The 57,671-nt window shown below is 45.2% G+C and carries 49 protein-coding genes (1 of these 49 running past the window's edge); 29 read left to right on the top strand and 20 right to left on the bottom strand.

Features of this window, described 5'->3' with window-relative positions:
- From K4039_RS13135 to K4039_RS13125, 3 genes are all read right to left on the bottom strand, one after another.
- On the bottom strand, positions 1-1,422 hold the start of the coding sequence (locus K4039_RS13135; RefSeq protein ID WP_265235631.1) for an efflux RND transporter permease subunit. The gene continues 1,722 nt to the left of window position 1, outside the view; 1,422 of the gene's 3,144 nt are visible here — the first part of the coding sequence; its start codon is at positions 1,420-1,422; its stop codon lies off the left edge, out of view.
- A gap of 270 nt (positions 1,423-1,692) precedes the next feature.
- Positions 1,693-3,666 (bottom strand): efflux RND transporter periplasmic adaptor subunit, encoded by a 1,974-nt coding sequence (locus K4039_RS13130; protein WP_265235630.1) that lies wholly within the window; start codon positions 3,664-3,666, stop codon positions 1,693-1,695.
- A 286-nt stretch (positions 3,667-3,952) separates the two neighbouring features.
- On the bottom strand, positions 3,953-4,414 hold the full coding sequence (locus tag K4039_RS13125; RefSeq protein ID WP_265235629.1) for a hypothetical protein: 462 nt from the start codon (positions 4,412-4,414) through the stop codon (positions 3,953-3,955).
- A 365-nt stretch (positions 4,415-4,779) separates the two neighbouring features.
- On the opposite strand from K4039_RS13125, the gene K4039_RS13120 reads away from it, so the two are divergent.
- From K4039_RS13120 to K4039_RS13095, 6 genes are all read left to right on the top strand, one after another.
- Positions 4,780-5,976 (top strand): sensor histidine kinase, encoded by a 1,197-nt coding sequence (locus K4039_RS13120; protein ID WP_265235628.1) that lies wholly within the window; start codon positions 4,780-4,782, stop codon positions 5,974-5,976.
- 268 nt (positions 5,977-6,244) lie between these two features.
- Positions 6,245-6,883, top strand: a complete 639-nt coding sequence (locus tag K4039_RS13115) for a response regulator transcription factor (RefSeq protein ID WP_265235627.1) — start codon at positions 6,245-6,247, stop codon at positions 6,881-6,883.
- Between the two features lie 146 nt (positions 6,884-7,029).
- Positions 7,030-7,401, top strand: a complete 372-nt coding sequence (locus K4039_RS13110; RefSeq protein ID WP_265235626.1) for a CHAT domain-containing protein — start codon at positions 7,030-7,032, stop codon at positions 7,399-7,401.
- Positions 7,402-7,415: 14 nt separating this feature from the next.
- Positions 7,416-7,757, top strand: coding sequence for a CHAT domain-containing protein (locus K4039_RS13105; protein ID WP_375339802.1), 342 nt, complete (start codon positions 7,416-7,418; stop codon positions 7,755-7,757).
- A gap of 281 nt (positions 7,758-8,038) precedes the next feature.
- Positions 8,039-8,413 (top strand): hypothetical protein, encoded by a 375-nt coding sequence (locus K4039_RS13100; protein ID WP_265235624.1) that lies wholly within the window; start codon positions 8,039-8,041, stop codon positions 8,411-8,413.
- A gap of 466 nt (positions 8,414-8,879) precedes the next feature.
- Entirely contained in the window at positions 8,880-9,977 is a 1,098-nt protein-coding gene (locus K4039_RS13095; protein ID WP_265235623.1) for a hypothetical protein, read from the top strand.
- Between the two features lie 145 nt (positions 9,978-10,122).
- Here K4039_RS13095 and K4039_RS13090 read toward each other — a convergent pair whose 3' ends face one another.
- From K4039_RS13090 to K4039_RS13080, 3 genes are all read right to left on the bottom strand, one after another.
- Positions 10,123-10,728, bottom strand: coding sequence for a hypothetical protein (locus tag K4039_RS13090; protein WP_265235622.1), 606 nt, complete (start codon positions 10,726-10,728; stop codon positions 10,123-10,125).
- A gap of 152 nt (positions 10,729-10,880) precedes the next feature.
- Positions 10,881-11,738, bottom strand: a complete 858-nt coding sequence (locus K4039_RS13085; protein WP_265235621.1) for a M48 family metalloprotease — start codon at positions 11,736-11,738, stop codon at positions 10,881-10,883.
- Positions 11,739-12,063: 325 nt separating this feature from the next.
- Positions 12,064-12,693 carry a macro domain-containing protein gene (locus K4039_RS13080; protein WP_265235620.1) on the bottom strand — a complete coding sequence of 210 codons (630 nt, stop codon included), beginning with the start codon at positions 12,691-12,693 and terminating at the stop codon, positions 12,064-12,066.
- 90 nt (positions 12,694-12,783) lie between these two features.
- Between K4039_RS13080 and crcB the strand changes: the two genes are divergently transcribed.
- The 3 genes from crcB (at position 12,784) to K4039_RS13065 (ending at position 15,367) form a co-directional block, all read left to right on the top strand.
- Positions 12,784-13,185 carry a fluoride efflux transporter CrcB gene (gene crcB / locus K4039_RS13075; RefSeq protein WP_265235619.1) on the top strand — a complete coding sequence of 134 codons (402 nt, stop codon included), beginning with the start codon at positions 12,784-12,786 and terminating at the stop codon, positions 13,183-13,185.
- 390 nt (positions 13,186-13,575) lie between these two features.
- Positions 13,576-13,815 carry a hypothetical protein gene (locus K4039_RS13070; RefSeq protein ID WP_265235618.1) on the top strand — a complete coding sequence of 80 codons (240 nt, stop codon included), beginning with the start codon at positions 13,576-13,578 and terminating at the stop codon, positions 13,813-13,815.
- A 208-nt stretch (positions 13,816-14,023) separates the two neighbouring features.
- Positions 14,024-15,367, top strand: coding sequence for a nitrate/sulfonate/bicarbonate ABC transporter ATP-binding protein (locus tag K4039_RS13065; protein WP_265235617.1), 1,344 nt, complete (start codon positions 14,024-14,026; stop codon positions 15,365-15,367).
- Between the two features lie 159 nt (positions 15,368-15,526).
- Here the strand turns inward: K4039_RS13065 and K4039_RS13060 are convergent, their stop codons facing one another.
- A complete protein-coding gene (locus tag K4039_RS13060; RefSeq protein WP_265235616.1) occupies positions 15,527-15,736 on the bottom strand; it encodes a hypothetical protein in 210 nt (69 codons plus the stop codon).
- Between K4039_RS13060 and K4039_RS13055 the strand changes: the two genes are divergently transcribed.
- The 3 genes from K4039_RS13055 to K4039_RS13045 all read left to right on the top strand — a co-directional run bounded on the left by K4039_RS13055 (position 15,711) and on the right by K4039_RS13045 (position 20,251).
- Positions 15,711-17,447 carry an ABC transporter permease subunit gene (locus K4039_RS13055; protein WP_265235615.1) on the top strand — a complete coding sequence of 579 codons (1,737 nt, stop codon included), beginning with the start codon at positions 15,711-15,713 and terminating at the stop codon, positions 17,445-17,447. The two genes, K4039_RS13060 and K4039_RS13055, sit on opposite strands and share 26 nt — an antisense overlap.
- A 311-nt stretch (positions 17,448-17,758) precedes the next feature.
- Positions 17,759-19,156 (top strand): magnesium transporter, encoded by a 1,398-nt coding sequence (mgtE, locus tag K4039_RS13050; RefSeq protein WP_265235614.1) that lies wholly within the window; start codon positions 17,759-17,761, stop codon positions 19,154-19,156.
- Between the two features lie 171 nt (positions 19,157-19,327).
- Positions 19,328-20,251: a hypothetical protein gene (locus K4039_RS13045; protein WP_265235613.1), complete on the top strand. Its 924-nt coding sequence runs from the start codon at positions 19,328-19,330 to the stop codon at positions 20,249-20,251.
- Here the strand turns inward: K4039_RS13045 and K4039_RS13040 are convergent.
- The 3 genes from K4039_RS13040 to K4039_RS13030 all read right to left on the bottom strand — a co-directional run bounded on the left by K4039_RS13040 (position 20,211) and on the right by K4039_RS13030 (position 22,090).
- Positions 20,211-20,384, bottom strand: a complete 174-nt coding sequence (locus K4039_RS13040; protein WP_265235612.1) for a hypothetical protein — start codon at positions 20,382-20,384, stop codon at positions 20,211-20,213. The genes K4039_RS13045 and K4039_RS13040 overlap by 41 nt on opposite strands.
- A gap of 87 nt (positions 20,385-20,471) precedes the next feature.
- A complete protein-coding gene (locus K4039_RS13035) occupies positions 20,472-20,987 on the bottom strand; it encodes a hypothetical protein (RefSeq protein ID WP_265235611.1) in 516 nt (171 codons plus the stop codon).
- Positions 20,988-21,007: 20 nt separating this feature from the next.
- On the bottom strand, positions 21,008-22,090 hold the full coding sequence (locus K4039_RS13030) for a ParM/StbA family protein (protein WP_265235610.1): 1,083 nt from the start codon (positions 22,088-22,090) through the stop codon (positions 21,008-21,010).
- A gap of 691 nt (positions 22,091-22,781) precedes the next feature.
- Here K4039_RS13030 and ftsH2 point away from each other — a divergent pair.
- The 5 genes from ftsH2 (at position 22,782) to K4039_RS13005 (ending at position 31,807) form a co-directional block, all read left to right on the top strand.
- A complete protein-coding gene (ftsH2, locus tag K4039_RS13025) occupies positions 22,782-24,671 on the top strand; it encodes an ATP-dependent zinc metalloprotease FtsH2 (RefSeq protein WP_265235609.1) in 1,890 nt (629 codons plus the stop codon).
- A gap of 208 nt (positions 24,672-24,879) precedes the next feature.
- Positions 24,880-25,278: a hypothetical protein gene (locus tag K4039_RS13020; RefSeq protein ID WP_265235608.1), complete on the top strand. Its 399-nt coding sequence runs from the start codon at positions 24,880-24,882 to the stop codon at positions 25,276-25,278.
- A 122-nt stretch (positions 25,279-25,400) separates the two neighbouring features.
- Positions 25,401-27,992, top strand: coding sequence for a PAS domain S-box protein (locus K4039_RS13015; RefSeq protein ID WP_265235607.1), 2,592 nt, complete (start codon positions 25,401-25,403; stop codon positions 27,990-27,992).
- An 8-nt stretch (positions 27,993-28,000) separates the two neighbouring features.
- Positions 28,001-29,227, top strand: a complete 1,227-nt coding sequence (locus K4039_RS13010) for a response regulator (RefSeq protein WP_265235606.1) — start codon at positions 28,001-28,003, stop codon at positions 29,225-29,227.
- A gap of 96 nt (positions 29,228-29,323) precedes the next feature.
- On the top strand, positions 29,324-31,807 hold the full coding sequence (locus K4039_RS13005; RefSeq protein WP_265235605.1) for an ATP-binding protein: 2,484 nt from the start codon (positions 29,324-29,326) through the stop codon (positions 31,805-31,807).
- A gap of 20 nt (positions 31,808-31,827) precedes the next feature.
- On the opposite strand, the gene K4039_RS13000 is transcribed toward K4039_RS13005, so the two are convergent.
- The 3 genes from K4039_RS13000 to K4039_RS12990 form a co-directional block, all read right to left on the bottom strand.
- Positions 31,828-33,057, bottom strand: a complete 1,230-nt coding sequence (locus K4039_RS13000; RefSeq protein ID WP_265235604.1) for a transposase — start codon at positions 33,055-33,057, stop codon at positions 31,828-31,830.
- Positions 33,058-33,494: 437 nt separating this feature from the next.
- A complete protein-coding gene (locus K4039_RS12995) occupies positions 33,495-34,079 on the bottom strand; it encodes an HAD family hydrolase (protein WP_265235603.1) in 585 nt (194 codons plus the stop codon).
- 185 nt (positions 34,080-34,264) lie between these two features.
- A complete protein-coding gene (locus K4039_RS12990; RefSeq protein ID WP_265235602.1) occupies positions 34,265-34,981 on the bottom strand; it encodes a DUF305 domain-containing protein in 717 nt (238 codons plus the stop codon).
- A gap of 244 nt (positions 34,982-35,225) precedes the next feature.
- Between K4039_RS12990 and K4039_RS12985 the strand changes: the two genes are divergently transcribed.
- The 5 genes from K4039_RS12985 to K4039_RS12965 all read left to right on the top strand — a co-directional run bounded on the left by K4039_RS12985 (position 35,226) and on the right by K4039_RS12965 (position 39,700).
- Positions 35,226-35,420 (top strand): heavy-metal-associated domain-containing protein, encoded by a 195-nt coding sequence (locus K4039_RS12985; RefSeq protein ID WP_265235601.1) that lies wholly within the window; start codon positions 35,226-35,228, stop codon positions 35,418-35,420.
- Between the two features lie 214 nt (positions 35,421-35,634).
- Positions 35,635-37,887 (top strand): heavy metal translocating P-type ATPase, encoded by a 2,253-nt coding sequence (locus K4039_RS12980; RefSeq protein WP_265235600.1) that lies wholly within the window; start codon positions 35,635-35,637, stop codon positions 37,885-37,887.
- A 19-nt stretch (positions 37,888-37,906) separates the two neighbouring features.
- Positions 37,907-38,419 carry a cupredoxin domain-containing protein gene (locus K4039_RS12975; RefSeq protein ID WP_265235599.1) on the top strand — a complete coding sequence of 171 codons (513 nt, stop codon included), beginning with the start codon at positions 37,907-37,909 and terminating at the stop codon, positions 38,417-38,419.
- A 110-nt stretch (positions 38,420-38,529) separates the two neighbouring features.
- Positions 38,530-38,925, top strand: coding sequence for a lactoylglutathione lyase (gloA, locus tag K4039_RS12970; protein ID WP_265235598.1), 396 nt, complete (start codon positions 38,530-38,532; stop codon positions 38,923-38,925).
- A 124-nt stretch (positions 38,926-39,049) separates the two neighbouring features.
- Positions 39,050-39,700, top strand: a complete 651-nt coding sequence (locus K4039_RS12965) for a Uma2 family endonuclease (RefSeq protein ID WP_265235597.1) — start codon at positions 39,050-39,052, stop codon at positions 39,698-39,700.
- Between the two features lie 189 nt (positions 39,701-39,889).
- Here the strand turns inward: K4039_RS12965 and K4039_RS12960 are convergent, their stop codons facing one another.
- Positions 39,890-40,840, bottom strand: coding sequence for a DUF459 domain-containing protein (locus tag K4039_RS12960; protein WP_265235596.1), 951 nt, complete (start codon positions 40,838-40,840; stop codon positions 39,890-39,892).
- 126 nt (positions 40,841-40,966) lie between these two features.
- On the bottom strand, positions 40,967-42,382 hold the full coding sequence (locus K4039_RS12955; protein WP_265235595.1) for an MBOAT family protein: 1,416 nt from the start codon (positions 42,380-42,382) through the stop codon (positions 40,967-40,969).
- A 251-nt stretch (positions 42,383-42,633) separates the two neighbouring features.
- Between K4039_RS12955 and K4039_RS12950 the strand changes: the two genes are divergently transcribed.
- From K4039_RS12950 to K4039_RS12940, 3 genes are all read left to right on the top strand, one after another.
- Positions 42,634-45,600: an ATP-dependent Clp protease ATP-binding subunit gene (locus tag K4039_RS12950; protein ID WP_265235594.1), complete on the top strand. Its 2,967-nt coding sequence runs from the start codon at positions 42,634-42,636 to the stop codon at positions 45,598-45,600.
- A gap of 82 nt (positions 45,601-45,682) precedes the next feature.
- Positions 45,683-45,913, top strand: a complete 231-nt coding sequence (locus K4039_RS12945; protein ID WP_265235593.1) for a DUF433 domain-containing protein — start codon at positions 45,683-45,685, stop codon at positions 45,911-45,913.
- On the top strand, positions 45,910-46,281 hold the full coding sequence (locus tag K4039_RS12940) for a DUF5615 family PIN-like protein (RefSeq protein WP_265235592.1): 372 nt from the start codon (positions 45,910-45,912) through the stop codon (positions 46,279-46,281). The genes K4039_RS12945 and K4039_RS12940 overlap by 4 nt, the downstream gene beginning before the upstream one ends.
- 91 nt (positions 46,282-46,372) lie before the next feature.
- Here the strand turns inward: K4039_RS12940 and K4039_RS12935 are convergent, their stop codons facing one another.
- Complete coding sequence (locus K4039_RS12935; protein ID WP_265235591.1) at positions 46,373-46,603, bottom strand: photosystem II protein, Psb35-related; 231 nt, start codon at positions 46,601-46,603, stop codon at positions 46,373-46,375.
- A gap of 380 nt (positions 46,604-46,983) precedes the next feature.
- Here K4039_RS12935 and treS point away from each other — a divergent pair, with 380 nt between their 5' ends.
- The gene (gene treS, locus K4039_RS12930) at positions 46,984-50,370 is read left to right on the top strand and encodes a maltose alpha-D-glucosyltransferase (protein WP_265235641.1); all 3,387 of its coding nucleotides are present in this window, start codon (positions 46,984-46,986) and stop codon (positions 50,368-50,370) included.
- Positions 50,371-50,514: 144 nt separating this feature from the next.
- Here the strand turns inward: treS and K4039_RS12925 are convergent, their stop codons facing one another.
- Together K4039_RS12925 and K4039_RS12920 are read right to left on the bottom strand one after the other, a co-directional pair.
- Positions 50,515-50,835: a 2Fe-2S iron-sulfur cluster-binding protein gene (locus tag K4039_RS12925; RefSeq protein WP_265235590.1), complete on the bottom strand. Its 321-nt coding sequence runs from the start codon at positions 50,833-50,835 to the stop codon at positions 50,515-50,517.
- 129 nt (positions 50,836-50,964) lie between these two features.
- Positions 50,965-51,612: an RNA polymerase sigma factor gene (locus tag K4039_RS12920; protein ID WP_265235640.1), complete on the bottom strand. Its 648-nt coding sequence runs from the start codon at positions 51,610-51,612 to the stop codon at positions 50,965-50,967.
- A 199-nt stretch (positions 51,613-51,811) separates the two neighbouring features.
- Here K4039_RS12920 and K4039_RS12915 point away from each other — a divergent pair, with 199 nt between their 5' ends.
- The 3 genes from K4039_RS12915 (at position 51,812) to K4039_RS12905 (ending at position 53,294) form a co-directional block, all read left to right on the top strand.
- Positions 51,812-52,084 carry a hypothetical protein gene (locus tag K4039_RS12915; protein WP_265235589.1) on the top strand — a complete coding sequence of 91 codons (273 nt, stop codon included), beginning with the start codon at positions 51,812-51,814 and terminating at the stop codon, positions 52,082-52,084.
- Positions 52,074-52,301: a hypothetical protein gene (locus tag K4039_RS12910; protein ID WP_265235588.1), complete on the top strand. Its 228-nt coding sequence runs from the start codon at positions 52,074-52,076 to the stop codon at positions 52,299-52,301. The genes K4039_RS12915 and K4039_RS12910 overlap by 11 nt, the downstream gene beginning before the upstream one ends.
- A gap of 273 nt (positions 52,302-52,574) precedes the next feature.
- Entirely contained in the window at positions 52,575-53,294 is a 720-nt protein-coding gene (locus K4039_RS12905) for a DUF5131 family protein (protein ID WP_265235587.1), read from the top strand.
- Between the two features lie 73 nt (positions 53,295-53,367).
- Here K4039_RS12905 and tcmP read toward each other — a convergent pair whose 3' ends face one another.
- Both tcmP and K4039_RS12895 read right to left on the bottom strand, forming a co-directional pair.
- The gene (gene tcmP / locus K4039_RS12900; RefSeq protein ID WP_265235586.1) at positions 53,368-54,657 is read right to left on the bottom strand and encodes a three-Cys-motif partner protein TcmP; all 1,290 of its coding nucleotides are present in this window, start codon (positions 54,655-54,657) and stop codon (positions 53,368-53,370) included.
- A 93-nt stretch (positions 54,658-54,750) separates the two neighbouring features.
- The coding region (locus K4039_RS12895) for a hydantoinase B/oxoprolinase family protein (protein ID WP_265235585.1) at positions 54,751-57,671 on the bottom strand (2,921 nt) is incomplete at its 5' end.

The following is a 57,671-nucleotide window of genomic DNA, read 5'->3' as shown; positions in this document are numbered from 1 at the left end:
GGAAACCAAAATTGACACTGCAATTGTGACAGCAAATTCATGAAACAAGCGCCCTAGCAACTCACTCATAAATAACATCGGGATAAACACCGCTACCAAGGAAAGCGTCATCGATAAAATGGTAAAACCGATTTCCCTGGAACCGTTTAGCGCTGCCTCTCGTGGGCTTTCTCCGGCTTCGATGTGGCGGACGATGTTTTCGAGCATCACGATCGCATCATCGACCACAAAGCCCACGGATAACGTCAGGGCCATCATTGACAAGTTATCCAACGAGTAGTTGAACAGGTGCATCACGCCGAAGGTTCCAATCAGTGACACCGGTAGCGCTAAGCTGGGAATGACTGTGGCTGACAGGTTGCGTAAAAAGACGAAGATGACTAAGATGACAAGGGCGATCGTCAAAACCAGCGTAAACCGGACATCATCCACCGACTCGCGAATCGATTGAGACGCATCGTACATGACGCCAAGTGCGATCGAACTTGGCATCTGGGCTTGCAAACTTGGTAGCAATTTTTGAATCGTATCTACCACTTCGACGGTATTCGTACCGGGCTGTCTCTGGATTGTGAGGATAATTGCGCGATCGTTATTATACCAACTAGCAAGTTGAGTATTTTCTACACTGTCAACCACTCGCCCTAATTGTTCGAGATAAATAGGTTGACCGTTCTTATATGTGACAATCAAACGGCGGAATGCAGCAGCATCTTTAAGCTGTCCATTAGTTTGCACAGCAAAGTTTTTATGACTTCCCGAAAGGCTTCCTGTAGGTAAATTGACATTGCCTTGTTGGATAGCAGTTTGTACTTTATCTATGCCAATTTGCCGCGCTGCTAACTGTTGCGGATCGAGTTGAATTCGGGCGGCGTATTTTTGGGAACCGTAAATCTGAACTTGCGCCACACCGTTGATTGTCGAAAGCTTTTGCGCGAGATAACTTTGCGCGTAGCTATCAACCTCAGAAAGCGGTAAAGTTGGGGACGTGAGATAAAGGTAAAGAATTGGCCCATCGGCGGGATTGACTTTGCTATAAGTCGGCGGATTTGGTAAATCGTTGGGGATTTGTCCCGATGCTGAAGAAATTGCCGATTCCACATCCTGCGCCGCATCATCAATATTATGACTGAGATTGAATTGCAGGGTAATTTGAGTTTTGCCGCTGGTACTGGTTGAGGTTAGCGTATCGAGTCCCGCAATGCTGGAAAACTGCTTTTCTAGCGGGCGCGCCACCGAAGCAGCCATCGTTTCTGGACTAGCGCCGGGGCGGGAAGCGCTAACTTGAATTGTGGGATAATCGACGTTGGGTAAATCGCTAATTGGTAGCAGTCGATAACTCATCCAACCAAAGATTAGAATCGCCGCCATCACCAAGGTGGTCATAATTGGACGGCGGATAAATGGTTCTGATAAATTCATTTAGTTATACCTGTTTAGGATGAGAATAGAATTGCCGTTATTTGATATATTTCGTTTGTTCCCAAATCTCGATCCCCCTAAATCCCCCGAAAGCAAGGGGGACTTTGAATGCTTCTAATTCTCACCTCAAGAAGGGAGACTTTGAACACTTCCGATTCTCACCTGAAGAAAGAGAGACTTTGAACACTTCCGGTTCCCCCCTTCTTAAGGGGGGCTAGGGGGGATCGAGCCCTAATCATCACATCCAAAATCTAAAATCGCTCGATCATTCTAGGGATTTTTGCGCGATTTACCTGACTTATTCCCCGATGAAGTGGAATCACCGCCAGATTTTTTATCTACCGATGTATCTGAACTATCCCCTTTAGTAGACTCTGAATTATCTTGAGCATCCCCTGCGGTTTTAACGGTAATCTTGCCGCCATCCACCAGATTAGCTTGTCCGTCAATGACAACATCATCACCCGCATTCAGACCTTTTTTGATCACAGTCAAGCCGTTGATTGTATTCCCCACAACCACAGGCACATTATCCACCGTATCATCGAACTGCGCGACAAATACGAATTGTCCCTTCGGCCCGGTTTGTACTGCTTGGGAGGGAACAACAATCGCATTTGGTTGTTGAGATAAGGTTAATGTAGTATTGACAAATTGACCAGGAAATAGTTTCCCGTCTGCGTTATTGAAATCACCAATCAGTTGAATTGAGCCTGTAGAATTATCAACCGTATTGTTAACAAAGGACAAAGTTCCTGATATTGGTTTATTGTTGCCCGCAAAGGTAACATCAACTTTCAGCTTGCCGTTGTCCGCGTATTTTTGGATATCTGGTAAGTTCGATTCAGGAACCGCAAAGGCAACTTGAATTGGATCAATTGTAGAGATGGTTACTAAGGGTTTGTCAGTGCTTGGTTGCACCACATTGCCTGTTGTTACCAGCACGTTTCCGGCGCGTCCGTCGATCGGCGAAAACACCTTAGTATAGGATGATTGCACCTGAGCATTTTGCAAAGTGCCGCCGTCAGCGCTAACACTAGCCTGAGCACCCTCGATCGCAGCCCGATCGCCCTCAACGACAGCACGAGCATTGTCAATCCCCACCAAATCGCTCTTCACCGCCGTCTGAGCGTTCTCAATTCCGACCAAATCGCTCCTCACCGCAGTTTCAGCATTTGCGATCGCCACCTCGTCACCTTTCACCGCAGACTCCGCATTCGTGATACCAATGCGATCGCTCTTGAGCGCAGTTTCCGCATTTGCGATCGCCTGTTTGTCAAGCTCCACTGTTGCCGCAGTAGCTCGACTGCTGGTAGCATATTGTTGCGCTTGATCTTGACTGATTACTCCTTGTTTGTAGAGTTCGGCGTAACGTTGACTTTGGGCGGCGGCATATTGCGCTTGGGCTTGATCTTTTGTTAAAGTTGCGATCGCCTGTTTGACAGCACCTTGGTCTTTTTCCAAAGTAATTTTAGCTTGTTCAACAACTCCCTTATCCTTCGCCATAGTCATTCTGGCTTGTTCGACAACACCCTGATCTTTTTCCAGAGTCGCCTTAGCTTGCTCGACAATTCCTCTATCTTTATCCAGAGTCGCCCTAGCCTGTTCAACAACTCCTTGATCTTTAGCAAGATTTGACATCGCTTGTTGTACTTGCGCGCGGTCTTTTGCTACAATACCTTGAGCTTGTTGGATCGATGCAGTTTGAGAGCGATCGTCGATCGAGAATAGCAACTGTCCTTTCTTAACTTCCTGTCCTTTCTTAAAATAAACCCCTGTAACCCGGCCGCTAGCCTGAGCAGTAACAGAAACAGTAGCACCAGATTGCACATTGCCGATCGCTTGTAGTTGAATCGGCACTGTTTTTTTAGTCACCGTCGCCACCATCACCGGAGTCACTTGCATTTTACCACCGCGGCGGCTCGCTTTTTCCACTTTCGGAGTAGCAGCCCGTTGCCAAACCAAAAATCCCAAACCTCCTATTACCAACAACGCCAGCAAAAACAGTGCAATCCGCCCTTTCGCCAGCACTTTTTCAGTCTTTGGTTGTTTAGTTACAACATTATTTGTAGGTTCGCTTTCCGGCAAAATTGGAGCTTCCCGATCCACTTCAGGGAGAGCTTTTTTCGGAATTTCATCAACAATTTCAACGTTGTGCGGCAGTTGCTCATTCAGCTTCAGATTTTCCTCAGAAACTTTAGGGCGAGTGCCATTCCGACTTTCACTAATAATTTCCTCAATCATCAGAAACCTCTGTATAAAAATATCTCTTACTCTGAATTGCCGTTATTGCAGGATGTATCACGCAAAACAATCAAAAATCACAAAAAAAACTTCACCCCAAATCCGTATCATACCAACTTCAAATTCTTGTGGGGCGTTGCTCCGACGCCGCCGCACAGATGCAATTTAATTGCACCCTACTAACCCTCAAAATTCTTGTGGGGTGGGCTTCTAGCCCGCCCCAAATACGCAATTCACACCTGAAAAAACTTATAATTGCGATCGCACAAAATTTGCAATCACAGTATTACTGAGGTTTAGCTTCAGACGACTTTTGCCCATTTTGCGTGCGAGGATAAGCCGCCTTGAGAATCGCCTTAACTTTTGGCTTTTGTTCAGCAGTCAGATTGATTTCAGTCAAAGCTTTACGCATTTTTTCACCAGACTTAAGTTTAGCGTCCAAGCTTTTATATTGCTCAGGTGTGAGTACCTTTGCGAGTTGTTGACTAATTTCCTGGCGCTTCTGTGCGCGTTCAGCATCAGACATCTTCGGTTTCTGGGAATTTGTCGGATTTGCCGCCACCACATCAGGTGTAGCATCTTTAGAGGAAGCAGCATCCGCCTTCATTTCCGATGAACTGATTGGAATCGCGGCCGGAGAATTAGGTTCCGCAGCCGACGGGGTGTTGGGTGACGCACAAGCAGACAAACCGCCTATCAACATGGCACCGGCGAGAATAAATGCTGGTGCGATCGTACTTATTTTCATGATTCACTGCCTATAATTAACCTTCTTGCACCAATGTTACAACGTAAAATCGATCGCCGCATGACCCCAAACTCCTAACCATACCAGTCAAAAAGCACATAGCCCTTGTGACTTTTTTCCTAGTCCCAAACCCCAAAATCAGCCGCAAAGGCTCTAGTAAGTGCGATCGCACATTCGCTAAGCTACATATAACAGTTGACAGTTGACAGTTGACAGTTGACAGTGTACAAGCATCAAACCGTTTATCCTAAGCCGAACTTTCCTCACCACAAGGGGGTAATATGTTTTTTAACTCCAAGATACCATTTACAATTAGGTCAGCGACCTTACTTGAATCACTCCAGGTTTTGATGGGGAAAAATTCTATGATTCGCTTGACCTATCCGTCCTTTCGCTTGCTGCTTTATCTAGAATGGCTGCTGCTAGCAACGGCAGCATTCATGGAAGTATTGCACCCATTTCGATCGCTTTTGTCGCTGGTGTTGCGCGTGGGCGCGATCGCACTTTTCGGCGCTATCGGGTTACGTTTGCCAACAGTGCGGCTGAGTAGAAAACTTTTATTTACCGCCCTGGAATTTGGCTTAATTTTGCTACCGATAGTTTCGGAAGGGCTATCTAGCCGATCGAGCTTTTTGCTATTTCTCGTTCTGCTAATGCGGAGTTGCATGATTTTCCGGCAGCCCGGACAGATAGCAGTCTTGAGTTTAGCGCTGCTTTCCTATAGTTCTTTGCTGTTATTAAAACCAATTTTACCGGAAAGAGTCATTGCCACTGTTTGGGAATGGCGACTGAGCAACGTGTTATTATTTGGATTGACATTAGTATTTGCCTTACTATTAATAAATGCCTTAATTGCCGAACGCCAAAGCCGAGAGGAATTAGAAATTGCCCATGATAAATTAGCCGTGACTAACGAGCAACTCCGCTACTACGCACTGCGAATAGAAGACCAAGCAACATTGCAAGAACGCAACCGCATTGCCCGCGAAATTCACGACGGACTTGGACACACCTTGGCGGCTCAAACAATCCAGCTAAATAATGCCCTATTGTTCTGGAAATCGGAGGATGAAAAAGCCCTAGAGTTTATGAAACAAGCCAAACAACTCGGATCGGAAGCCTTCTTAGAAATTCGCAAATCAGTGTCGGTTTTGCGATCGAACCCTTTGCAAGGATTATCGCTCGAAAGTGCGATCGACAAACTGCTCCAAGATTTTCAGCGGATGACTGCGATCGAAGTATCTAACTCAATTCGTTTACCAATTCCGCTATCACAAGAAATGAATACCACACTGTACAGAATTGTGCAAGAATCGCTCACAAATATTCATAAACACGCCGATGCCACAATGGTAACAGTTGGGTTACAGCAACACGCCGGACAGATTCATCTATCAATTTCTGACAACGGCAAAGGCTTCGATCCAGCCCAGAATACCACAGGATTTGGACTGCAAGGAATGCGAGAACGAGTGGCGGCAGCGAGAGGTCAATTTGCAATTTATAGCGAGTCAGGAAACGGTTGCCGAATTTCGGTTTCTTTGCCATCTCAAAACATTTAGGAGATTTCATGTATAAGATAAGACGGCGGTTGAAACCGCGCCTATACAAACGATGTCCGCCTCCGCGGACTGAAGAAAAAACCTAATTTTAACCGCCCACTCTTCAACCCGCGCACCATCCGGGTTTTGCCTGTGTAGACGCGGTTTCAACCGCCGTCAACTGTTAACTGTCAACTGTTAACTGTCAACTGTTAACTGTCAACTGTTAACAGTTAACTGTTAACTGTCAACTGTCAACTGTCAACTGTCAACTGTCAACTGTCTATATATGATTAAAATATTGCTAGTAGACGATCGCCATATCATCCGTCGCGGCATCAAAAGTATGCTAGAATGCTACTCAGATATGCAAGTAATCGGCGAAGCAGAAAACGGACAACAAGCGATCGACCAAATCCCCACATTAGCGCCCGACATCGTACTGATGGACATTCGGATGCCCGTGATGGACGGCGTAGCAGCCACCGCAGCCATCACCAAATCCTATCCCGATACAAAAGTCCTAGTATTAACCACCTTTGACGACGACGAATACGTCAGCCAAGCCATGCGACTGGGGGCCAAAGGCTACCTGCTAAAAGACACCGAACCCGACGAATTAGCCCTAGCAATTCGCGCCGTTTACAAAGGGCACACCCAACTCGGCCCCGGATTGTTTGAAAAAGCTTTGATGACACCAGCAGTAACAAATCCCGCCGCTGTTTCTCCCCCAGAATTAGAACAACTCACGCCCAGAGAATTAGAAGTTTTGCGTTTAATAGCTTCCGGCGCGAACAACCGAGAAATTGCTCAAACCTTATTTTTGTCGGAAAATACAGTCAAGAACTATGTTACCAATATTTTGAGTAGATTGAATTTGCGCGATCGCACTCAAGCCGCCCTATTAGCCCATTCACTCTTCAATTAGGCAAATTATAACGTACTTCCGTCATTGCGAATCCCATTTCTGTCATTGCGAAGAACGAAGCAATCGCTTAACCCAAAAAACCGCCAGGGGTTTAAACCCCCGCCGGACTGCGGGAAAGCGCCCAATTCCGGTGATTGCGAGCTCTTTTGGATAGCCAGCCCGATTCCTGTCATTGCGTAGAAACCATCAAACAAAGATTCAATTCCCACGACATCTTAATCAAAAACCAAGCCACCAAAATCGCCCTCACCGAAAACGCCAAAAACCTCTCAAATGCCAGCTACATCCACTTTTCCGGCCACGGAGTATTCAACTTTAACAATCCGCTGCTATCCTTATTAGCCCTAGCCGGTTCCCTAGAAACAAGTAACGACAAAGACAAAACAAAGCGCAGTGTCATAATGCGAAGCGGCAAAACAGTCATACCTGAAAAATGCCTCACTTTGCAAGAAATTTTTGCCAATTTACAATTACCCAGTGCAATCTCGTCACACTTTCCGCCTGCGAAACCGGGTTAACCGACTCAACAGCAATGACAGATGAGTACATCGGTTTACCCAGCGGCTTCTTGTATGCAGGAAGCATGAATGTAGTCAGCACATTATGGAAAGTCGATGATTTTGCCACAGCAATTTTCATGATCAAATTTTACCAAGAATTGCAACCAAAATTTTCAGTAGCCGTTGCCTTAAACGCCACGCAAAACTGGATGCGCGCCGTCATCCGCGAGGATTTCATGGTTTGGATTGAATTGTTAAAATTAAATGAAAATTCAATAGAAAAGGTCAAAGATTGGTTAAGTTTTGACACCAGCAATGAACCGCCTTTCCGCAAACCCAAATATTGGGCAGCATTCTGCGCCACAGGATATTAAAAATCCTAGGGTGTGTCGCCACGAATCGGTATTCTTGATGTATAATTGTCTTATCATATATCGTAGAGACGGCTTCACCAACCATCTTTGATTCCCGTCCCCACCAACCCCCGATTACCAGAAAGAATTGGTTTAAAGCCGGAACCCTTGTAGGGAGAAATTAAAATCAGACTATTGATTACTCCAATCCTCTTCCTTCCGGGTAGAGGTCGCTGTCAACCGTCAACTGTCAACTGTCAACTGAACGAACAATCCCACATTGTATTAACGGAGAATTATTTATGAACCCCGAGATAAACCTCATTGCTTTGATGACTTTGCTGACTGAATATCCAGAAATCTTTCAATCAGAGTTAGAAGCCTGGAAAGACTTACCTAATTTGGCAAAAGCAATAACCAACTTAGCAGACAATGAATCTGCCATTGGTGATACCATCAAACATTGGTGCACGCAGCATGGCGATTTAGGAGAAGCATTAAGAGACGAGATAAATGAGTTGCGAGAAATCTACGATCCCGGTGACGCCCTTCCAAGTACAGTAGAACCGATCGCAAATCTCACCAAAAGAGCACCAGAGATCATTATGAAAGCTTACGAAGAAATGCAAAAACTAGACCAAAAAAAGATTGCCGATACCCAGAATGAATCCAAATAACCAAGTATACGCCCCAAACGTTCATTTATTCGCCTTCCACGTCTGAGATACCCTATCATCAGGCTCAAATTCCCCTACCAACTCCCCACAACTAGCCCTACCACCAACCTCAAATCCCCCGATAAATCCCCAACACCTCTGGGAAAAATGCAACGAAATCCTGCAAGAAAAACTCCACATTGATGCCGAATTTAATGATACCAACTTATACAAAACCGCCCAACCACCAGGCCGCCGCGTCAAGCTGATTATCAAACAAGCAGTCAACAATCGGGGATCTTTATATTTAAGCAAAAATATCAACTATGACAACCAGCAGATTTTCCTCGAAGGATTTGCCCAACCGCTGCGGATTGACGACAGTTACGCCTTAGGCTTCAACCTCCGCGTCCCCGAAAAAACTAATGGCACTAAAACACCAGATGTCGATCTTAGCATCTTCCATGAATTTAATCCCGATAACTGCTTGCTGCACAAGTCAGTTAACAGTTATTTCGGTCAAACTCTGCTGCTTACCGCTTGGCTAACCGAATCACAAAAAGCAGCAGCCCAAGAAGATCCCAATTCTATCAAAAACTTAGGTCAACTCTGTCTAAAATCTTTTATTTCCGGTGAAGACTTACCAGAATTTTACCGTCAAGGCGAATTATTCGGTAGCCCGATTCTAGAATACGGCAATCCCAATTACCCAGATAAATTCGGGCACATTCTGATTTGGTTTTTCGATAGTCAGACAACGAGTGATATCTGGGATATTTACTACCCCGACTTTTTAGATTTATTCTTGTACCGCCACAAAATCATCCTTGCTTACAAAGAAAGTCGCGCCTACTACTCCGAAATCCGCAAGGAATACGAAAAAATCGAACTGGATATCGACAATACTTTCCAGTATTTGCAACATGACGAAGCCCACCAGCGCCAATTGAAAGGTGCCGGTTTAAAGCAAGAGGAATTAGAACATCTACAACGCAAGACAATCGATATGCCGCCGCGGGCTGTTAAGTATGCCCGGTTGCTGATGAATTTGGAAATTAGGCAAAATACGATCGCCATTAACGCCCAAAATTACCAAAAAAATTTAGATCAAATAAGTCTTGACATCAAATCCAGAAAAAGTTATAATCGTAGGGATACCAAAAAATATTCTGATTTGAGTTTCCTAGAATTATTCAGCAAAGAAACTTGCCCGCAGTTCCAAGAACAAATCAAATTTGACTTAGGTTATTTCAAACACGGCACCGGCTTGCTAGACAAGGCGATGGAAGCAATTAGGGGCGTAGTGGCGATCGCAGAAGCCCGTCGCGATGCAGAATTACAAGCAACCATTCAAGTAGTAGGCTCAGCTTTAGGATTTGTCGGCATAGTAGCCAGCGTAGCTCCTTATCTGATCAAACAAGACCCGCCCGATCGCAAATTTTACCTACCATTAAGCAACATCGAAATCCCGTCATTTATGATCGTGCTGCTGATTAGCCTCGGTGCAGGATTTGGTGTGTGGATGTCGGTATGGGCGATCAAGAAAATCCTACCAAAAATCAAGCAGCGGCTACCTTTCCGTTGACAGTTGACAGTTGACAGTTGACAGTTGACAGTTGACAGCAAGATTAGTATGGTGTGTCGCGATCGATCTTATCCAAAACAGACGAAATATCGATCGACGCACCAGCAACAGACAATATGGTTACATTAACTTTCCCTGCTTGATCTTACTTCTCGGAATCATCGCGATCGGACTTGTCAAAAAACGCCGTTAGCGAACTCCAAGCCGACTTAGCCGTCTCCTTCAATCGAACACCAATCGACTCAATTTCCCCAACCACAACGTGCCAATTCTTTTCCGTCTCCTTCTGAATGTGATCGACAGCTTGATCAATGCGATCGCGTTCGATCAATTTATTTTGTTCCACCGCTTCTCGCGCTTGTCGCACCGCTTTCAAATAAGCCTCGCGACTGACTTCGCCGGCATCTTGCACCTGCGCTTGAGCCCGCGTTTTAATCGCATCAACCACCAGCCAATTTTTCTCAGATTCCTTTTTGAGTAGGCTGACAGCCTCAGTCATTCTCTCTTTGGCGATCGTCTTATTTTCTTCGATCGCACCCGAAGCCTGTTGGAGGGCTTTCAAATAAGCTTCGCGGGTAAGTTCCCCTGCTGCTTGGACTTCAGCCGCGGCGCGTTTTTTAATTGCATCAAATAACGCAGCAGTTTCGGCGATCGTCTCCGGTGTCGCATCGGGCATCTCCTTTTTGACGATCGCCGTCGTTTCGGGAGTAGCCTCTACGATTGTTACTTCGGTCACATTTGGATCTGTCATATCAATTATCTCCTTTCTTAGTCCGCAAACGCAGACTTTGTATATGTAGCGCCAGAATTCATTCTGGCATTTAAGACTTTGTACCCGTAACACCAGAACCCATACTGGCTTTTAAAAATTGCGATGTGTAGCGCCAAAACTTATTCTAACACTTAATAAGAACCAGGCAATTCTTGTTCCAGCTTCATCAAATTTTCAATCCGCGATTCCGTAGTTGGATGAGTCGAAAACAAACTTCTAAACCAATCACCACTAAACGAATTCACAATCAACAGCGGTGCAAAAGCCGGATTACCATCTAGAGGCATTTGGCGCGCCCCACTTTCCAACCGCTGCAAAGCCCTCGCCAAAGCCCTTGGATTGCCCGTTAACCGTGCAGCCCCCGCATCCGCCGAAAACTCCCGCGTGCGCGAAATGGCTAGCTGAATCACCGAAGCAGCCACCGGTGCGAGGATAATCGTCAGCAGTAACCCTAAAGGATTCGGGCTGTTGCGATCGTCCCGGCCACCAAACCACCTACTGTAACTCGCCATTTGCGCCAACAACGAAATCGCCCCCGCCACAGTCGCCGCCACCGCTTGCGTCAGCGTGTCGCGGTTGTTAATGTGAGTAAGTTCGTGGGCGATAACTCCTTCGAGTTCATCCTCTGACAGCATATTCATAATCCCTTCAGTCACTGCAACCGCCGCGTGTTCGGGATCGCGCCCGGTAGCAAAAGCGTTAGCAGACTGAGTAGGAATCATGTAAACTCCCGGCATAGGTAAATTAGCGCGCTGGGCCAGTCTTTCCACCATTGTATAAAGTCCCGGCGCTTGGCTAGCAGTTACCGGCACAGCCCCGTAAGCCGCCAAAGCGATTTTATCCGAGTAAAACCACGAACCTAAGTTCATAGCGGCGGCCAAACCAATGCCGATAATTGCACCGCCCGAACCGCCGATTACCCAATAGCTAACGGTAATTAACAGCGCACTTAACAAGCCTAACAAAGCAGCAGTTTTAATTTGATTCATTTCGGGACTCTCCCTGAAAGCACTAAATTAAGCAATTATGTCGATCGACATTCTATAGTTGTTTCATGGGATCTTGCCGCCTACACAACCCGATTGCGATCTCAGTATTTGGTGGCATCACAGATAAATTTTGCTTAACTATTGGTTGTTTTTGCCTCAGTTCCTTTACATTTTATCTACCAACGTTGCACTCGTGTGTAGAATACCGCCAACTTGGAGGTACGGTTTAGCGCACTTTAATTTTTAATCAGCCACTTTACCTAAAAAAACACAACACCAAGAAACCAGGTTTCTCAACAATTTAAAAAATTAAGATTTAATCCTTTCAATTTTTAAACTGCAAATCTCCGACATCGTTAGCATATAATAAATGATGAGACTTTTGGGCATCCAGCCAAGATGCAGGAAATTCATATTGAGATAGGAAGATATCTTGAAGAGCAACTTGCATCTGATGCGCGCAGATATCCGGCGGCACTTTACCTGTACCCGTACCCATGCCGGGAATTGCGATCGTTTCAATGATATGTTTAACAGGCGTTCCATCTGGAACAGTACCAAATTTTACGAGAGTTAAAATAGCGCGAGTTGCTAGATAAACATTGACTGTCTCTGTTAAGATTGTCGGAACGCGCATGGTTGGGGCAGCGATTAAATAGGGAATTTCTGCATGATCAGTATCTACAACTTCGGCTAATCCTACTAATAGTTCGCCGTGATATCGAGTCTGAATTAGTTTTTGCAGACGTTCTTGAACGTGACTGCCAAAATATTCCGAAATTGCTAAATCTAAGCCGCCGTCCATAAAGCCAAAACTATTCGCCGGACTCACAATCGCATCGCATTTCACATCAAAGATTGAGCCTCGATGTATTTTGACGTTTTCAATATTGCCACAAGTGCTTTCCCAGGCTCTAACTAAGTCATTGTCTACGGCAGCCAGCACAATTTGCATAGATACTCTCTATAATTTTTAAAATGGCGATCGGCATTTTAATCATACAATAATTTAGATGAGTCCGCTCAATCTCAAATCTAAAATCCTTTGATACTGCAAGACCCGAATCTCCGCCATCCGATCGCCATTAGTTTCGGTGCCATTGCCGGCGCATTGAGCCGGTATTATATCACCTTATGGTTTGCCAACCGTTTCGGCACAGCTTTTCCCTACGGAACTTTTTTTATTAACATTACGGGTTGCTTGGCTATGGGATTTTTTATCACCCTGGCTTTTGAACGGGTGCCGGCGATTCCGACGGAAGTGAGGTTAATCGTTGCGACGGGATTTTTGGGCGCTTATACTACTTTTTCGACTTACGGTTTAGAGTCAAATGTCTTGTGGCGCGATCGCTTTTACAGCTTGGCCACTTTTTACTGGGCTGGCAGTGCCATACTCGGAGTAATCGCCGTTCAGTTAGGTGCAACATTAGCTCGTTTAGGAAAATAGAGACAACTGATAAAAATTAATAATCGACAACATACAAATCCCCGTGATTTTGAACCAGGAGCGTTTGAAATCAAAGGGAAGGTCTGCTGAAGCCTATTTTGGGTTTATTTAGGTGCTGTAGGGCTGATTGAGTCGGGCTATGCAGATTTTCCGCTGATTGCGTTTCACTTTCACAAAAGCGCGATCGCCCCGCTCAACCAAATTCCGCTATTCTAGGCTTGGGCTACTGCCGTTGACCCAGCAGCCGCTTTCGTCTTTGGGCGTTTGTTCGATCGCATCGGCATCTCGGCCCTCATCTTAACAGTCGTTTGCTCTTCACGGTTTGCCCGATCAATGTTCTTCGGGAACGGGCAGGGGGCATTGCTAGGAATGGCTTGATGCGTTATAGGTATGGGAGTCCAGGAATTGATGGTGAAAGCCGCCGTAGCTGGACTCGTACCTGCGGACAAAAGAGGTTCCGCCTATGAGATATTTAACACAGGCTATGGCTTATCATGGTTTCTGGGCAGTTTGGCGATGGGAATTTTGTGCGATCGCTCAATTACTGGGCTGGTTGTATTTTCAGTTGCGCTCCAACTCGCTGCTATTCCAGTCTTATTCCTGGTGAAAAGGCGATCGTCTATCACATGAAATTGACCGAATACTCGGCAGTCAGTGATCAGTAATCAGTGATCAGTCAACAGTTGTGATTTTCGCAGAGTCTTTTGCTAATGACTAATGACTAATGACTAATGACTAATGACTACTGACTAATGACTAATGACTACTGACTACTGACTAATGACTACTGACTACTGACTAATAACTAAATTTAAACAACAAGCGAGGGGGTTTAGCTGTGATAGCTAAAACAGCAACAGAGTGCCTCATTACCTTAAAAGACGTTAGCAAAGCTTACCAGCAGCCAAACGGTCAAAAAATTTCTATTTTAGAGCCAATTAATTTAGAACTGCGATCGGGCGAAATAGTAGCTTTGCTCGGGCCTTCCGGGTCAGGTAAATCAACATTAATGCGGATCATAGCCGGACTAATCCCGCCCAGCGAAGGTCAAATTCTCTACCACAATCGTCCTTTAGTCGGCTTAAATCCTGGGGTAGCAATTGTATTTCAAAACTTTGCTCTTTATCCATGGCTGACGGTACTAGAAAATGTAGAATTAGGCTTGAAAGCTAAAGGAGAAATGCCAGAACCGCGCCTCCAAAAAGCCTTGAAAATGATTGATATTATCGGTTTGGACGGATTTGAAAATGCTTATCCGAAAGAACTTTCCGGCGGAATGCGGCAGCGGGTGGGATTTGCTAGAGCTTTGGCGGTGGAACCCGAACTGCTTTGCATGGATGAACCGTTTTCAGCTTTAGATGTTCTGACTGCTGAAAACTTGCGGTTTGAGTTATTAGATTTGTGGCTGGAAAAAAAGATTCCGACTAAAGCTGTGTTAATCGTAACTCACGGGATTGAGGAAGCGGTTATTTTAGCCGATCGCATTGTAGTCCTCGGCCGCAATCCGGGGCGAATTCGCGCCGAATTGACCGTCACTTTGCCACATTATCGCGATCGCAAAACTCCCCAATTCCAAGCCCTCGTAGACCAAGTGTACAAAATTCTGACGAATCCAGAGTTAAGCTGCGAAACCGTGGTTGCACCCGCTGCAAGTGCCACTACCGTGTCTCAACCTGAACCCGCGCCCAGTGCTAAATACCAATCTCTGCCGCAGGTGCGAACAGGTGCGATCGCCGGCTTATTGGAACTCCTGGAAGATCGCAAGGAAAAAGACCTCTACCGCCTTGGTCAAGAATTAATGTTAGAGGTTGACGACATTTTGCCGATCGTAGAAGCAGCAAAATTAATGGATTTTCTAATAATCCAAGAAGGCGACCTGCTGTTAACACCAGTTGGCATTCAATTCATTGCCGGCGGAATTGACCAGCGCAAACAAATTGTTCGCACCCAAATTCTCAGCAACATTCGCCTCGTACAGCAAATTTCTCGAATGCTTCAGGCTAAGCGCAATCACCGCATTTCTGAAGAGTTAATTCTGGATATTCTGGAAGCACACTTTAGCCCGAAAGAAGCCATGCGACAATTGCAAACAGCTATTGATTGGGGTCGCTATGCCGAATTATACAGTTACGACGAACCAGGGGGCGAAATCTTCCTAGAATCAGAAACTAAAGATGAGTAGTCAGTTGAAAGTTGAAAGTTGATAGTAGTCAGTTGATAGTTGACAGTTGATAGTAGTCAGTAGTCAGTTGAAAGTTGATAGTAGTCAGTAGTCAGTAGTCATTGGTATTTTTACCGAATCATTAATAACAACTTCTGACTTCAACCTTCCATTCATCCGTTAAATCCGTTGCCGAACCTTCCATTCATCCGCTAAATCCGTTAAGAAATCCGCTGCCGAACTTCCTTCTGCCTTCTTCCTTCTTCCTTCCTTCTTTCTTCTTCCTTCTGCCTTCTGCCTTCTTCCCTCTTCCTTCTGCCTTCTTCCTTCTGCCTTCTGCCTTCTTTCCTCTTCCTTAGGAATTATGACAAGACCTCTAACACCCGCCAATAAAACATTAGAAAGATCAGCTTGGACTTGGCAAGACGGCTTACTAATTTTAGCAATTTTCTCTCTAATATTAGTAATTGTCCAAACAGCATCTCAATTCAACAGTGACTACAACCCAAACTTTAAAATTGAGACCACGCTAAATGTCTTGCCAGCGTATACAGCCCAGACTCTTTTACGCATGACAGCAGCCTATTTTTTAGCCTTGCTATTTACCCTAGTTTATGCTTATTCAGCTTACCGATTTCCCCTTGCAGCGAAAATTTTAATTCCCTTATTAGACATTTTGCAGTCGATTCCGGTTTTATCCTTTTTACCCGGAGTTGTTTTAGCATTAGTTACTTTATTCCCAGGTCAAAGAATCGGCGTAGAACTCGCATCGATTATCTTAATATTTACTGGGATGACTTGGAATATGACCTTTAGTTTCTATCAGTCGCTTTCCGGCATTCCGCAAGAACTTAAGGAAGCTGCTCAAGTTTATCGGCTGAATGCTTGGCAGCAGTTCTGGACGTTAGAATTGCCCGCTGGTGCGATCGGACTGGTGTGGAACAGCGTCATGTCAGTGGCGGGCGGCTGGTTTTTTTTAATTGCGATCGAATCTTTTACCTTGGGCGACAAAAACTTTAATTTGCCAGGACTCGGTTCCTATTTGGGCAAGGCAGCAAATCAAGGCAATTTTGGGGCGATCGGCTGGGGTTTAGCTGTATTAATTGGTGTGATTATCGCGATCGACTTTTTGATCTGGCAGCCTTTGATTGCTTGGGTAGAAAAGTTTAAATATCAAGCCGTAGAAGCGACGAATGTACCGCAGTCAAAGGTGTTGGATTTTTTAAGGCGATCGGCGACGTTGCGGGTGTTGAAGTCGCGAATATCGCCCGTAGGTGACAGTTTCGATCGCGCGCTAGCAAGAGGTTTTGCACCTGCTCATTTACCAAAAAGCCCTCGGCAACAAAGCCGCCTCGGCAATTGGATAAATTGGATATTTGTCAGCGGGTTTGCTGCGATCGTACTTTGGGGAACCTGGGAAGCGGTGCTGCTGCTCAGGTTCCTAAGTTTGTCTGACTGGCAAAAAGTCGTGGGAGGTGCATTTTTCACGGCTTTGCGAGTCATTTGCGCCTTATTTCTATCGCTGTTGTGGACGGTACCTGTCGGAGTTGCGATCGGTCGAAATCCGCGTTTAGCCCAGATTTTGCAACCATTAGTACAAATAGCCGCTTCTGTACCAGCAACGGCTTTATTTCCCGTATTGCTGCTAGGTTTAATTCACGCTGGAGGCGGCTTGCAAATTGGTTCTGTGGCGCTGATGATGTTGGGTACAATGTGGTATTTGCTGTTTAATGTGATTGCGGGCGCTCAAGCCATACCTTCGGAGTTGTTTGAAGCCGCGCAAGTTTACAAGCTTTCCCTCATGCAACGCTGGAAAACTTTAATTTTGCCTGGAATATTCCCTTATTTAATTACAGGAATCATTACGGCGGTGGGCGGAGCTTGGAATGCGAGTATTGTCAGCGAATACGTGCAGTTTAAGGGTGAAATTATTAGAACAAGCGGTTTGGGCGAGACGATTTCTGAAGCTACGGCATCGGGCAATTTTCCTTTACTGTTAGCGGCTACTTCTGTGATGTCGCTACTGGTTGTATTGACTAACCGTTTGGTGTGGCGACCGCTTTACCGTTTGGCTCAAGAAAAATATCAGTTGTTGGTTTAAATTGACAGTTGACAGTTGACAGTTGACAGTATAGCCATTCTCAACGGCGATCAGGTATGTCAGGTAATTGGTAATGGGTAATTGGTAATCGATCGCACTTTCCCGAACTCACGCTCTTTGGCGCTAGATCAAAAACACAATACCAAGCAACCCGGTTTCGACAATACATCTTGGTTTTGATGGTGAAGCATCCGCGAAAAAATTGGGTTGCTCACCCCGCCCGTGTAAATCGTATAACTGCAACCAGTGGTGTCAATAGGCTATAAACTGGATTCAGGAAGGCGCGCAGCACAGGTTTAGGAGGGTCATCAGTGACAGAAAAAAATTATCAATCGTCTTCGCTACCCATCTACGCGCGAAAAGAACTGCGGGAATTAGTTCGATCGCAGTTAAAGGCCCTGTTGGAACAAGGAGACTTTAAAGGAGCAAAAGCGATTTTGCACCCGGTGCAGGAAGCAGACATCGCTGAAGCTATCGAAGGCCTGCCAGAAACCATGCAAGTAATAGCTTTCCGCTTGCTTTCCAAAGACGAAGCGATCGCAGTTTACGAATATCTCGACTCCAGCGTTCAGCAGTCCCTCTGCGAAAAATTCAAACGCCAAGAAGTCATCGATATTGTAGACAAAATGTCCCCGGACGATCGAGCTAAACTTTTTGACGAACTGCCGGCAATCTTAGTCCGCCGCCTCTTAGGTGAATTGAGCCCAACGGAACGCGAAGCTACGGCCCAACTTTTGGGTTACGAAGCCAGTACCGCCGGCCGGATCATGACCCCAGAATACATTTCTCTCAAAGAAAGCTTTACCGTCGCCCAAGCTTTAGACCGAATTCGCTCTTTGGCTAGAACTACTGAAACAATTTATTCTCTTTACGTCACCGATGCGGCGCGATGCTTGAGTGGCATTTTATCCTTGCGGGATTTAGTCACTTCTCCCCTCGACAAAACTGTCGGCGAAATTATGACCCGCGAGGTAGTTTCTGTTCAAACGGGAACGGATCAAGAAGAAGTAGCGAGGCTGATCCAGCGTTATGATTTTTTAGCTGTGCCCGTTGTAGACCGCGAACAGCGTCTGGTGGGGATCATTACAGTTGACGATGCGATCGACATTTTAGAACAAGAAGCCGACAAAGATATTTATGCCTTGGGTGGCGTCCAGTCTGGTGGTGACAATTATTTTCAGACCGATTTAATCACCGTTGCTCGCAAAAGGGTCGTATGGCTGTTTATTCTGCTTTTAACCAATACTGTCACTGGCGCAATCATTAGAGCTCAAGAAGATATTTTGCAACAAGTAGTCGCCCTAGCAGCCTTTATTCCGCTGCTGACTGGCACTGGAGGTAATGTCGGAGCTCAGTCCTCAACAGTTGTAATTCGCGGTTTGAACACTGACGAAATTACAGCAATGGGGCCGATGAAAATAATTGTGCGGGAGGGGATGGCGGGAGCGCTACTAGGAGCTATATTGGGGACGGTAGCGACTGGCTGGGCTTATATTCTGCAAGGGAGTTTAGCGGTGGCCATCGCGGTGGGGGTGAGTTTGTTTGCGATCGCAATTTTAGCTTCTATTGCCGGTTCATCTCTGCCGTTTCTGTTTCGTTCTTTGGGTTTAGACCCCGCTTTAATGTCAGCTCCTTTTATTACCACCGCAGTTGATGTCCTCGGAGTTTTGATTTATTTCACTTTAGCTCGACTAATTTTGCAAATTTAATATATTTAAGTAGATTGTTATATAAAAAAAACTATAGTAATTTTCAATTCGGCGATCTACAGCCTCCCAATGCCCAATGCCCAATTCCCAATGCCCAATTCCCAATGCCCAATTCCCAATGCCCAATGCCCAATGCCCAATTCCCAATTCCCAATTCCCAATTAATAACCTATGTCATCATCTAATTCATCAACCAAAATCCAAAATCCAAAATCGAGCAATTTGTTAGAAACTGCTGAATTAATCTTTCTTGCTGCCTCGGCTGTGGGATTGGCTGCGAGTTTGGTTTGGCAGCAGAGCGTTTATGCTCAAATTCCTGTAGTGATTTCCCTCGTGTTGAATTTTGTGAACCGCCAGAAGTTGCGCGGGCAAGTTAAAACAAGTACGGTGGCTGTGTTCGATCGCGTAAACCAACAAGCAGCTACTAGCGATCGCGCGATCGAACAATTACAACTCGCTGTCAATGCTGTAGACGAAGCTCTTGCTCAAACATCTCGCGAAAATCAGAATGTTGGACAGGGAGAAAACACACACTCTATAATTTCAGCAATTGAGAACCTGCGCCAGCGGATCATAATTTTAGAAAAAACTATAAAAATGATTCAAAGCGAGATCGAAATCACCAGCCGCCAATTCAAACAACGGCCGGAGTTGCAACAAGTCGAAACTTTGACAACAATAATTCTGGACTTGCAGGAGTTTATCAACGAACTGCCGCAGTGGGGAAATTTGCAGCAGCGGCAGCTAACAGAACTTCAGCAAAAAGTAGACAATGCTTTGGCTGAGCTGGCTCAAGAAATGGCTGTGATTCCCCACCGTTTGCAGGAGGCTGTAGCTAGTCGCGGCGGGGAAATTAATCAACCGTTGGGTTCTGGTTTGAATGTCGAGCCAAAAAATGCCGATCGATCTAAAACCCAAAATGAGAAAATTCGCCAGAAATATCCCAGAGCTTATATCAAGTGGAGTCGGGAGGAAGACGAGAATTTGCAGAAAGAATATGCAAGCGATCAACAAATTGGCGAATTAGCTCAGAGATTTCAGCGACAGCCTGCTGCTATTCGTTTGCGATTGCAAAAATTAGGATTGATGGAATAATATCGAGGTAATTGATAATTGGTAATTTGGCAATTTTTCCCTCTCCCCTCTCCCTTCTTCCCTCTTCCTTCTTCCCTCTTCCTTCTTCCTTCTTCCTTCTTCCATAACAAAGTCGATCGCCCTTTTTATTCAAAAGAGCGATCGACTTTGTTTATTTATTCAGTACCCGCTGCCAACAGCGAGCCACTAACATCACATCTCAAGGCTAAAAAGCCTTGGCCTAGAAATCTTGCGGTAACAAAGAACTTAAACGCTCCAATAAAGGATCGGACTCCCGACGAGGAGCAACCTCAGCGTCAGAAACTAGATCATTCGCTACAGATTCAGACTCAATCGGATCAGGCTCTACTACTTTTGAAACTTGGGCAAAAGAAACTTGAGCAAACTTACTGTTAACACTCCCCTGCAACTGATCCAACTGTGCGCCCAATTGACTCAGGTGATGTTCCAGTCCCTCCAAACGGCTTAATTCCTCAGCAGAAACATTGCGCTCAAACTCAGCAAATCTGACCGCAAGTTCAGCAATACGCTCTTCCAACCGCTGAGAGCTATCTGTAGAGATAGGAGACTCAGATACAGACAAAAACTGCCACAAAGCTTGCTTGCAGAGATTGCTGAAAGTCTGATACTTCGTAAAAGCCAACTCTTTTTCAATAGCCGCCAGCAAAGTTTGATCCGCAGCATCTTCCGTAAACGCCACCGAGAAATTCGCCTTATTTTTTGCCCACAGTGCCATAGGGTTCAAGCCTTAATGCGTTACTTTATCGTGGCTAGCTGAGCCTCAGCATAAATAAACTGTCCCAAAGCATTAGCTTTCCGAGAAGGCTGAGCCAAGTGAGCCTTAAGATTGGCGTCTTTCAGCAAAGGTTGGAGAACCTCCCAGAAAAACTCGCCGCCACCGCCAGTCAGAACTACATCCGTCACCCGTTCCGGCAGCCACTGCACCAAACGTTCGGACAGTTCGTTAGCGAAAGCCTCCCGCAAATCCTTAATAATCGGATCTAAATTAGTCGGCTTAGTCGCTCCTCTAGGACGGTAGAAACGTTGGCCTTCCGGCTTATTCACCGCTTCTAGTAAAGACAGAGATTGAGGGTCTGCGCCCGGAATCTTTGAGGCAACTTGTTCGTAGAACTTGTTCATGGCGAAGGAATCGCTCTTAGAAGCCGCGCGGGCGAACCGGAAACGATCGACCATTAACAAATCGGTAGTTTGGTGTCCGATATCGACAACAGCCACCGACAGTTCCGGCAACTCCGGCGAAAACTCCTTGTTGTCTTGAGCCTCGCACCAAATTAGGCTGCCGAATCCTTCCGGCATCACCCAAACGTGGCGGATGTCAATTTCCAAACGTTCGCCGCGATAGATCACAACGTGGGGAGAGCGCAGTTGGCTGATAATCTCTTCCTTTTCTTTCTCAAACTGATCCTGCGAATAAAAAGGCAAACCCAGCACTACTGCCATTTCGCCCTTCATTTGGAAATATCCAGCACAGGAAAAAACCTTAACCAAAGCATCTACTACTTTCGACTGGTCAGCGCCGCCGAGATTAGCGCCAAAGTCCGCGGCCAGTTGGCCGATGGCGTACCCCTTGCCTTGGTGCTCCAGCCACATATCCAACAGAGGGTCTGTTGCTTTTGACTCAAAGCTGCCGCCCCGCACCTTTTCGACGGGCATCGCAGCCACGTTGGCAGGGATGAATACAACACCATTTGGGTTGCGACTCACGCAAGCTTTAGTTGCTGTACGACCCAAATCAGCACTAATAATCGATTTGTGAGAAGCGATCTTAGTCTGCTGCGTCAGCATAGCCGAATTAGGAACAAGCTGTCTAGTTGTCATCAGAAAAATGGGTAGAAACCCCGTCCTTCTAGGACGGCTTTATTATTGTTTTGGATATACTACCGCCTTGGGATTGGTTGGTTCGGTGTGCTTTTGTGTTGCACTCTCAACGGGACAGTTACCGTTTCAAGTCTCCCAATCCTGTACGCATAGCATTTTGCTCTTTCGAGCCTCCCTTGCGGGGTAAAGTTAGCTTGTCGGCCAATGTTTTCTGAGCTTTTTAGACTTGCAGCACTGTTTCAGTGACCTTGAAACTGTTTAACTGCAAATGACATGGCAGGGGACTAGCTAAGCATCCGCCCGGTGTCGTGACTCAAAAAACGTAGTCAGTTAAGACTTAGGCTGGTCAGAACGGCTTGCTAGATTTCTCTTTCAAGCCTCATGCCGTCAGGGCTGAGGTTCCTGACGCCTTATCCCTTGACACTGCCGCGCTTAAAGACAGTGGGTTTTGCGGCGATTCTTCTAACTTTACCTAGATTGGTATCGAAATCAGCATCAAACATTATATTCGGGACGATCGCCCTTATGGTAACTAACCTAACTTTTTCTTGATCGCGACGATCGTCATCATCTTGCCCGATCGTGCATTGTTAAGTTAAATTTAGTTAAGATTCTGAGTGTAAACTTTTGTCACACTCATCCCACACCGCCAGCTTACCCGATCTGTCCCCAATTCAAGGCACCCGCATTTATGAAAATTTCTTGGCAAACTATACTACTTTGGACTTTACCCGCCCTAGTCATCGGCTTTTTCCTGTGGCAGGGAGCCTTCGCCGCATCCCCCGCAGAGATGAGCAAGAACACCGCCAGCACCCGCCTGAGCTACGGTAGATTTTTAGATTACTTAAACGCCGATCGAGTCACCAGCGTTGATTTGTACGACGGAGGCCGCACAGCGATCGTCCTAGCCGTCGATCCCGAACTGGACAATCACGAGCAGCGGTGGCGGGTGGACTTGCCCTCAAATGCCCCAGAACTCGTTGCTAGACTCAGAGACTCCAAAATCAGCTTCGACACTCACCCGCTGCGCAACGACGGCGCCATCTGGGGAGTTTTAGGCAATCTAGTATTTCCCCTATTGTTAGTAGGAGGGCTGTTTTTCCTGTTCCGCCGAGGTGGCGGCAACGTGCCAGGAGGCCCAGGTCAAGCCATGAATTTTGGCAAATCCAAAGCACGCTTTCAAATGGAAGCTAAAACAGGCGTACTGTTCGACGACGTAGCAGGCGTAGAAGAAGCCAAAGAAGAACTCGCCGAAGTCGTGACATTCCTCAAAAAACCCGAACGCTTCACCGCAGTCGGCGCGAAGATTCCCAAAGGCGTACTGCTAGTTGGCCCTCCCGGAACAGGTAAAACCATGCTGGCAAAAGCGATCGCAGGCGAAGCCGGCGTCCCTTTCTTCAGCATCTCCGGTTCCGAATTTGTCGAAATGTTCGTCGGTGTCGGCGCATCCCGCGTCCGCGACTTGTTCAAGAAAGCTAAAGAAAATGCTCCTTGCATCATCTTCATCGATGAAATAGATGCAGTTGGTCGTCAGCGCGGCGCTGGTATCGGCGGTGGTAACGACGAACGGGAACAAACCCTGAACCAGTTGCTGACCGAAATGGACGGTTTTGAGGGCAATACTGGCATTATCATCATTGCTGCCACCAACCGCCCCGACGTGCTCGACTCAGCGCTGCTGCGTCCGGGACGTTTTGACCGCCAAGTTAGCGTCGATGTACCGGATATCAAAGGTCGCTTGGAAATTCTGGAAGTTCACGCGCGCAACAAGAAGCTGTCTGCGGAGATTTCTTTGGATGCCATCGCCCGCCGGACACCCGGTTTTACTGGCGCTGATTTGGCTAACTTACTCAACGAAGCTGCTATTTTAACGGCGAGACGACGCAAAGAAGCGATTACGATGCTCGAAATTGACGATGCAGTCGATCGCGTCGTCGCAGGTATGGAAGGCACACCGCTGGTAGACAGCAAGAGCAAACGCTTAATTGCTTACCACGAAATCGGCCACGCGATCGTCGGTACTGTAATTCAAGCCCACGATCCCGTACAAAAAGTTACCTTAGTTCCTCGCGGACAAGCCCGCGGCTTGACTTGGTTTATGCCTAGCGAAGACCAAGGTTTAATTTCTCGATCGCAAATCCTAGCCCGCATTAGTGGTGCTTTGGGTGGACGCGCCGCCGAAGAAGTAGTTTTCGGCGATGCTGAAGTCACCACCGGTGCCGGCAACGACTTACAGCAAGTCAGCGGCATGGCCCGCCAAATGGTGACTCGCTATGGGATGTCTACCTTGGGGCCGATCGCCCTAGAAGCTCAACAAAGCGAAATTTTCCTCGGCCGCGACTACACAGCGCGATCGGAATATTCCGAAGAAATTGCTTCTCGGATTGACTCGCAAGTTCGGGAAATTGTCGATCGTTGCTACGACGACGCCCGCCGAATTATTCGCGAAAATCGCACTGTGATCGATCGCCTAGTAGATTTGTTAATCGAAAAAGAAACCATCGACGGCGAAGAGTTGCGGCTAATCGTCTCTGAATACACTTTTGTTCCTGAAAAAGAACAATATGTTCCTCAGCTTTAAAAAGCTAATCTTGACGGCAAATATTCAGGGCGAATAGAATTCGCGACTACACAAACAAAGTCCGCCGACGCGGACTGAAGAAATTCAACCCGCCTTACAGCGGGTTTTGTCTGTCTAGGAGCGATTTTAACCGCTGAGTTGATTTTTCGATATAATAACCGCAGATGTAGGCGCTTCGCCTTCGGGAAGGGTACGCAAATTAACGCAGATGCAAACTAGATTTTTAAAACATACAACTAAGAATTTGTCAAGCCTTTTTCTAGCTACTTTGATTTTTGTTTCCGTCAATACTTTGAGCGCCAGCGCCGAAAAATTAAGATGTTTTGTAGATATTTGCATCGATCCCAGCAGCGTAAAATTAAGTAAATCAAATTTTCCCGGCGCTCCCTCTTATCCAGTCAGAATTTTTTTAGGAACTCAGAAGTTTAGTGACCAGAAAATGCGGGCGCAGATGGAAGTTAACTGCAAGCAGCGAGAGTTTAGAACTGTCAGAATTAGCGAAGATGGTGAAAACTGGTCGAATTTCGATCCCAGATGGACTTTAGTCGATCGCGACTCATTTTTGTCAAGGCTGGTTGACTATACCTGTAAATTGGCGATCGAATAAGCATAAAATGTCGATGGAGACTTCCTAATTAGACCTCTTGCAAAAATAGCTAGAACGGGCAAGATTCCCAATTCCCAATTCCCAATTCCGAATCTGTACCTCACTCACTTGAGAATTGCTATATGTGTATTGATCCCACCGAGTACGCGCGACGTAGCTATCCCGCAGGAAATCAACTTCTCGATACCTGCGAAGCATTGGTAGCAGAGCAAAGCGAAAAAATTCGCGAACTCGAAGAGCATTTGCAGCAGCAGAGAGAATTGTGTCAGAAATTAGCAGCACAACTCAAAGCAGTCAAAAATGCAGGTTCTTCGGGTTTCGCAACTGAATTGGATATCGCCGACGACGAGCGAAGTCAGTTAATCGCATCTCTCGAAAAAAGCCAGGAAATGTACCGAACTCTGATCAAACATTATCCGAATGGCTCGGTATTTTTGTTCGATCGCGATTTGCGGTATACTCTCGTTGACGGTCAAGGTTTGGCACCAGTTGGTTTGTCCAAAGAACTGTTGGAAGGCAAAACATTGTGGGAAGTATCCCCACCTGAAGATTTGCCACTTTTTGAGACTACATATCGCGCGGCTTTGGCAGGAAAAGAGAATAATTTTGAATATAAATACCGCGATCGCATTTATTCAACAACAATTGCTCCCGTTAAAAACGACCGGGAAGAAATTTTTGCAGGAATGGTCGTTACTCAAGATATTACCGAAAAAAAACAGGCAGAAATAGCGCTGGAAGAAATCAAAAATCAGCTAGAAATTAAATATCAAAAGCGCACTGAAGACTTGAAAACAGCCAACAATCAATTGCAGGAAGAAATTCTCTCTCGCTGGCGCGCCGAAGAAGCTTTGCGGGAAAGCCAGGAACAGCTAGAATTGTTTTTCTCTCAATCTTTAGATGGCTTTTTCTTTATGATGCTGGACGAACCCGTGCACTGGAAAAATGCCGCTGAAAAGGAAAAAGTTTTGGATTACGTATTTGCTAACGGGCGGATAACGAAGGCAAACGATGCTTTGATCACTCAATACGGAGCTAATCGGGAAGAGTTCATTGGCCAAACTCTTAACTTTTTATTGTCCCACAACTTGGCTGGCTGCAGAGAGATATTCAGGCAATTTTTTGATGCTGGCAGAATTCACATCGAAAATGACAATCGCAAGTTTGACGGGACTACAATTTGGGTGGAAGGCGACTATATTTGCATTTACGATTCTCTCGAAAGAATCGTGGGGTATTTTGGCGTGCAGCGCGATATTAGCGATGCGGTGGTTGCAGCTACGCAAGGGAAAAAAGCTGAAGCAGCACTGAAAGAAAGTGAAGAAAGATTCCGACAGCTAGCCGAAAACATTGAAAGCGTGTTTTGGATGGTAGGCATTCAACCGCAGGAAATTATTTATATCAGTCCAGGTTACGAAGAAATTTGGGGCAGAAGCTGTGCTGAATTGTATGCTGGCGGACATTTTTTAGTAGATTCCCTCCATCCAGAAGATCGAGCTCGCGTTATTGCTAAATTTTCTAAAAAAATTGTAACTGAAGACGAGACAGAATATCGAATTGTCAGGCCGGACGGCGAAATTCGCTGGATTCGCGATCGGGCTTTTCCAATTATAAATCAAGCTGGTGAAGTTTACCGCGTTGTTGGCATTGCAGAAGATATTAGCGAAAGCAAACAGGCCGAAAAAGCGCTCCGTGAAAGTGAAGAATGCTTTCGCCAGCTAGCAGAAAATATCCAAAATTCCTTCTGGCTAATGTCTGCTGAATTCACCGATTTATTGTATCTGAGTCCAGCTTACGAACAAATCTGGGGGCGCAGCAACGAAGAATTATATGCCGAGCCCTTAAAAATGATGGAGTGGGTGCATCCAGAAGATAAACATTTGTTGGAAGACTCAATGGGGCGAGTGTTGCAGGGTGAGTCCACCAATATCGAATATCGGATTTTTCGGCCAGACGGCACAATGCGCTGGGTGTGCGATCGAGCTTTTCCTATTTACGATGAATCGGGCAATATTTACCGCATCGCTGGTATTTGCGAAGATATTAGCGATCGCAAATTGACTTCTGCTCGCATCCAAGCAGCACTCCGCGAAAAAGAAGTATTGCTCAAAGAAATTCACCACCGAGTCAAAAATAATATGCAGGTAATTTCCAGCCTGCTGCAACTTCAAGCTCAATACATTGAAGACGAACCTACGCTAGCTTTATTTGAAGAAAGCCAAACCCGCATCCATTCAATGGCTCTGATTCACGAGCAACTTTATCAATCCGAAAATCTCGATCGGATCGATCTCCCGCCCTACGTTGAAAATTTGGTTGCTAATTTGTATCAATCTTTTAGTTCCGGCAATACTTCCATCCAATTCAATATCAACGTTGACCCAATTTCTTTAAATATAGAAACCGCAATTCCTTGCGGTTTAATCATTAATGAATTGGTTTCTAATTCCTTAAAATATGCCTTTACCAAAAGTTTGGCAGGTGAAATTAATATTAATTTTCATGAAATAACTTCTCAGCAATTTCACTTAAGTATTCAAGATAACGGCAGGGGATTTCCGGCGGGTTTCGACGTAGAAAATACCGAAACATTAGGATTGCGATTAGTGCGGATGTTGACTTGCCAATTAGATGGAACTCTTGTCATTGACAGTGAGTGCGGAATTTGTTACGATATTAGTTTCGCTGAGTTGACTTATCGACGGCGCATTTAAAAAATAATATGAACCCGATCAAGATTTTGGTGGTCGAAGACGAAGTGATTGTCGCCGAAGACATAGCAGGCAGGTTGAAAAAACTGGGTTATACAGTAACAGCTACGGTTGCTTCAGGGGAAGAAGCCCTGGAAAAAGTCGCAGAAGAACGGCCAGATTTAGTGCTGATGGATATCGTGCTTAAAGGTGACATGGATGGTATAACAACAGCCGAAAAAATCAGAACCAAGGTAGATGTACCAACAGTATTTTTAACAGCTTATGCCGACGAGAAAACGCTGCAAAGAGCGAAACTTACAAACCCATTTGGTTATATTATCAAACCATTTCAACAACATGATTTGCGGGTGGCGATCGAGATTGCCCTGCACAGGCACGAAATCGAAACCAAGATGCGACAAGCTCTCAAAGCTTCGGAAGCAGCGAGAAATTCGGTGGAAGAAAAATCGCACCGCCAAAACCAATATATTTCAATGGCTGCTCACGAATTGCGGAATCCGCTCAACGCGATTTTAATCTCTGCGGAACTCCTAGAGCTCGATCGCACTCGCAGCAGTGACGAATCCCAAGTCAGAACCCTGCGGCTAGTCCACTCAGCTACCCAGAAGATGAACCAGCTAATCGACGATATGCTGTTCATGGGGCGAGCAGAAGCAGGCAAACTCAAATGTCATCCATTACCGATAAATTTAGTCGAATTTTGTCAAGACTTGCTGGATCAATTGCAGTTAGGAAATGAAGCAAAACACAAACTAACATTAATTACGTCAGATGTTACCAGCGCCATATTAGATCAACAATTGCTCCACGGCATTATTTCTAACTTAATCGTCAACGCTATCAAATATTCGCCAAACGGCGGGCAAGTCATTTTGGAATTGGAATGCCGTCAAGCAGGCGAGGGAGACAAAAAAGCTATTTTCTGCTTATCTCCTCAGTGTTTGTTTGCCAATTCCCAATTGACAAATATTAACTCTCCGTTACTAATTATGCGCATCCGAGACGAAGGTATCGGCATCCCAGAAACCGAAGTAGGGAAAATATTTGAAATGTTCTACCGCTGCAAGAATACTGGAAAGATTAAAGGTAACGGTTTGGGATTAACAATTGTTAAAAAAGCGGTTGAATTGCAAGGAGGTGCGATCGGCTGCGAAAGCAAAATCGGCGTTGGTACTACCTTTACAGTCGCGCTTCCTTACGTGGCTCTTTCCTGCAAAACTCAGTCAGATCGATGAGAAGAAAAGAAAACTTGCACCGAACTGCGGCTGGTTGCTTTGTATTTCAAATGGTAAATGAGACTATCAAGGTAATAGCTAAGGAAAAAGGCAACGATGGAGTATTCCACACCGATTCGGTTACAGCGCACCCTCACTGTTGCGGAAGCCTGGGGCTTTAGTGTCGTGGGATTTCTCATCTGGCTGACGCTGGCTCCCACGATCAATCAAGAACTGGGCACAGCCGCCCTGTGGGTTTGGATTCCCGGTGTGCTGGTGGGGATGCTATTGAGCCTACAAATGCGGCAACTTGGCAGCAAGTGGCAAGATGTTTCCGGTGGGACTCCCAGCTATGTGGCTCGCTTGCTGCCGAACTATCCGGCAGTGGCGCGATATGTGGGTTTTGCCTACTATTTGAGTTGGGTGTCGGTTCCTCCGATTAACGCGATCGTCCTCACGGCTCTGGTGCAACATCATCTCGAACCGATGAATCTGACAGTGCCAGAGAAAGCCCTGGAAATTGGCTTCACGCTGGTTGCATATTTTGTGGCGTTTAGTGGGTCGCGAGCGCTGGCAATTTTGCACCTCTTCTTTGTGCTACCGTCGATCGGCTTTCTCTTCCTATTTATTGCTCAAGGCTTAGGCTGGTTAGCCTTTGCACCCGACAGTCCGGGCTTGTTGCCATCTAAATTCAGCTCCATTAGTTCTCCCAACGGGCTGAAGTGGTATTTCTGGGCAGCCTATGCTTTCTACTCCTCTGACACTGTGGCCGCCTTTATTGCAGATAGCAAAAAACCAGAGATGACCCTCAAATTTCTGTCCTGGTTTGCCTGGTTAATGCCCTTCGTTTACATTGGGGGCTCCTGGGTGTTCATGCGACTGGCAAGCGACACATCACTCGGTAGCGATCTCTATGCCAATTTGGTGGCAGCAGCTAAACCGTTTTGGGGATCTTATACCTCTTTGTTGATGACCCTGTTGATTACCTCTAGCTGCCTTCTGGGAACCGCCACAACAGTGTCCAATACACCGCGCTTTTTGTATCAGGGAGCGTTAGATGGAAACATGGCTCCAGTGTTTGGAGTGTTGTCGCGTCGAGGAACACTGGAACCTGCGCTGATTTTAACCTTACTCAGTAGCCTCCTGTTTTTGGTATGGGGTGATGTCAACCGCATTGTGGTGATCTCTTGTGTGTGCTTGGTCGTTTCAATTATGTTCGTTCATCTGGCGCTGTGGCTGCGCCGCCACGATCCTGATGTCCGATGGGGACATTTGTCCCTTGGGATTGCGATCTTTGAATTTATTGCCTTAGTAGTGGGAGGGGTTGCCTGGGGTTGGCAAGATTTTCTGATTGGTATTCTGTTGCCGATCGTTCTGATTGCCCTGGATGCGATCGTGCGACGCAGTTCCTTCGCGCCATTCGGGCCCGCCTGGTGGGATCGACTGCACGCGAAACCCCAAAACCCAGTCAAAGACCGAGATTTTCTAATGGCTCAGGTCAGCATTCTAATTTTGCTGGTCTGCGCTGCATCCACGGTAAGCTGGTTCGTGTGTACCTGGATTCGCCCTACAAGCAATGCTCTCAATCCCGAAATTCTGATTATTTTATTGATGACGCTGGCGTTTGTAGCGGTGGCGATCGCCTGCTGGACTTCCCTACCTCAAGTTGCTGCCATTCACGAACTGGCAGTCATCGCCACCGATCAAGCTCGGCAGCTAGAGCAAACCCTGAGCGCGCTGCAAACCGCTCAAGTGCAAATGGTGCAGAACGAAAAAATGTCCAGCCTGGGTCAACTGGTGGCAGGGGTTGCCCATGAAATCAACAATCCAGTCAACTTTATCCACGGCAACATCACGCCTCTGAATGATTGCACTGAAGATTTGCTGCGGATGATCCGCCTCTACGAACAGCGCCATCCGGGCGACGATCCCGAAATTCGCGCCTTAGCTGAGGAAATCGATCTGGAATTTCTGGTAGAAGATGTGCAAAAAATGTTGTCTTCTATCAAACTTGGCACAAATCGGATTCGGGAAATTGTCATATCGCTGCGAAACTTTTCTCGCCTTGATGAGGCCCAATTCAAAGCGGTTGACATTCATGAAGGCATTGACAGTACATTGCTGATTCTGGGACATCGCCTCAAAGTCAAGACGGAGAACCCTGAGATCGAAGTGATTCTGGACTACAGTCAGTTGCCTCATGTCGAATGTTACCCCGGACAATTAAATCAGGTGGTGATGAATATTTTGGCAAATGCGATCGATGCGTTCGATGAAGTGAAGGGCGATCGCACTTACGAAGAAATCAAAGCCAGCCCCAATCAAATTATCATCCGCACTACCATGTTAGGTTCAGAATGGGTAGAAATTGGCATCACCGACAATGGATCGGGAATGCCTGAATCGGTGAAACAGAAAATCTTCGATCCATTTTTCACCACTAAGCCCGTAGGCAAAGGAACGGGCATGGGGATGGCAATCAGCTATCAAATCATCACCGAAAAACATGGCGGTAAGCTAGAGTGTTTTTCCACGCTGGGCCAAGGAACTAAGTTTTTGATTCAAATTCCGATCCGTCAGCCAGTCCGTGAGGCAGCATAACGAGATTCCGTGACATACTCCTACGCCAACTGAGTACAGTATGGCGTAGGCTTCTCAGTGACTCCAGCTATTGCTTCGGACATTGACTGAGCGTTAAAGACGGGATGACCCACCGCCCTATTTTTTATATTTATCGCAGCATTATGATCGCGGTCAAGACTACATCTACAATGTGGGCAGTCGTGCCATCTTTCATGCAGCTTTTTTTGTACTTTTTCGCCACAACCAGAACAATCTTGTGAAGTATTATAGGCACTTACTGGGATTACCAACAGACCAGCATTTACGGCTTTGTTTGTTAGAATCGACAGAAAGCTTGACCACCCAGCGTCCAACACAGATTTAGCTAGTTTTGTACGAGCAAGTCCTTTAACATTCAAATCTTCAACTGCAACAACATCATATTTTTGCAATAAATTATTGGCAGTTTTAAAATGAAAATCTTTGCGTTTGTCTGCTACTTTTTTGTGACATTTCCCCAGTTGTTTGACTGCTTTTTGCCTGCGGTTACTGCCTTTTTTACGACGCGAGACTCGCTTCTGAATAGTTCGCAGGCGCTTTTGAGCTTTGCGGTAATGTTGAGGAATTGCCACAGTCTCGTTTTCTGATGTTGTCAAGAAATCCTTCAGCCCAACATCAATTCCAACAATCTTTTGAGGATTAAAATCTGGTTTAATTTCAGGGACTGTAGAATCTTCTAAACTGAGAGTGACATAGTACCGGTCAGCTTTCTTGGTAATAGAGACGGTTTTGATTTTGAATCCATCAGGTATCGAACGGTGCAAAACAACTTTAACTTTTCCGAACATGGGCAAGTTAATTAAGTTGTTTTGCAAGCAGCCGTCTTTAATTTGAGGATAGGTGAACGTGCGGTAACGACTGCGTTGTTTAAATCTTGGTCTACCGCTGCGTTTTCCGTTACCATCACCTTTGAGGAAACGATCAAACGTTACCTTAACTCGTTTAACTGCATCTTGGAGGACTTGAGAGTAAATCTCGGCATACCAAGGATGGGTCTTTTTGAGTTGAGGTAACGTTTTTTTCTGGGTGTAGTAATCGGGATTGTCCCGCAGTTCAGGTAAGTAGCAAACTAGGGGACACGCATTAATGGATGAACGATTTTGCTCGTACCAGTTGAATCGATCTGCCAACCAATAGTTGTACTGTGCACATAACATTGACAGCCATCTGTCAATCTCAATGGCTTGTAATTTTGTTGGACGTAATCGATACTGGTAAGAAGTTCTCATTTAAGCGGTGAATGTGTAATTTTAATCGCGATTTATCAATTACTGTTAATATACTTGAATGCGTTACTTTATGTCAAGTAAGCGAATAAATATTTTATTTATACATTCAAAGAAACTTCTATTATTAAGTATTAACTTTTATTGCCCAATTTCAACTGGCTACAGAAATGGTTAAAAAGGTGTATTGAAAAAAGTCGAATAAAATAATTTGTTCGCCTCGTCATCCACCCGTCATCGGTCAAAACATAGTTTTGAATTGGTTGACAGGTGGAATCCTCGTCTCACCGCGTCTTTCATCCCACACTAATCGAAGCGATATAATGTGGGGATTCCCGTCTGTTTAGCTAAAAAGTCTTCCACCTTAGACAATATTGCAAAAATAATTGGGACGGGCTCAAAGCCCATCCCGAATATACAATGTTTATTTGCTGACTAGCTTAATCATCAAAATCTTGCAAAATCCACTCAACCCCCGCAGCTAAATTTGCAGCAATAAAATCCGGTTTAGTATGGTGCTGATACTCCCCGCTCAACACGCTTTCGCCGTAACCAGTCTGCACTAAAATACCAGTACAACCGGCATTGTGAGCCATATCAACATCAGTCGCTTTATCCCCCACCATAAAACTATTGGGCAAATCCAAATCGTGTTCCCAAGCCGCCGCTACTAACATCCCCGTATTCGGTTTTCGCCAAGTCGTATATCGCGTAAATTCTGGGTTTGTTCCGCCTTCCGCTTCGCTCAAATAAGGACAGTAATAAAGAGCATCTAACCTCGCTCCAGCTTCTTGTTCTAATAACAAACACAGGCGTTTGTGCAAAGCTTCAACATGGCTGACCGGATAATAACCCCTCGCAGGCCCGGATTGATTGGAAACCAAACAGCAAAATATTTGTCGATCATTTAAACGGCGTACAGCTTCAGCTATGCCTGGGATTAAATGCAAATCTTCTAGTTTGTGAATGTAGCCAGCTTCGATATTGAGAACGCCATCGCGGTCGAGAAATACTGCTCGTTTCATAGAATTGCGATCGGATTGTAGATACTGTCTGGAACTGTCAAGGAGTAGCGCTCAAATAATTGGAGTTTAAAGGCTTTTGGGATTTTAAGATGCCAAAAACCGTTTGACCTCAATTATACTCTAGCTACCATGAAAAATTCAAGCCAGTATCCATAGATATTGCAATTAATTGATCCGCCCCGTCACTACTTTTTGTACCAAGCTTGGCGCCACTCTTTCATTTGCTCAATTTCTTGCTTTTGCGAAGTCAGAATCTCTTGAGATAATTTCTTCATTTCCGGCCGTTTCGACTTCTTCAAAGCATCTTCAGCCATCACTAAAGCTCCTTCGTGGTGGGGAATCATCGCATTCAGAAATCGCAGGTCAAATTCAGCATCAGCCGCCCCTAAATCCATACTCATCATCATGCTTTGCATTTGTTCGGGAGTCATTGCCATCATGTCACCCATTTGAGCGTGATAAGCCATCGGTGTATTTTCGGCTTTGGCGTACCAGTTTTTTCGCCACTGTTTCATTTGATTGATTTCGCGGTTTTGAGCGGCAATCATGTTATTTGCTAGTTTTTTTATTTCCGGGCGTTTGGATTTATTTAGCACATCTTTCGCCATGTTTATAGCACCTTGATGGTGTACTGTCATGCCATCAATAAATCGCAAATCGTAGTTGGCATCAGCAGGGCCTAAATCCATTGACATATTGTGATTCATGCCATGATTCATGCCACCGCTGCCGCCTTGTGCCACGTCTTGCTTGTTGTTCGTTTGAGTTGCTGTCGTAACATTTGGAGCTTGAGTTTGGCTTGTCGGAGCTTTTGAACAAGCTGCAAGCACTCCGCTGGTTAAAACGGCTGTGGCGGTCAATGTCAGCGCTGCAAAGCCTGTTTTTAATGAAGTTGATTTCATTGATTTTATATCCTTAAAACTGCCATTTATATTTAGTTTCTCAGATAGAAATGAAATCAGGATGAAATTATTGATGATCATCTGTAAATAATTCTTGCTGTGCCGTCTCAGGTAGCGTGTTAAACCACTTTTTTCATAATTCCAGATTTATTTCGCAATTCCCTTGACTCTCCTGCTGACTGGAGACTTTACAATGGAGTTAATTCATTAATTGAGCAGAGTAGTTTCTGCTGAGGTTCCAATTATGACTTTACAGCTAAAAGTACCCAAGATGGCTTGTTCTGCTTGTGTGAATACAATAACCAAAGCAGTCCAAGCCATTGACTCAGCCGCCGCTGTTGAGGCGGATCTCAAGACAAAATTTGTCACGATTCAAACGGCTAAGGAGGAAAGTGAAGTTAGAAAAGCGATCGCATCTGCTGGCTATCCTGTAGATTAATTTTTAGGTCAACGCCAGCGGTTTCTAACTTTAGGAATACAGCCATTTCATCTTAATTTCACATTAGGGTGAAATGCTGAAAACTATAACCGTAGCGTCCAGCAATCGCACCAATCATTTCGAGCGCAATTCTCCTCAGTAATTTGGAAACTCGGTCATGCCAATTACTAAATACCTTGGCAACCTGCGCTCTTATTTAGTTTAGGAGTACCCTATGGACAATCTTACACTTAAATTGGGGGGCATGAGTTGTGCTTCTTGTGCTTCATCTATCGAACAAGCGATTAAATCTGTTCCCGGCGTAATTGAGTGCAGCGTCAATTTTGGGATGGAACAAGCAGCTATCCAATACGACTCTAAGCAAACCAATTTAGCAGCAATTCAATCGGCGGTTGATGCTGCGGGATACGAAGCTTTGCCACTTCAAGAAATGGTGGCTGAGGATGATACAGCCAAAGCCGATCGCAAATCTGAGTCTCAAAACTTGCAGCGAAAACTCTGGACAGCAGGTATCATCAGCATCCTGCTGTTTGTGGGTGGTATTCCAGCCATGACTGGCTTGCACCTGCCATTCATCCCCGCATGGCTGCACAATTTTTGGCTGCAATTAGTGCTGACATCACCGGTACAGTTTTGGTGCGGCAAATCATTCTATGTGGGCGCTTGGAAATCCCTAAAACGGCGCGTCGCGACAATGGATACCCTGATTGCTTTGGGAACGAGTGCAGCCTACTTTTATTCGGTATTTGTGACATTTTTCCCCGGTTTTTTTACGGCCCAAGGTTTGACTCCTAGCGTTTACTACGAAGTTGCAGCGAGCGTTGTCGCTTTAATTTTATTGGGGAAAACCTTAGAAAATCGGGCGAAGGGAGAGACTTCGGAAGCTATTCGCAAACTCATGGGTTTGCAAGCAAAAACTGCTCGGATCGTTCGCAACGGAGAAGAGTTGGAAGTGCCGATCGCCCAAGTGGAAATTGGCGACATCGTACAGGTGCGTCCGGGCGAGCAAATCCCCGTTGACGGAGAGGTGATTGAAGGCTCTTCGACGGTAGACGAAGCAATGGTTACGGGAGAAAGTTTGGCTGTCAAAAAGCAGCTTGGTGATGAAGTGATCGGAGCCACAATTAACAAAACTGGCAGCTTTAAGTTTCGCGCTACTAGAGTTGGCAAAGATACATTTTTAGCTCAAATTGTCAAGATGGTGCAGGAGGCTCAGGGTTCAAAAGCGCCGATTCAAAAGTTGGCAGACCAAGTAACTGGTTGGTTTGTTCCCGCAGTAATTGCTGTGGCTTTAGCTACTTTTGTGATCTGGTTTAACGCGACGGGAAACACCACTTTGGCAACGGTGACAATGGTGGAAGTGTTAATTATTGCCTGTCCCTGTGCTTTGGGTTTGGCGACTCCGACTGCTGTGATGGTGGGCACTGGTAAAGGTGCGGAAAACGGGATTTTAATTAAAGGAGCCGATAGTTTAGAATTAGCGCAAAAAATTCAAGTTATTGTGTTAGATAAAACGGGTACTCTCACGGAAGGGAAGCCGACGGTAACTGATTTTGTGACTGTCAAAGGCACGGCAAACAGCAATGAGTTAAAGTTGCTGCAATTAGCGGCTTCTGTAGAGCGAAATTCGGAGCATCCTGTGGGGGAAGCTGTTGTGAGGTACGCTCAATCTCAAGAGGTGAATTTGACAGATGTTCGGGATTTTGAGGCCGTCGCGGGTAGCGGTGTGCGAGGGGTTGTGGGCGGAAAGTCGATCGCCCTGGGAACCCTCCGATGGATGCAGGAAATGGGCTGCGATACTGAGTATCTGGAACTGCGCGCGAGAGCTTTGGAAGTTTCGAGCAAAACGGTGGTTTGGATGGCTGTAGAGGGCAAAATTGAGGCAATTATGGGCATTGCTGATGCCCTGAAACCGTCGTCAGCGCAGGCTGTGAAAGCGCTGCAAAAGCTCGGTTTGGAGGTGGTGATGCTGACTGGGGATAATCGATCGACTGCGGAGTCGATCGCCCAATCTGTCGGTATTACTCGCGTTTTTGCCGAAGTTAGACCAGACCAAAAAGTCGCTAAAATCCAAGCGCTGCAAGGGGAAGGCAAGATTGTGGCGATGGTGGGAGACGGGATTAATGATGCACCGGCTTTGGCCTTAGCAGATGTGGGAATTGCGATCGGTACCGGCACCGATGTGGCGATCGCAGCCAGCGACATTACCTTAATTTCAGGAGATTTGCAAGGCATAGTTACAGCAATTCAACTGTCACGCGCCACCATGCGGAACATCCGCGAAAACTTGTTTTTTGCCTTTATTTACAACATCGCTGGAATACCGATCGCCGCGGGCATTTTGTACCCAATTTTTGGCTGGCTGCTAAATCCGATTATCGCCGGTGGTGCAATGGCTTTTAGTTCGCTTTCGGTAGTGACTAATGCTTTGCGCTTGCGGAATTTTAAAGTTAAATCTGTTGCGTAAATTATGAGGAATTTGAAAAATGTTTAGTCAGCGTCAAATTTTAGGAAGCATCGGAAGTTTAGGAATTATAGTGGGAATGGCTTTCGGAGTCCAAGCTTCCCAAATGCCATTCAAAAATTCTACTTCAACCACTCAATTTCGCCCCATTCAACAACCATTCGGTTTAAAAGTTGGCGTAACTCTAGGAGGGTTGGCATTAATTGGTCTAGAATTGTGGTGGTTTCTATTTAGTAAAACTCAAGGGCAGCAAGCTGAGTCTATTCAGGGAATACAAGAGTTAACTATTACTGTAGACGGGGGTTATGAGCCTTCCACTGTAGTTGTGAAAGCAGGTCAATTAGTCAGGCTCAATTTCTTGAGGCGCGACCCCAATAGTTGTCTTGAAAAAGTGTTGTTACCAGATTTTCACATTGTGCGAGAATTACCTCTAAATCAGGTAACGGCTGTTGAATTCACCCCTCAAAAACCTGGACGATACCTATTTACTTGCGGCATGAATATGTTTAGGGGTGTGGTGGAAGTACAAAGCTAAATCAAATAGACAGTTATCAACCTGCGGCAACTGCGACGGTTGAGGCGCGAGTTTTTTAAGCAAGAAATCGCTAAAATAGATGAAAGCTTAAGAAATTTGGAGTGAGCTAAATGCAACTACTACACACGATGCTCCGAGTCGGCAACCTGGAAGAGTCCCTCAAATTTTACACCGAGGTTCTGGGCATGAAATTGCTGCGGCAAAAGGACTATCCAGACGGTAAATTTACTCTGGCTTTTGTGGGCTACGGCGACGAATCCGATACTACGGTTTTGGAATTAACATATAACTGGGGTGTCGCAGAGTACAATTTAGGCGATGCTTACGGTCATATTGCGATCGGCGTTGACGACATTTACGGTACTTGCGAAGCAATTAAAGCCCGCAGCGGTAAAGTTATTCGGGAACCAGGCCCGATGAAACACGGTTCAACTGTCATCGCTTTTGTGCAAGACCCAGATGGATATAAAGTTGAATTAATTCAACTGGAAAATCCACTCGACTAATCCAAGAAACCGGGTTTCTGCGATATTTTTGGTATCCTCACGAGATTTTGCAAGAAACCCGGTTTCTGAGGCTCCACACGATCGCTGTTATCATCAAATCACTTCAGATCAGAAGGGAACGACTATGCAAACCCAAGAAAAACCAGCAATCGCTAAGCAACCGCCAACCGAAAAACGCCACTACACCCCGGAGGAATATCTCGCATTAGAAGAAAGTGCGATCGACAAAAGTGAATACCATGATGGAGAAATCATACCCATGACAGGCGGAACAGCGAACCACAATAAAATTGCACTAAATTTTTGCCGAAAATTCCCCTTGAGTGTGAATGGTCAAGATTACGAGACTTTTATCAATGATCTGCGGCTGTGGATACCCCTAACTCGCCGCTACGTCTATCCCGATATCATGGTGATTCAAGGAGAACCACAATATCAAGGAAGTAACAAAACAATTGTTACAAATCCTCTGGTAATCGTCGAGGTTTTATCGAATTCAACCAAAGACTACGATCGCGGTGGTAAATTTCTCGCCTATCGCTCAATTCCTGAATTTCAGGAATACATTTTAGTAGATCAATATAGCTATCACATTGAGCAATTTGCCAAAAACTCTAACGGGAAATGGGTATTAACAGAATATGATTCAGAGGAATCTCTATTAATCCTAGAATCCGTAGAATTTCAAATGCCACTGAGAGAGATTTACGAACGAATTAACTTTGATGTTAAAGACGAAGAAGTAAGCCAGCCAACAAGTAATATTGAAGAATAATATCGAGTTTTCCCATAATCTAAGAAACCGGGTTTCTGCGATAATTTTGGCATCTTCACCGAGGTTGAATGAAGAAACCCGGTTTCTGACTAGCACACATCGCCCCATAATCTAAGAAACCGGGTTTCTGCGATAATTTTGGCATACTCACGAAGATTTAGTGAAGAAACCCGGTTTCTGACTCCCAATTTATGGCTTATTCTTAGGAACCTTTAAGACTTTATCCTTCGCCATTTTGTCAACAATTACGTCGCTGATAATGTGAGCTCCGTGGGAAGTAAAATGCACGCCGTCATTAATTTTTACATAGCCTCGCTTCCCCGATTTGTCAGCAACTATCGGAACAAATTTTCCCGATTCTGCAAAAGTTTCCCAAGTAGAAATAAATTCAATTTTGGGAGAAGCTTTTTTAGCATTTTTATAAATATTGTTCATGATTGGAAAAGCTTTGATATACGCAGATCTATTAGAGTTAGATTGACCTATCCAATACACTTTTCTTACGGAGGAAGAGCCAAGTAACTTGGCATATTTATCTACTCTTTCTTGATAAGCTTTTTGCCATTCTGGGGTCAGGATTGCCCGGTATTTTCCTTGAGAATCAATGATATCTTGAGGATCGTTGCCTCCGAACAAAATTATCACTACATCTGGTCGATAATCCTGGATAATTTCGCTGGTTCTGGCATACCAGTCATAATAATCTATCCGATTTAATCCGCTCGATACTTTGTAGTCAAGTTTTGTATTTGCGATATTGTATTTTTCCTTGAGAGTGTACTGGAGTTGAGTTCCTAAGTCGAACATTACGGAATCTCCAATAAATAAAAATTTGCGATAAGGTACGGTTAGTTTTGGTTTAGCTGGAGTTTGTTTTTTAGCAGGTTTTGGGGCTGCAACTGCCGATTTTGTTGCGGTTGTTACAGGAGAAGTTGCGGATTTTTTTGGAAGGCTATCGAAATTAATATCTTTAATTTTGCTCCAAAAATCTTGTTCTGATTTCCTGAAACCGTCTATTTCAATCTGGCGCGCTGCTTGTTTAATTTCGGAACTGGCTAAAGGAGTTGAAGAAAAGCTTTTCAGAAATAAGGATAAATTAGAAAACATTAAAGTGAGAATTACAGAAGTAACGATCAGCAAAAATTCTCGGTCTCTCATAAGAAGGAAGAAGGAAGAAGGAAGAAGGGAAGAAGGGAATAAGACATACACAGGAATCTTTTTAGCGATCCGTATTTTACGTTTAATTAGGTGGATTTACTTGCTTTTTTAGAAATTAAAGTAAATAAAAGGTGGGACGGTGCTCGGCCCCAGCATCAAGATAGCATACACGAACAGCGAAACTAAGACAACCCGAAAGAACAGGTTTTTTAAGGAAAATACGGTTTGCAATAGCTTGGAAATGCGATCGCCCCAAATGTTGATCGCGCCAATGACGGCAATTACTAGATACAATTGCCAAAAGTTGAATTGAAAAGTTGCAGCCGAAAAACGAAAGATTCCCTGAAAAAACTCGATCGCAGTTTCCCAGTTGGGAGTACCGAAAAATACCCAACTACAGGTAACAAAGGTAAAGGTTAACAACCAACTGCAAAATTTTGTAAATGTGGGAAAGCGATAGTCTATTTTCCAGCCGATAGCTTGGGGGATATCTTTACATAGATGGTTGACAACCAATCCTAAACCGTGAATTGCTCCCCAGACAATAAAGTTTAAACCTGCGCCGTGCCAAAATCCGCCGATCGCCATTGTGATCAGTAAATTTACGTACTTCCGCAATTTGCCGTATTTATTGCCGCCCAAGGGAAAGTAAAGGTAATCTCTCAGCCACTCGGAAAGACTGATGTGCCACCTTTTCCAAAATTCTTGCAAGCTGAGCGATCGGTATGGCATATTAAAGTTGGCAATGGGTTTGAAACCCAGCAAGCAAGAGATGCCATTAGCTAAATCCGAGTAGCCGCTGAAATCTACATAAATTAAACAGGAATAGGAAATTGCGGCGAGGATTAAATCGATGCTGCTGTATTGCTGGGGAACTTTGAATGGGAGTTGGGTGAAGTTAAACAAAAAGCTCGATAAAGTATATTTTTTGAAGAGTCCCGACAAAATTAAAACTATAACTTCTTCGATTTGATAATCGTATTTTTTAGGTGAATTTAGCTGCGTGTAAAATTCGCCAGCCCGCGAGATTGGCCCGGAGGCAATTTGGGGAAAGTAGGTAATGTAGGTGGCGTATTCTACAAATTTTGGACAGGAGATTTTGTGTTGGTAGCAGTCGATTAAATGGGAAATCATTCTAAAAGTGTAGAATGATACGCCGACGGGGGCGATTATTTGCAACACTTGAAAGGTAGCGGGAATCTGTAGCTGGTTTAGTACCTCAAATAAGGAAGTTACAAAGAAGTTGCAATATTTAAAGATGCCGAGGTTGGCAATGTTGAAAATTATGCCGGAGACGAAAGCAAGTTTTTTATATTTGCTGTGGCAGACAGCCCGGAGAATGATATAATTGTAGACAGTGCCTAAAACTAGGAGCCAGAGAAAATCAAAACTCCAAAAGGAATAAAATAATAAACTGGAAACTAGCAAGACAATTTTATATAAATCGATTTGAGGCTTCAAAGAGAGGATTGTGCTAAAAAGAATCAGGAAAAATACTAAAAATTGGTAAGTGGGAAATAACATAAATCTCAGTCGATTTTTTTTAAAATGCTGGCAATATTTTCCTAAGTTCGATCGCGCGATCCGGTCAGACTACACCAAATTTTGGGGTGGATTGCGGACGGTAAGCTTGTACAAGCGGTCAATTGTGTGGCAACTTCCGCTCTTGTTAACCGCACTCATAGATTCACACATCGTGTTTCAAGATTATGATGGTTGTGAGACGATATATTGACGAATAACAACAGGAATCCCCTTGATTGTGAGGAACCAACGTGCAGCCAACAGACCCTAGCAAATTTACAGATCAAGCCTGGGAAGCCATAGTCAAATCCCAGGATGTAGCCCGCCGCTTTGCCAATCAGCAGCTAGAGGTTGAACATTTAGCGATCGCCATTCTAGAACAGCAAGCCCTAGCAAACAGCATTCTCAGCCAAGCTGGAGTCGATGTCCCCCGCTTGGCGCAGCAGTTAGATGCCTTTGCTAAACGACAGCCGAGAGTTGCCAACGCTGACCAACTATACCTTGGCCGCGGCTTAGAAGTGATGTTAGATGCTGCTGAGTCTGCCAGACAGACTTGGCAAGATAATTTTATCGCCGTTGAACATTTATTAATAGGCTTCCTAGAAGATGAACGAGTTGGTAGGCGATTGCTGACTAGGGGCGATGGGCCACCAGGCCGCCCCGGATACGATCGCAAACCAGCCCCAGGGACGATCGATCGCGCCAAACTCGAAGAAGCAATCAAATCGGTTCGCGCTACTACCAAAGTCAAAGATCAAAAGCAAAGCCAAAGCCAAAGCCAAAGCCAAAGCCAAAGTCAAAGTCAAAACCAAAATCCCGAAGCCAACTCCGACGCGCTGAGTAAGTACGGCCGCGATTTGACAGAAGCCGCCAAAGCAGGCAAACTCGACCCAGTAATCGGCCGCGATGAAGAAATTCGCCGCGTCGTCCAAGTTCTTTCGCGCCGCCAAAAAAACAATCCGGTGTTAATTGGCGATCCCGGAGTTGGAAAAACTGCGATCGCCGAAGGTTTAGCCCAGCGAATTGTCAACGGCGACGTGCCCGAATCTTTGAAAAATCGCCAACTATTCAGCCTCGATATGGGCAGTTTAATTGCTGGGGCAAAATTCCGAGGTGAATTTGAAGAACGATTGCGTTCTGTCCTGCGAGAAGTTATCGATTCCGACGGGCAAATTGTCCTATTTATTGACGAATTGCACACCGTTGTTGGCACTGGCGGCGGCGGCAGTTCCGGTTCGGGAATGGATGCTGGCAATTTGTTGAAACCGATGTTAGCCAGAGGCGAATTGCGCTGTATCGGCGCTACAACTCTCGATGAATTCCGCAAAAATATTGAAAAAGATCCGGCACTAGAACGCCGCTTTCAACAAGTATTTGTTGGCGAACCGACTGTGGAAGATACTGTTTCAATTTTGCGCGGATTGAAAGACCGCTACGAACGCCATCACGGGGTAAAAATTACCGATTCGGCGCTGGTTGCTGCTGCAACTCTGTCTTTTCGCTATATTTCCGATCGCTTTTTGCCGGATAAGGCGATCGACCTTGTAGATGAAGCGGCCGCCCATTTGAAAATGGAGATTACCTCCAAACCCGTGGAATTGGAAGGAATCGACCGCCGGGTGATGCAGTTGGAAATGGAAAAATTGTCGATTGAAGGCGAGGGAAAAGGTTCTCCCAGCCCCACCATCAGCCCCCGGATCGATCGCATCAAAACAGAGATTGACATCTTAAAAGTCAAGCAGGAAAAATTGTCATCTCAATGGCTGGGCGAAAAGCAGTTGTTGGATGCAATCAATAAATTGAAAGCAGAAGAAGACCAATTGCGAGTGCAAATCGAACAGGCAGAAAGAGCTTATGATTTGAATAAAGCGGCGCAGTTGAAATACGGTAAATTGGAGACTGCGGTGCGCGATCGCGAAGCCAAGGAAGCCGATCTTTTGAAACAGCAAGCTCAAGGTTCTTCACTGCTGCGGGAAAAAGTTACTGAGGGCGATATTGCGGAAATTGTGGCGAAGTGGACGGGAATTCCGGTCAATCGGTTGTTAGAGTCGGAACGCCAAAAATTGCTGCAATTGGAAAGCCATTTGCACAAAAAAGTCATCGGTCAAGAGGAGGCTGTAACGGCGGTTGCTGCGGCGATTCGGCGGGCGCGGGCGGGGATGAAAGATCCCGGTAGACCGATCGGTTCTTTCTTGTTTATGGGCCCCACAGGCGTGGGAAAAACCGAGTTAGCGCGGGCGTTGGCGGAGTTCTTGTTTGACAGCGATGATGCGATCGTCCGCATCGATATGTCGGAATACATGGAGAAGCACAGCGTCTCCCGGTTAGTCGGAGCACCCCCCGGATACGTCGGCTACGACGAAGGCGGACAACTTTCCGAAGCTGTGCGGAGACATCCTTATTCGGTAGTGCTGTTTGACGAAGTAGAAAAAGCGCACCCCGATGTATTTAACATTTTGCTGCAAGTGTTGGATGACGGCAGAATTACCGATTCTCAAGGTCGAGTTGTTGACTTTAGAAATACCGTAATTGTGATGACTAGCAATATCGGTAGCGATCACATTTTAGAGGTGTTTGCGAAGAAGGAAAAAACCGCCAAGAAACCAGCAACTCGCAAGCACGAACCGAAGGAGGTATCAATTCCCAAGACAGATTATAAAGTTGCTGATGATGGTACTGTCGAGGTGTCAGCCCAGCGAGTTGATATTGACAGTGAAGGTAAGACGGAAAGTAAGATTGAAATTAAGTCTGAAAACAAGTCTAACAATGAAAAATCCTTGACTCAAGAACGGGAGACAGACGAAGAGTACGAACAAATGCTAAAACGGGTGATGACTGCTTTGCGATCGCACTTCCGGCCCGAATTTCTCAATCGGGTGGATGAGATCATTTTGTTCCACACGTTGAGCAAGATCGAACTGCGGCAAATTGTCAGCATTCAAGTGAAGCGGATCGAGCGGTTGTTGGCCGAGCAAAAAATCACTTTGGAACTCTCAGATGCGGCGAAAAACCATATTACAGATGTCGGTTACGATCCAGTTTACGGCGCTCGTCCCTTGAAACGCGCCATCCAGCGGGAGTTGGAAAACCCGCTGGCTAACAAGATTCTGGAAAATGCGTTTGTCGAAGGTGATACAATTGCGATCGACTGTGTAAATAACACTTTGCAGTTTCGCAAAAAAGACTCTCTCCCCGCCCTGGTAGGTAACAGTTTGTAGCTGGATTTAGGAACAGGCTTTCTGGCCTGTTCCACCAAAAATAAATCTTCTTGTGTCCCAGAAAGCCTGGTAGTTTACAATCATGAAACAACTAACTAGAATCACTCTGAATCCAGAGGTAATGGGTGGAAAACCCTGCATTCGTGGCTTGCGAGTCACTGTTGGCACGATAGTCGGACTGATGGCATCGGGACACTCACCGTCCGACATTTTGCAGGCTTATCCCTACCTGGAAGAAGCAGATATATATGAAGCACTTGCCTATGCAGCGTGGCGAGTTGAAGAAGTAGAAATTCTTATCAAAATAGCGTGAAAATTTTGATTGATATGAACCTGTCACCTGAATGGACTCTCGTATTTACTAAATACGGAATAGAGTCTCTTCATTGGTCTACAGTCGGCGATCCTCGTGCCACTGATCGCGTTATTATGGACTGGGCGCGAGTAAATGGCTATGCAGTATTCACTCACGATTTAGATTTTGGTACACTGCTGGCAGCTACCCAAGCTGATTCTCCCACTGTAATTCAAGTGCGTATTCAAGATGTACTGCCTGCCAATATAGAGAGTTTGATTGTGGAAGTATTGCGTCAATTTGAGCCACAAATTGAGTCGGGGGCGTTCATTTCTGTGGATGAAACGCGATCTAGGGTGAGAATTTTGCCGATTACACTGCGATAACGCTTTCTGGCCTGTTCCACAAAAAATAAATCTTCTTGTGGAACAGGCCAGAAAGCCTGTTATTGAAAATAGTGAAGCGTGCTACTGAATATTACGAATTGCCCATCATGCGACTGGTATAAGCATCCATGCTGTATGCGGGAACGCGAACGCGGTAATCAATGTCTGTTCCAGTCACAGATTTTGCCAGTTGTTCAAAAGATTGATCATTCCAATTGCGATCGTGAATGGGCTTTGACTGTTCGCCCAGAAAATATGCTTGAGTACCAATCACTGAGGCCGCTACCCAACCGACGACCAAAAGAGCGATTACAATAATCATTTTTGTTTTTTCCTTAACTTTTGTTGCTTTATGTAAATAAATGTAACAAAATTTAGCAATCAACGTCAAGGTAGTGTAATGTCGTGCCAACCGTCCAGCAGGTACGGGATACCGCACCTTTGAGGGAAATATAGGGTGTAGTTAGCAAGCACCGGTATCCCAATTGTGAACTGTATCCGCAATAGCAAAATAGATTGTTTAATTTTTTAATTAAGAAATTATAAGTTTTGCGTTAATAAATTACGATTAAAACTCTGCCGCTAGCATGACGAATCGTGGCAAAATTATGCGTTATGATTTATCAGTTTGGATTTGAACTAACAAATCTCAATTACCAAATCGCCATTCCCAAATCAAAATTACCAATCACCATAAAAATTATGCCCAACTCAATGTTAAATGACGATCCATTGTGGTTCAAAGACGCCATCATTTACGAAGTACCAATTCGCGCTTTTGCAGACAGCAATGCAGACGGCATCGGCGACTTTCGGGGACTGACAGAAAAACTGGATTACCTGCAAAACTTGGGAGTAACAGCAATTTGGGTACTGCCATTTTTCCCCTCGCCGCTTCGAGACGACGGTTACGATACATCTCACTATACCACCGTCAACCCAATTTACGGCACGTTAGAGGACTTTAAAGAGCTTTTAGAAGCAGCGCACCAGCGGGGAATTAGAGTCATTATTGAGTTGATTGTCAACCATACTTCCGACCAGCACGCATGGTTTCAGCGAGCGCGCCGCGCCCCGAAAGGCAGTAACGAAAGAGATTTTTATGTGTGGAGTGATACGCCGGAAAAATATCAAGATGCTCGGATTATTTTTCAAGATTTTGAGACTTCTAATTGGGCTTGGGATGCGGTAGCAAAAGCTTATTACTGGCACCGTTTTTATTCCCATCAACCAGATTTGAATTACGACAATCCAGCCGTCCGCCAAGCTATCTTAGATGTGGTAGATTTCTGGTTGGAACTGGGAGTAGACGGACTGCGGATGGATGCGGTGCCTTACCTGTACGAGCGCGAAGGTACTAACTGCGAAAACTTGCCAGAAACTCACGTATTCCTGAAGCATTTGCGCAAGCACGTAGATGAGAAATTTCCCAACCGGATGCTGCTTGCTGAGGCGAATCAGTGGCCGGAGGATGCGGTTGAATATTATGCTGGTGGCGATGAATGTCACATGAACTTTCATTTTCCGCTGATGCCGCGTTTATTTATGGCTTTGCACATGGAAGATAGCTTCCCAATTAGCGATATTCTCCAGCAAACTCCGCAGATTCCCAATAATTGTCAGTGGGCATTATTTTTGCGGAATCACGATGAATTGACGCTGGAAATGGTGAGCGATGAAGACCGAGATTATATGTATCGGGTTTACGCTCAAGACACTCAGGCGAGAATTAATTTGGGTATCCGCCGCCGCTTGGCTCCGCTGATGGGAAACAACCGCCGCCGCATTGAGTTGATGAATGCTTTGTTGCTGTCTCTTCCTGGTACGCCGGTGCTTTATTACGGCGATGAGATTGGGATGGGTGATAATATCTATTTGGGCGATCGCAACGGGGTGAGAACTCCGATGCAGTGGAGTAGCGATCGCAATGCAGGTTTCAGCCGCGCTAACCCGCAGCGGCTGTACGCGCCGCCAATTGTTGACCCTGAATATCACTACGAATCGGTTAACGTGGAAGCGCAGCGGGCGAATCCGAGTTCTCTGTGGTGGTGGATGAAACGCTTGATTGCTGTTCGCCAACGCTTCCAAGCATTCGGCCGCGGAACTTGCGAGTTTCTGTACCCAGAAAACCGCAAAGTTTTAGCTTTTGTGCGCACTTATCAAGACGAACACATTCTGGTAGTCGCTAATTTGTCGCGCTTCGTGCAGACGGCAGAATTAGACCTTTCACCGTTTAAAGGTGCTGTTCCGGTGGAGATTTTCGGTCGCACTGAGTTTCCGCAAGTTGGCGAGTCGCCTTACTTTTTGAGCTTGAGTCCTCACACGTTTTACTGGTTTACTCTTACTGTTAAACAAGAAGATTTTTCACACGGCTTTAAAACAGAGTTGCCGAGTTTGGCGGTCATCGGCAATTGGAAAAATGCTTTTGCTACAAGTCAATTAAGCGAGATGCTGCTCTCTCTTTTGCCTAATTACTTGCACAACCATCGCTGGTTTGTGGGTGCAGATAGGACGATTCAATCGTTAGAAATTAGCGATATCGTGCCTGTTGAATGCCACAATAGTACCGGAGATGATTCTAAAGTTTACATTCTGTTTTTGTTGTTGAACTATACTGAAGGAATGCCGGAAACTTATGTTTTGCCTTTAGGTTGGGAAGAGATCAAAGGTGATTTGGACGATCGGGCGATCGCGCGCCTGCACTTCCCTGAAAGCAACGAAGTCGGGGTGCTATTTGATGCTGCTGGGGACAAAGGCTTGCTGAGCGCGCTGCTGGGGGCGATCGCCAATTCTCGCAGTTACGCAGGTGCAGCAGGTCAACTGCTAGGAATTCCTGACATTGCATTCAGCTCAGAACAAGATTTATCCGACCTGGAGCCTCACCTGTTCAAAAAAGAACAAAGCAATACATCCGCAGGTTACGGCGATCAATTCGTCTTGAAAATATTGCGAAAAGTCGAGGAAGGCATCAACCCCGAATTAGAAATCGGACGCTTTTTAACAGAGCACAACCCGATCCAACACTACGCTCCAATTGCCGGAGCATTGGAATACCGCACAGCAGAAAAACAAGTAATTACAGTTGGAATACTGCAAAAACTCATCCCCGACAGTAGGGACGCTTGGTCTTATACATTAGACACACTACGCGACTATTTCGAGCAAGTAATGACAGTAGAAGCAAAGTATTCCGGCGAGTTTTTATCTACTTCTCCCGAAGATTATTTACCCAGCGCTTTGACCGCACAAATGCGACAGTCAAACTCGCTAGTAGCCGATTTATCCCTAGAAATTCCGGCATTAGCTCGCGAACTCATCGGCTCTTACTTAGCATCAGCCGAACTTTTAGGTCAGCGGACAGCCGAACTCCACCTCGCTTTAGCTTCTGAGCCAGAAAATCCCGCTTTTGCCCCTGAAAACTTCACCTCATTTTACCAGCGTTCTATCTATCAACAGATGAGAAATATGGCAGGAAGAACTTTGCTGCTGCTGAAAAAGCATTTGTCCAAACTGCCACCAGAAGCACAAAAAATGGGACAAAGTATCCTCAACCGCGAAGATTTGCTCATGGAACGTTTCAAGTCTATTTTGAACTTGAGAATCACGGCCGATCGAATTCGCTGTCATGGGGACTTTCATTTTGGGCAAGTTCTTTATACGGGCAAAGACTTCGTAATTATTGATTTTGGAGGAGAACGCAATCGACCATTAAGTGAGCGGCGGATGAAGAGATCGCCCCTGCGAGATGTTGCGGGAATGCTACAATCTTTCAATTATGCTTCTGTTTTTGCACTCCGCAATGAAGTACAAAGTGGCATGATTCGCCCTGAAAATCTTCCGGAGATGCAGCAGTGGGCGAACGTTTGGCACCGCTGGGTCAGCCTCACTTTTCTTAACAGCTATTTGGTAACAGCAGCCGATGCAAATTTCTTACCCAAATCTATACCAGAACTGCAAGTTTTGCTGGATGCTTACATTTTGGAAAAAGGGGTTTCTGAGCTGGCCTACGAGCTCAATTACCGATTGGATTGGGCGGAAATTCCGCTGAAACGGATTCTAGAATTGCTGAATGTCAATCACAGGCCGTAGCTGATTTTTAAGTAGTGAGTAGGGTGCGCAGTGCGCACCTTATATTAACTAAATCTGCTTTGATATTGATTTTATCGGCGAATAGAATTCGCGACTACACAAACGAAGTCCGCCTTCGCGGACTCAAAAATAAACCACTTTGCATTACTTAAAATAAAGAGCTGCTTGATATAAAACTTGTTCTTGATGAGTTAACAAAGTGCAATCAGAAAGCGGGTAAGCAACACAAGTAACAGCGTAGCCAGCTTGCAATTCTGAGGGCTTCAAAAACTTTTGTTCGCTTTGGTCGATTTCACCGCTGAGCAGTTTGACAACGCAAGCAGAACACTCTCCTTGCTTGCATCCATTGGGCAAGCGGATGCCGGCTGCTTCTGCCATATCTAAGATATACTGGTCGTCCGGTACGGCGATCGTGCGATCGAGGGCGATCGCTTCATTCACTAGCCGAACTTGATAAACTGCCATTTCCACCTCTTATATTATGTCTGAGTTTGAGTTTCAGGAGTCGGCGGTTGAAACCGCTACTACACAAACGAAGTCCGCCTCCGCGGACTGAAGAATAATTGGTATTAGCGAATTTATCGGATACAACATTTAGACCAGTGCTTGTTGATATTCGAGATGTTCATCTAGATAAATAGCGCGAATATCCTCCGGCAAATTTGATTCTAAAGTTTGATATCCTTTTTGGAGCAAAGCCTTGACTTGAGCGGGCGAAATTGCTTCACCTTCTGCTTGCAAATAAGCTGCGATTCGAGTTTCGCTCCAGCGGAAAGTCTGAGCCATCAACACGACTAAACGCGGCAGTGGCGCTAACAATTCTAAGGCTTGTCTGACGTAACACCAGAGGGGAGGTGAAGCGGATTGCAGAGAGTAGTGAATCGACTCTACAGGGGGCAATTCGGCTTGATTGATGCAGATAGCGGTGACATTAATCAGCCAGTTTTGGAGGCTGAGATTGTCGCCATCAGAGTCTGGCATTTCGTGGCGCAAATCGAGGCCTCGGAGCTCGTGATAGATGTGCAGCCAAGTGTGGGCGAACAGGTAATCGCCTTGTACGGGCGATCGCACGGAATGGCGGATCAGGGAGTGGACAATTTGAGCGTAGCGGCAAAAAATTGCCGTGAAGAAGCGCCCTTGATCGGGATGGTTTTGAAACAAAGTCAATAATTCGCGATCGCTGTGGTGGAACAGGGATTTGACCACAGGATGGTTTAGTTCGGAAAAAACAGGTGTTTGCACAATTGTTCTGGAACGGTTGTGGGAATAAATGCTGGTGCAGCATGATTCTACACGATTTGTCGATCGACATTCCAGATTTGAGGGCGATTTTTTAGCGGTACGATGCCCGCAGATCGGTATTCCTGGCATTTTGCCGGTGTTTGAAGATAGTATATAATGTGAATCCGCGCGATCGAGCTTTTCACAGAGCAGAAAAGTTATGAAAAACTCAGGCTATATTACTCCCAATCAACAAGAACCCGTACCAGAAAAACCTGTAGCGGTTGATGACGGTCAATTAAGAGCGATCGCCTACAGTATGGATGCTCTGATTCCCGGTTTTTATGCTTGGTTTGGCCCGCTTAAAATCCGTATTGGTGGCAGTGAAGCGGAAGAAACATATCCGGGAACAATTCACAGTTTTGCTGGGTTAGGGCTAGTATTGTCAGACTATCGAATCTATACCACTTATCAGGGGAGTTATGACCCTTGACAAGCACACAATTCAAGGTGTTTCGCCAATTCTATCTAAAACTTTGCCTGTAGCTGACTTTGAAGAACTGATGTTCAATGCAGGTTACACTCGTATTGGCTCAGCTCCAGCAAAAGGCAGTAGAATTAAATTTTGGTGGAGTCATCCGACTTTTCCTAGAGTCGAGTCTATCTACAGTTCTGACTTAAAAACTGCCATAACTGCTTACCATGTTTAGTGATTCGCAGCGTGCAGAGTGCAGACCTTGCTAACACTTAAATGTTTGCACAACTGTTCTGTAACGCTTTAAAACATAAATTGTATTTTAGCCAAATTTTACACTACGATATACATTTAATGCAACTGCTTAAATATTGTTGATATTTACGTCAATTTAATTATATAATGGAGTTGTAGGTGATGCTGAATTAATCTAAATTGATACATATAGTTTATATGTATCCAGCGCACATCAAAAGATAATTTATTGTTTCAAGGGTTAAGTGTTTCTATGTCTAGCATTAATACTGGTATCGAATGGACGGACAGAACATGGAATCCAACAACTGGCTGCGATAAAGTCAGTCCAGGCTGCACGCATTGTTATGCAGAAGCATTAACAAAAAGGTTTCATACTAATTTCCCTAACGGCTTTGATTTAACACTCCATAGGAATCGCTTGGAAGAACCAAAGCGCTGGAAAAAGCCTAGCCGTATTTTCGTCAACTCGATGAGCGATTTATTTCATGAAGAAGTGCCCATTGAATTTCTCAAAGAAGTTTTTGAGGTAATGCGTAAAACTCCTCACCACATTTATCAAATCCTTACCAAGCGAGATAAACGTTTAGTAGAGTTAGCCCCTCAACTTGAATGGTCTGATAATATTTGGATGGGTGTGTCTGTAGAAAATCAAAATTATGTTCATCGTGTGGATTCTTTGCGAAAAGTTAATGCAAAAGTACGCTTTTTATCTTGCGAACCACTTTTAGGGCCATTACAGCTTGATTTAACCGGAATTCACTGGGTAATAGTTGGTGGAGAGTCGGGGCAAAAACACCGTCCAATGCAGGTAGAATGGGCGCAAAGTATTAGGGATCAGTGTCAGGAGGCTGGAGTCGCATTTTTCTTCAAGCAATGGGGAGGTAGAACACCTAAAGCTGCTGGCAGACTTCTGGATGATAAAATTTGGGATGAGATGCCGGAAGCATGGGCTAAACATCAAAAAAGATGACTAAAATAACTACCCTTAATCCCTGTTGAGTAAAAAATCTAAATTTTCTTACATATACGGTTTGATATTCGTATCATTTTTTAAGCCTAAAGTGGCTTTTTAATGTGTAAGGCTTTTTCTGCTTAGAAGGATGTTTGATTTCTATCAATTGTTCTGTGTACAGCCAATCTAAAACATCATTATTGTAATGAGTTCGCTTTAAACGTCCTATGTCATTCATTTCTAATATTAGATGAGTAATTGCATCGTCAAAAGATATCCAATCATTAAGCTTACCCAAAGTTTTGATAGCTTGAATTTTTATTTCAGCTAATCTTTTCTGCTGCTCTGAATTCCATTCTTTTTCTAAAAATTTTTTAATTCCTGTGTGGCTGTCCTTGAAAAATAACAATCTTTCCTCCTCCCAAACGAAATCGTTCAGGAAACTTCCAAAAGCTTTTTTGGGGTGATTGCTACCTACTACAATACTATATTTGGGTCTGGGATCGCTGTAGCTTTCTTTAATTTCAAAACTGGTTGCTCCTCTAAACCCTGCTTCTCTTTTCATTCTTTTCTTAAAATATTCAAGTGCCCATTTTTCAAATTGTTGAGGTTGATCTTTAAGTTCTAGCCACTTTGGTTTCCAATCTTGGTCTGAATTGATACCTAGGAGTTTAGTCAAGTTCTCTATATAAGTTTCAGCAGTCTTTTGCTCTTTTATGCTATCATATACGGTTTTATAATGCCCCGCATGGCGAGCTACTGCACTGTTGTGAAATAGTATAAATAGCTCTCCTTTGTTCTGACGGACATAATTTCCTATCTCATATATATGCTCAAAAGTAACTCCTTTGACCGCAAAAGTGTCAAGAAAAAATAAAGTAGGATAGCTGTTCAAATCCTTCATAACCTCTGGAAAAGCTACCTCAAATTTTTGATTTTCATAAATTTTGTAAAACAAATCTTTGCCGATATTTCTACAGTTGTCTTGAAGCTGTTGATTAGATTCCGCTTCAGCCTCTACAAAAAAACATCTTAAGTTTACTCGTTTTTCTTGATCAAAAAGGTTAGCACATTTTAGAGCTATTAAGGGTGAACCATCTGTATTTTCAAAGTTATGTTGATACTTTGTCCAAAAATTAGAATTATTTACAAAATCTTCAATTCCAATTCCTTCTTTATATTTCCCGGCACCGGCAAAAGCATCAACATAGTTGATATGCTCGGATTGATAGTTTCCATCACCTCCAAGATTATAGCAAAATGCTTGTAGGTATTTAAGCAGTATCCTATGTTTAGATGCTGACCAGTCTCGTTTGCGTTCAAAAAAGTTTTCGGAATTTTCTGGTTCTTCTGAAAATAGAGATAATTGCTTGCCTTCCATTTTTTATATTCCTAGGTAAAATGCTATATTGAGCATTAATGTAACATAAAAGTTACGACATGAAAATAGTTAGAGCAAAGTTATGTTTTACTCTTACACTCCAAATCCCCCACCTCCGGGGGTTTCAATCACAAAAACATCACCGCAATCCATATCAACAACCGCCGTACTTCCCAAAACTTCCACAGTTCCATTTTCCCGCACAACATAATTCCGCCCAACTTTCCCTGATTCACCCCCATGCAAGCCGCAGGGAGAAATCACCCGCCGCCCCGATAAAATTCCCGCCGTCATATCCTCAAGAAATCGCACTCGCCGCACCACTCCATTACCCCCGCGATGACATCCATTCCCCCCGCTATTAGCCCGGATTGCAAAACTTTCTAACAACACCGGAAACCGCCATTCTAATACTTCTGGATCGGTTAAACGCGAATTAGTCATGTGAGTTTGTACCGCATCAGTACCGTCAAAATCTGCACCAGCACCCGAACCACCGCAAATTGTTTCATAATATTGATAGCGGTTATTTCCAAAGGTGAAATTATTCATAGTGCCCTGCGAAGATGCGATCGCCCCCAGCGCACAATACAAAGCATCCGTGATATTCTGCGACGTTTCCACATTTCCCGCCACCACCGCCGCCGGATAGCGCGGATTCAGCATACAGCCTGCCGGATTGATGATTTCCAGAGGTTTCAAACAGCCCGCATTCAGAGGAATATCGTCATCTACCAAAGTGCGGAAAACATACAATACAGCCGCTTTACACACCGCAGCAGGAGCATTAAAATTATTGAATTGCTGAGGAGATGTGCCAGTAAAATCTATTTTTGCACGGCGCGCCGACTTGTTAATTGTAATAGCTACCTTAATCTGTCCGCCACTATCCATCGGATAAGTAAACTCGCCATCTTTCAAAACATCAATTACGCGCCGCACCGATTCTTCAGCATTATCTTGCACGAAGCCCATATAAGCTTGTACCGTTTCTAAGCCGTAATGTTCAACCATCTTTAGAAGTTCTGCTACACCGCGATTGTTTGCAGCAACTTGCGCCTGCAAATCCGCGAGATTTTGTGCGGGATTGCGAACCGGGAAATCTCCTGCTGTGAGAATTTCTAGTAATTCTGATTCTCGAAAATTTCCCTCGCTTACTAGCTGGAAATTGTCAAACAATACGCCTTCTTCAGTTACTATCTTACTATTCGGAGGCATAGAACCGGGAGTGATGCCGCCGATGTCGGCGTGGTGTCCCCGCGAAGCTACATAAAACAAAGGAAGGGAGGAATAATTATCAAATACGGGAGTAATTGCGGTGATATCTGGTAAATGCGTGCCGCCGTTGTAGGGATTGTTAGAAACATAAACATCCCCAGGTTTAATTGTATGACTTTGTGCTAAAATTAAAGCTTCTACGCTTTCGCTCATCGAACCCAAATGCACGGGAATGTGCGGCGCGTTGGCAACTAATTGCCCGTTTTGGTCGAATATTGCACAGGAAAAGTCGAGGCGTTCTTTGATGTTGACTGAGGAACTTGTATTTTGCAATGTAACGCCCATTTGTTCGGCGATCGCCCGAAACAAGTTATTAAAAATTTCCAGCAAAACAGGATCTGATTTAACCGCAGATAAACCAGAATTAACGCGGATGCGATCTGCGTCTATCTCCGTGGATCTGCGGTTCAAAATTAAATCGTTATTTTCCGTAATGGTCGCTTCCCATCCAGGCTCTATAATATTAGTTCCAGTGGCTTCTACGATCGTAGCCGGGCCGTTAATGCGATCGCCCGATCGCAAATCTTCCCTCCGATAAACAGGCGTTTCCCGCCACTCGCCAGCAACATACATTTGTACGGTAGAGATTGGCTGCTGGGCGATCGATTCCGCATCACGAAAATTAGCAACTGTCGATTCATCCGGCACATTCATGGTTTCTACAACTTCCACCGAAACCGCCTCGACAATCAGCGATTTTTCCGGCATAATAAAACTGTATCGCTGTTGGTGCAATGCTTCAAACTCAGCCTGCATCTCCTCAAGATTTACCGCAAAATTTACCAGCAAAACCGAATCACTTCCCTGATATTTTAGATGTAGCTTCCTAATAACTAAAACCTCTTTCTCTTCCTCTGTGCCCTCTGCGCCTCTGCGGTTCAATTCCCTCTTTGCCTCCGCCTCTAATTGCGCTAAAATATCCTGTAAATCACCAATTAATTCACCAGTTAATAATTCCTCGATCGCCCTTTCGCGCATAACCCGCACATCAGCCAAACCCATACCGTAGGCGGATAACACGCCCGCGTAGGGGTGAATAAACACCCGTTTCATGCCCAAACAATCGGCGATCGCACAAGCGTGTTGCCCCCCCGCGCCGCCGAAACAGCACAAGGTATACTCCGAAACGTCATAACCGCGCTGAAGCGAGATTTTTTTCACCGCATTAGCCATCTTTTCCACCGCGATCGCCAAAAAACCCTCCGCCACCTGTTCCGCCGTCCTCTCGCCCCCAATTTCCCCCGCTAACTGCACGAATTTTTGCTTTACTACCTCAGTGGCGATCGGCAAATCTCCCCGCAATCCAAACACTTTCGGGAAAAAATCAGGCTGAATTTTGCCCAACATCACATTACAATCAGTCACCGTCAAAGGCCCGCCCTTCCGATAGCAAGCGGGGCCTGGATTAGCGCCCGCAGACTCTGGCCCGACGCGGTAGCGCGCCCCGTCAAAAAACACAACGGAACCGCCACCGGCTGCTACAGTGTGAATTGCCATCACGGGCGATCGCAATCTCACCCCAGCAATTTCCGTCTCAAATTCCCGTTCGTATTCCCCGTTAAAATGGGCAACATCTGTCGAAGTTCCGCCCATATCAAAGGTAATAATTTTATCGAAACCAGCCTTTTTACTGGTTTGAACTGCACCGACAATTCCCCCAGCAGGCCCGGATAAAATACTATTTTTTCCTTGAAATTTGGCGGCATCTACTAAGCCGCCGTTTGACTGCATAAACA

The organism is Lyngbya sp. CCAP 1446/10, from assembly GCF_026130175.1.
In the GTDB taxonomy this organism is placed as follows: domain Bacteria; phylum Cyanobacteriota; class Cyanobacteriia; order Cyanobacteriales; family Microcoleaceae; genus Microcoleus.
This window is presented reverse-complemented; position numbering and strand designations above follow the sequence as displayed.

Excerpts from the sequence above, each read along its gene's own strand:
- K4039_RS13130 (WP_265235630.1), bottom strand. The coding sequence starts at position 3,666 with ATGATTGAGGAAATTATTAGTGAAAGTCGGAATGGCACTCGCCCTAAA.
- K4039_RS13125 (WP_265235629.1), bottom strand. The coding sequence starts at position 4,414 with ATGAAAATAAGTACGATCGCACCAGCATTTATTCTCGCCGGTGCCATG.
- K4039_RS13120 (WP_265235628.1), top strand. The coding sequence starts at position 4,780 with ATGATTCGCTTGACCTATCCGTCCTTTCGCTTGCTGCTTTATCTAGAA.
- K4039_RS13115 (WP_265235627.1), top strand. The coding sequence starts at position 6,245 with ATGATTAAAATATTGCTAGTAGACGATCGCCATATCATCCGTCGCGGC.
- K4039_RS13105 (WP_375339802.1), top strand. The coding sequence starts at position 7,416 with ATGACAGATGAGTACATCGGTTTACCCAGCGGCTTCTTGTATGCAGGA.
- K4039_RS13100 (WP_265235624.1), top strand. The coding sequence starts at position 8,039 with ATGAACCCCGAGATAAACCTCATTGCTTTGATGACTTTGCTGACTGAA.
- K4039_RS13090 (WP_265235622.1), bottom strand. The coding sequence starts at position 10,728 with ATGACAGATCCAAATGTGACCGAAGTAACAATCGTAGAGGCTACTCCC.
- K4039_RS13085 (WP_265235621.1), bottom strand. The coding sequence starts at position 11,738 with ATGAATCAAATTAAAACTGCTGCTTTGTTAGGCTTGTTAAGTGCGCTG.
- K4039_RS13080 (WP_265235620.1), bottom strand. The coding sequence starts at position 12,693 with ATGCAAATTGTGCTGGCTGCCGTAGACAATGACTTAGTTAGAGCCTGG.
- K4039_RS13070 (WP_265235618.1), top strand. The coding sequence starts at position 13,576 with ATGGGAGTCCAGGAATTGATGGTGAAAGCCGCCGTAGCTGGACTCGTA.
- K4039_RS13055 (WP_265235615.1), top strand. The coding sequence starts at position 15,711 with ATGACAAGACCTCTAACACCCGCCAATAAAACATTAGAAAGATCAGCT.
- K4039_RS13045 (WP_265235613.1), top strand. The coding sequence starts at position 19,328 with ATGTCATCATCTAATTCATCAACCAAAATCCAAAATCCAAAATCGAGC.
- K4039_RS13035 (WP_265235611.1), bottom strand. The coding sequence starts at position 20,987 with ATGGCACTGTGGGCAAAAAATAAGGCGAATTTCTCGGTGGCGTTTACG.
- K4039_RS13030 (WP_265235610.1), bottom strand. The coding sequence starts at position 22,090 with ATGACAACTAGACAGCTTGTTCCTAATTCGGCTATGCTGACGCAGCAG.
- ftsH2 (WP_265235609.1), top strand. The coding sequence starts at position 22,782 with ATGAAAATTTCTTGGCAAACTATACTACTTTGGACTTTACCCGCCCTA.
- K4039_RS13020 (WP_265235608.1), top strand. The coding sequence starts at position 24,880 with ATGCAAACTAGATTTTTAAAACATACAACTAAGAATTTGTCAAGCCTT.
- K4039_RS13015 (WP_265235607.1), top strand. The coding sequence starts at position 25,401 with ATGTGTATTGATCCCACCGAGTACGCGCGACGTAGCTATCCCGCAGGA.
- K4039_RS13010 (WP_265235606.1), top strand. The coding sequence starts at position 28,001 with ATGAACCCGATCAAGATTTTGGTGGTCGAAGACGAAGTGATTGTCGCC.
- K4039_RS13005 (WP_265235605.1), top strand. The coding sequence starts at position 29,324 with ATGGAGTATTCCACACCGATTCGGTTACAGCGCACCCTCACTGTTGCG.
- K4039_RS13000 (WP_265235604.1), bottom strand. The coding sequence starts at position 33,057 with ATGAGAACTTCTTACCAGTATCGATTACGTCCAACAAAATTACAAGCC.
- K4039_RS12995 (WP_265235603.1), bottom strand. The coding sequence starts at position 34,079 with ATGAAACGAGCAGTATTTCTCGACCGCGATGGCGTTCTCAATATCGAA.
- K4039_RS12990 (WP_265235602.1), bottom strand. The coding sequence starts at position 34,981 with ATGAAATCAACTTCATTAAAAACAGGCTTTGCAGCGCTGACATTGACC.
- K4039_RS12985 (WP_265235601.1), top strand. The coding sequence starts at position 35,226 with ATGACTTTACAGCTAAAAGTACCCAAGATGGCTTGTTCTGCTTGTGTG.
- K4039_RS12980 (WP_265235600.1), top strand. The coding sequence starts at position 35,635 with ATGGACAATCTTACACTTAAATTGGGGGGCATGAGTTGTGCTTCTTGT.
- K4039_RS12975 (WP_265235599.1), top strand. The coding sequence starts at position 37,907 with ATGTTTAGTCAGCGTCAAATTTTAGGAAGCATCGGAAGTTTAGGAATT.
- gloA (WP_265235598.1), top strand. The coding sequence starts at position 38,530 with ATGCAACTACTACACACGATGCTCCGAGTCGGCAACCTGGAAGAGTCC.
- K4039_RS12965 (WP_265235597.1), top strand. The coding sequence starts at position 39,050 with ATGCAAACCCAAGAAAAACCAGCAATCGCTAAGCAACCGCCAACCGAA.
- K4039_RS12955 (WP_265235595.1), bottom strand. The coding sequence starts at position 42,382 with ATGTTATTTCCCACTTACCAATTTTTAGTATTTTTCCTGATTCTTTTT.
- K4039_RS12945 (WP_265235593.1), top strand. The coding sequence starts at position 45,683 with ATGAAACAACTAACTAGAATCACTCTGAATCCAGAGGTAATGGGTGGA.
- K4039_RS12935 (WP_265235591.1), bottom strand. The coding sequence starts at position 46,603 with ATGATTATTGTAATCGCTCTTTTGGTCGTCGGTTGGGTAGCGGCCTCA.
- treS (WP_265235641.1), top strand. The coding sequence starts at position 46,984 with ATGCCCAACTCAATGTTAAATGACGATCCATTGTGGTTCAAAGACGCC.
- K4039_RS12925 (WP_265235590.1), bottom strand. The coding sequence starts at position 50,835 with ATGGCAGTTTATCAAGTTCGGCTAGTGAATGAAGCGATCGCCCTCGAT.
- K4039_RS12915 (WP_265235589.1), top strand. The coding sequence starts at position 51,812 with ATGAAAAACTCAGGCTATATTACTCCCAATCAACAAGAACCCGTACCA.
- K4039_RS12910 (WP_265235588.1), top strand. The coding sequence starts at position 52,074 with ATGACCCTTGACAAGCACACAATTCAAGGTGTTTCGCCAATTCTATCT.
- K4039_RS12905 (WP_265235587.1), top strand. The coding sequence starts at position 52,575 with ATGTCTAGCATTAATACTGGTATCGAATGGACGGACAGAACATGGAAT.
- tcmP (WP_265235586.1), bottom strand. The coding sequence starts at position 54,657 with ATGGAAGGCAAGCAATTATCTCTATTTTCAGAAGAACCAGAAAATTCC.